Source organism: Geitlerinema sp. CS-897, assembly GCF_028368005.1.
GTDB lineage: Bacteria > Cyanobacteriota > Cyanobacteriia > Cyanobacteriales > Geitlerinemataceae > Baaleninema > Baaleninema simplex.
The window spans coordinates 1-49,614 of sequence record NZ_JAQNCQ010000089.1 but is presented as its reverse complement, the minus strand read 5'-3'; the positions used below and the strand labels follow the sequence as shown (position 1 = coordinate 49,614).

The 49,614-nt window shown below is 52.5% G+C and carries 37 protein-coding genes, 1 tRNA gene and 1 riboswitch; of the genes, 14 read left to right on the top strand and 24 right to left on the bottom strand.

Going from position 1 to position 49,614, the window contains the following annotated elements; all coding sequences use genetic code 11:
- Nucleotides 1–444: 444 nt before the first annotated feature.
- From POG22_RS04945 to POG22_RS04900, 10 genes are all read right to left on the bottom strand, one after another.
- Nucleotides 445–651: a hypothetical protein gene (locus POG22_RS04945; protein ID WP_017660305.1), complete on the bottom strand. Its 207-nt coding sequence runs from the start codon at nucleotides 649–651 to the stop codon at nucleotides 445–447.
- Between the two features lie 392 nt (nucleotides 652–1,043).
- A complete protein-coding gene (locus POG22_RS04940) occupies nucleotides 1,044–2,705 on the bottom strand; it encodes a calcium-binding protein (protein WP_498903945.1) in 1,662 nt (553 codons plus the stop codon).
- Nucleotides 2,706–2,834: 129 nt separating this feature from the next.
- Nucleotides 2,835–3,077, bottom strand: coding sequence for a hypothetical protein (locus POG22_RS04935; RefSeq protein ID WP_498903943.1), 243 nt, complete (start codon nucleotides 3,075–3,077; stop codon nucleotides 2,835–2,837).
- Nucleotides 3,078–3,454: 377 nt separating this feature from the next.
- A complete protein-coding gene (locus POG22_RS04930) occupies nucleotides 3,455–3,982 on the bottom strand; it encodes a phosphoribosyltransferase (RefSeq protein ID WP_498903942.1) in 528 nt (175 codons plus the stop codon).
- A gap of 166 nt (nucleotides 3,983–4,148) precedes the next feature.
- Nucleotides 4,149–6,062, bottom strand: a complete 1,914-nt coding sequence (gene dnaK, locus POG22_RS04925) for an Hsp70 family protein (RefSeq protein ID WP_498903941.1) — start codon at nucleotides 6,060–6,062, stop codon at nucleotides 4,149–4,151.
- 293 nt (nucleotides 6,063–6,355) lie between these two features.
- Complete coding sequence (locus POG22_RS04920) at nucleotides 6,356–6,856, bottom strand: Hsp20/alpha crystallin family protein (protein WP_498903939.1); 501 nt, start codon at nucleotides 6,854–6,856, stop codon at nucleotides 6,356–6,358.
- A 168-nt stretch (nucleotides 6,857–7,024) separates the two neighbouring features.
- Nucleotides 7,025–7,450, bottom strand: coding sequence for a hypothetical protein (locus POG22_RS04915; RefSeq protein ID WP_498903938.1), 426 nt, complete (start codon nucleotides 7,448–7,450; stop codon nucleotides 7,025–7,027).
- Between the two features lie 131 nt (nucleotides 7,451–7,581).
- Nucleotides 7,582–9,840 carry a 5-methyltetrahydropteroyltriglutamate--homocysteine S-methyltransferase gene (gene metE / locus POG22_RS04910; protein WP_498903936.1) on the bottom strand — a complete coding sequence of 753 codons (2,259 nt, stop codon included), beginning with the start codon at nucleotides 9,838–9,840 and terminating at the stop codon, nucleotides 7,582–7,584.
- A 115-nt stretch (nucleotides 9,841–9,955) separates the two neighbouring features.
- Nucleotides 9,956–10,654 carry a hypothetical protein gene (locus POG22_RS04905; RefSeq protein WP_498903934.1) on the bottom strand — a complete coding sequence of 233 codons (699 nt, stop codon included), beginning with the start codon at nucleotides 10,652–10,654 and terminating at the stop codon, nucleotides 9,956–9,958.
- A gap of 433 nt (nucleotides 10,655–11,087) precedes the next feature.
- Nucleotides 11,088–11,219 carry a hypothetical protein gene (locus POG22_RS04900; RefSeq protein ID WP_281166982.1) on the bottom strand — a complete coding sequence of 44 codons (132 nt, stop codon included), beginning with the start codon at nucleotides 11,217–11,219 and terminating at the stop codon, nucleotides 11,088–11,090.
- Nucleotides 11,194–11,338, bottom strand: a riboswitch (cobalamin riboswitch). It overlaps the preceding gene by 26 nt.
- Nucleotides 11,339–11,414: 76 nt before the next feature.
- Between POG22_RS04900 and POG22_RS04895 the strand changes: the two genes are divergently transcribed.
- Both POG22_RS04895 and POG22_RS04890 read left to right on the top strand, forming a co-directional pair.
- Nucleotides 11,415–12,095: a 4'-phosphopantetheinyl transferase family protein gene (locus tag POG22_RS04895; protein WP_498903933.1), complete on the top strand. Its 681-nt coding sequence runs from the start codon at nucleotides 11,415–11,417 to the stop codon at nucleotides 12,093–12,095.
- A gap of 164 nt (nucleotides 12,096–12,259) precedes the next feature.
- Nucleotides 12,260–13,963 (top strand): ABC-ATPase domain-containing protein, encoded by a 1,704-nt coding sequence (locus POG22_RS04890; protein ID WP_498903932.1) that lies wholly within the window; start codon nucleotides 12,260–12,262, stop codon nucleotides 13,961–13,963.
- A gap of 164 nt (nucleotides 13,964–14,127) precedes the next feature.
- Here the strand turns inward: POG22_RS04890 and hrcA are convergent, their stop codons facing one another.
- From hrcA to POG22_RS04850, 8 genes are all read right to left on the bottom strand, one after another.
- A complete protein-coding gene (gene hrcA, locus POG22_RS04885) occupies nucleotides 14,128–15,213 on the bottom strand; it encodes a heat-inducible transcriptional repressor HrcA (protein WP_498903931.1) in 1,086 nt (361 codons plus the stop codon).
- Between the two features lie 369 nt (nucleotides 15,214–15,582).
- Nucleotides 15,583–17,031: a cryptochrome/deoxyribodipyrimidine photo-lyase family protein gene (locus POG22_RS04880; protein WP_498903930.1), complete on the bottom strand. Its 1,449-nt coding sequence runs from the start codon at nucleotides 17,029–17,031 to the stop codon at nucleotides 15,583–15,585.
- A gap of 301 nt (nucleotides 17,032–17,332) precedes the next feature.
- A complete protein-coding gene (locus POG22_RS04875) occupies nucleotides 17,333–17,896 on the bottom strand; it encodes an NUDIX hydrolase (protein ID WP_017660323.1) in 564 nt (187 codons plus the stop codon).
- A 33-nt stretch (nucleotides 17,897–17,929) separates the two neighbouring features.
- Nucleotides 17,930–18,409, bottom strand: coding sequence for a 2-amino-4-hydroxy-6-hydroxymethyldihydropteridine diphosphokinase (folK, locus tag POG22_RS04870; RefSeq protein WP_498903929.1), 480 nt, complete (start codon nucleotides 18,407–18,409; stop codon nucleotides 17,930–17,932).
- 23 nt (nucleotides 18,410–18,432) lie between these two features.
- Nucleotides 18,433–19,302, bottom strand: a complete 870-nt coding sequence (locus tag POG22_RS04865; RefSeq protein WP_017660325.1) for a carbohydrate ABC transporter permease — start codon at nucleotides 19,300–19,302, stop codon at nucleotides 18,433–18,435.
- A 46-nt stretch (nucleotides 19,303–19,348) separates the two neighbouring features.
- The gene (locus tag POG22_RS04860) at nucleotides 19,349–20,257 is read right to left on the bottom strand and encodes a carbohydrate ABC transporter permease (protein ID WP_017660326.1); all 909 of its coding nucleotides are present in this window, start codon (nucleotides 20,255–20,257) and stop codon (nucleotides 19,349–19,351) included.
- Between the two features lie 56 nt (nucleotides 20,258–20,313).
- Nucleotides 20,314–21,615 (bottom strand): ABC transporter substrate-binding protein, encoded by a 1,302-nt coding sequence (locus POG22_RS04855; protein ID WP_498903927.1) that lies wholly within the window; start codon nucleotides 21,613–21,615, stop codon nucleotides 20,314–20,316.
- The gene (locus POG22_RS04850) at nucleotides 21,612–21,845 is read right to left on the bottom strand and encodes a hypothetical protein (protein ID WP_150128734.1); all 234 of its coding nucleotides are present in this window, start codon (nucleotides 21,843–21,845) and stop codon (nucleotides 21,612–21,614) included. The genes POG22_RS04855 and POG22_RS04850 overlap by 4 nt, the downstream gene beginning before the upstream one ends.
- A 166-nt stretch (nucleotides 21,846–22,011) precedes the next feature.
- Here POG22_RS04850 and POG22_RS04845 point away from each other — a divergent pair, with 166 nt between their 5' ends.
- On the top strand, nucleotides 22,012–25,644 hold the full coding sequence (locus POG22_RS04845; protein ID WP_498903926.1) for a HEAT repeat domain-containing protein: 3,633 nt from the start codon (nucleotides 22,012–22,014) through the stop codon (nucleotides 25,642–25,644).
- A gap of 117 nt (nucleotides 25,645–25,761) precedes the next feature.
- Here POG22_RS04845 and POG22_RS04840 read toward each other — a convergent pair whose 3' ends face one another.
- The 3 genes from POG22_RS04840 to POG22_RS04830 form a co-directional block, all read right to left on the bottom strand.
- On the bottom strand, nucleotides 25,762–26,403 hold the full coding sequence (locus POG22_RS04840) for a Uma2 family endonuclease (RefSeq protein WP_498903925.1): 642 nt from the start codon (nucleotides 26,401–26,403) through the stop codon (nucleotides 25,762–25,764).
- Nucleotides 26,404–26,479: 76 nt separating this feature from the next.
- A complete protein-coding gene (locus POG22_RS04835; RefSeq protein WP_498903923.1) occupies nucleotides 26,480–26,899 on the bottom strand; it encodes a hypothetical protein in 420 nt (139 codons plus the stop codon).
- Between the two features lie 29 nt (nucleotides 26,900–26,928).
- Nucleotides 26,929–27,861, bottom strand: coding sequence for a caspase family protein (locus POG22_RS04830; protein WP_498903922.1), 933 nt, complete (start codon nucleotides 27,859–27,861; stop codon nucleotides 26,929–26,931).
- Nucleotides 27,862–28,240: 379 nt separating this feature from the next.
- Here POG22_RS04830 and POG22_RS04825 point away from each other — a divergent pair, with 379 nt between their 5' ends.
- From POG22_RS04825 to POG22_RS04815, 3 genes are all read left to right on the top strand, one after another.
- Entirely contained in the window at nucleotides 28,241–30,052 is a 1,812-nt protein-coding gene (locus POG22_RS04825; RefSeq protein ID WP_498903920.1) for an efflux RND transporter periplasmic adaptor subunit, read from the top strand.
- 87 nt (nucleotides 30,053–30,139) lie between these two features.
- Complete coding sequence (locus tag POG22_RS04820) at nucleotides 30,140–30,610, top strand: FixH family protein (protein ID WP_498903918.1); 471 nt, start codon at nucleotides 30,140–30,142, stop codon at nucleotides 30,608–30,610.
- A 197-nt stretch (nucleotides 30,611–30,807) separates the two neighbouring features.
- Nucleotides 30,808–34,029 (top strand): efflux RND transporter permease subunit, encoded by a 3,222-nt coding sequence (locus tag POG22_RS04815; protein WP_498903917.1) that lies wholly within the window; start codon nucleotides 30,808–30,810, stop codon nucleotides 34,027–34,029.
- Between the two features lie 128 nt (nucleotides 34,030–34,157).
- Here the strand turns inward: POG22_RS04815 and POG22_RS04810 are convergent, their stop codons facing one another.
- The gene (locus POG22_RS04810; protein WP_498903916.1) at nucleotides 34,158–37,820 is read right to left on the bottom strand and encodes a hydantoinase B/oxoprolinase family protein; all 3,663 of its coding nucleotides are present in this window, start codon (nucleotides 37,818–37,820) and stop codon (nucleotides 34,158–34,160) included.
- Nucleotides 37,821–38,057: 237 nt separating this feature from the next.
- Here POG22_RS04810 and POG22_RS04805 point away from each other — a divergent pair, with 237 nt between their 5' ends.
- From POG22_RS04805 to POG22_RS04785, 5 genes are all read left to right on the top strand, one after another.
- Entirely contained in the window at nucleotides 38,058–39,245 is a 1,188-nt protein-coding gene (locus POG22_RS04805) for a filamentous hemagglutinin N-terminal domain-containing protein (protein ID WP_498903915.1), read from the top strand.
- 138 nt (nucleotides 39,246–39,383) lie between these two features.
- Nucleotides 39,384–39,599: a hypothetical protein gene (locus POG22_RS04800; protein ID WP_026097622.1), complete on the top strand. Its 216-nt coding sequence runs from the start codon at nucleotides 39,384–39,386 to the stop codon at nucleotides 39,597–39,599.
- 210 nt (nucleotides 39,600–39,809) lie between these two features.
- Nucleotides 39,810–40,994 (top strand): alanine racemase, encoded by a 1,185-nt coding sequence (gene alr / locus POG22_RS04795; protein WP_017660814.1) that lies wholly within the window; start codon nucleotides 39,810–39,812, stop codon nucleotides 40,992–40,994.
- Between the two features lie 221 nt (nucleotides 40,995–41,215).
- Nucleotides 41,216–42,772, top strand: coding sequence for a carboxypeptidase M32 (locus POG22_RS04790; protein ID WP_063715450.1), 1,557 nt, complete (start codon nucleotides 41,216–41,218; stop codon nucleotides 42,770–42,772).
- Between the two features lie 240 nt (nucleotides 42,773–43,012).
- Nucleotides 43,013–43,086: transfer RNA gene (locus POG22_RS04785), tRNA-Arg, on the top strand.
- 43 nt (nucleotides 43,087–43,129) lie between these two features.
- On the opposite strand, the gene POG22_RS04780 is transcribed toward POG22_RS04785, so the two are convergent.
- Entirely contained in the window at nucleotides 43,130–44,026 is an 897-nt protein-coding gene (locus tag POG22_RS04780; protein ID WP_498903914.1) for an ABC transporter ATP-binding protein, read from the bottom strand.
- Between the two features lie 236 nt (nucleotides 44,027–44,262).
- Between POG22_RS04780 and POG22_RS04775 the strand changes: the two genes are divergently transcribed.
- On the top strand, nucleotides 44,263–44,970 hold the full coding sequence (locus POG22_RS04775; RefSeq protein WP_074170799.1) for a PHP domain-containing protein: 708 nt from the start codon (nucleotides 44,263–44,265) through the stop codon (nucleotides 44,968–44,970).
- Between the two features lie 169 nt (nucleotides 44,971–45,139).
- On the opposite strand, the gene POG22_RS04770 is transcribed toward POG22_RS04775, so the two are convergent.
- The gene (locus POG22_RS04770) at nucleotides 45,140–45,832 is read right to left on the bottom strand and encodes a response regulator transcription factor (RefSeq protein WP_063715445.1); all 693 of its coding nucleotides are present in this window, start codon (nucleotides 45,830–45,832) and stop codon (nucleotides 45,140–45,142) included.
- A 275-nt stretch (nucleotides 45,833–46,107) separates the two neighbouring features.
- Here POG22_RS04770 and eno point away from each other — a divergent pair, with 275 nt between their 5' ends.
- Together eno and POG22_RS04760 are read left to right on the top strand one after the other, a co-directional pair.
- The gene (eno, locus tag POG22_RS04765) at nucleotides 46,108–47,409 is read left to right on the top strand and encodes a phosphopyruvate hydratase (protein WP_498903912.1); all 1,302 of its coding nucleotides are present in this window, start codon (nucleotides 46,108–46,110) and stop codon (nucleotides 47,407–47,409) included.
- Nucleotides 47,410–47,984: 575 nt separating this feature from the next.
- Nucleotides 47,985–49,436, top strand: coding sequence for a cyclic nucleotide-binding domain-containing protein (locus POG22_RS04760; protein ID WP_498903910.1), 1,452 nt, complete (start codon nucleotides 47,985–47,987; stop codon nucleotides 49,434–49,436).
- Nucleotides 49,437–49,614: the final 178 nt, after the last annotated feature.

Genomic DNA, 49,614 nt, shown 5'->3' with positions numbered 1-49,614 from the left:
TTTTTCAGTAGATTATCAGGTACGGTAGGGCATACCGAAACCTCCTCTGTAATGGGGAAAACGTCTGGGGAGATAAACCCCTCTGGTACTTATTGGCAACAATGGGTAGTAAGGGTTGTCGCCGAACCAGAAATCTAGAACTGTGAGGTCTGGAGAATCCCCACGCCTTCAGGCTGGGGAGTATGTCAAGCACGCGATCCCGACGGAAACTGGTTTGAATATCTGTACGAACCGGCGTAAAACGGCTGTACGTTGAAAAAATAAGCTTTTCTCGACTGCAATCTGGCTGTTGCGTAGAACCCCAGCGTCTTAGAGATGCCGGGGTTCTAATTCCTGTTTGCAAATGTTGTCGAGCGTCGCCCGAGTGAGAAACATTGACAGATTGACGATTTTGTGTTATGGACAAATGTGAGATGCACCCTTATGCGAGTATTCGAGAGTTTGCTAATCGACAACTCGCAAAACACCGCGTTTGAGTTCTTCAAAAACGTGGTTGATGAGATTTTGTTCTTCGAGTGTCAGGCTAGATTTAGATAGCAAACTCGCCATAAACACCTGTTGGTCAGCCCGAGTAATCCGATGTGACTCGAAGATCCGATCGGCGATTTCGCGAACCGTTCGATCGCAGGTTTGTGCTTGAACGTAAGACATAGTCGGTAGCCACCCCAAATTGACTACTTTTGGTATCGACTTTATCTTATCGGATTTTTTTAAACGTGCGTGCGATCGCCAGCTAAAGCGACTGCGATCGTCTTCACAAAAAAATGCGATCGCGATCGCAAGTCTCCCCAAAGGCTCTTCGTCTCTGGCTTTCAGAAAGTCGCAAAACGAATTGCGCGATTTTTTGCAACCGTAAAAACACGCATTTTAAAATAAAAACAACAGACCAATTGTCCGTATCTTGCGATATGTTTTTCATTAAAAATACGGAATTCCGAGTACCTTTTCCTCAAACAAAGCCCCCTTCAATAGAGAAGGAGGCTCGATCGCAAGCTGGAGAACAAAGATAGAACCGTCAATCCAGAGATCGTTTCAGAAGGCGTTTACACGAAAATACTGCCAGACGCCTCAGCAATCTCGAACGGCGTCACCCCTTGCACCACGCCGACGTACTGACCGCTGGCAATAACTTTCAACGCGGTCGATGCCGTGGCCGCTCCCGCATCGATCGCAACATCGACCGCCTCGAGAGCGATATCGGCAAAGCCGACGCCGTCCAACTGGATTTTGTCCGCTTCTGCCACGCTGAAATCGGTAATCACGTCCGCTTCAGCAGCCGTCGCCGTTGCCGTACTGTTGGTCAGAATAAAGGTATCGGAGTTCGTACCGCCGGTGAGGAAATCGCGACCGAGATCTCCCGATAGGGTATCTTGTCCAGCACCGCCGATGAGTACGTCGTCGTCCGCGCCACCGTTGAGCAGGTCGTTCCCGTCTCCCCCGTTGACGATATCGTTTCCTCGGTTGCCGTTGAGGATGTCGTCACCGGCTTCACCGTTGAGTTCGTCTGCATCCGCACCACCGACCGCCACATCATCGCCATCACCCATATTAAAGGTGTCGTTCCCTTGGTTTCCAACGATCGGAACGTCGTTGGCTGCCGTTCCGGTAAACGTATCGTTCCCACCAAAAGCCACCACCCAACGGGCGTTGTTGAAGTCCGTCGAACCGTCGGGGAGAATTGCGGGAGTGAGATCGGTGAAAATCGGCGGCGTTCCCAAGTTGGGCGGAGCGTTCAAGTCGATGGTGTCGTCACCGACTGACAGTCCGATCAGGTCGAATTGGTTCGTCGGAGCCGTCGGATCGGGGTTTTGGGCGCTGCCTTGTTCGCCCATGTTATAGCTGGCGTATTCTGCCGTATTCGATGCCGTCGGGGGCAGCGGAGCCGGTTGTGTCGGCGTATTGATTTGAGCCAAACCCGCCCCTTGAGACGGGCTGAGTTCGGCCGCTTTAACTCCCGTCGGTGCGGTAAGAACGAGGGTGTAGTTGCGGGTATCCTGTTCTCCGAGGGGCGTATTGCTAAAGACCCGTACGCGATATTCTGTGTTCGCCGCCAACGCTTCGGTGGCACTGACACCAACCCCCGCGACGTCATCGGTAATGACACCGTTCGTCATGTCGATGATTTGCAAGCGGGGGGTGAAACCGGAACCCGACGAGACCTGTGCGGTGAGCGTTTCGCCCGCCAAGGTCGTGGCAACGCGATACTCGTCAGCGAGGGAGTAGTTCGTCGGCGAAGGCAAGGCGAGAAAGTCTCCATCGGTCAGTTGACCGTTGAGAGACAGAGTATTTCCCGACTGAGGTGCGCCGGTGATGGAGTTGGTTAAAGACGAGAGGGTGACGTTCCCGGCATCGACTAAGGCTTGTATTTTGTAATCGATGGGAAAGACGGGAGCGGCTTCGTTCGTCGTGAGGATGACGCGATATTCCGTTTGACCCGGAATTAATGCAGTCGTCGACGTGGCCGGATTGCCTTCGTTAAAGCTTCCTGCCAGTTCCGTTCCGTCTTCGGGGTTGGCGGCCACGAGTGCCACGTCCGTTGCGCCAGTTGGCGTGAAGGTCAGCGTTAAGTTTGCGGTGGGTTGGTCGACCGTGAGTAAGTATTCGTCAAAGCGCGTGACGGCGTTGTTCGTCGTCCCGATATCGCCCGACATGAAAATCAGATCGTTGGCGTTGAGTTGACCGGATAGGGTTGTGTTATTAGCCATGTTTACAAAGTTCCTAAAATCGAAAAAAGGAAAGGCTGCTATTGAAATAGACGATCGCGCGAGAAATTAGTTCCAAAACTCGCGATCGAGACGGTTTTGGGTCGCTCGAAATCGAGATGTATTCGATCTTCATCTCGTTCGGTCTATCCTCGGGAAAGTTTTTTGCAATCGGGTCGGTGAGGTCGCGCTAAAGCCTTCGGACGGATGTGTTTGCGATCGCACTGCCTGAATGTGGTTCTCGAGGCGTTGTTGCGGCAGTCGGACGCGATCGCGCTGCGGTTCGAGGTGGGGAGTCGCCCGACCGTTCGCGAGATTGCCATTGGGTTCGCTGCGATCGCTTGCCCTCAACTCGATACGTTTATATCGATACAAGACACAGCTTTTAAACAGTTAAGATCGTCTGCCTTTGCGAGTTCATCTGTCTCGGCGCGATCGATTTTCGAGCGTTTGCTCGAAATACATCCGATCTGTATCGATTGGCATCTGTTTCTCGATAAAAAACGATAAAAAAATACTTTTTGATTTCAATAAATACAAATATATTTTATGAATTTATTAAATTTATTTAAAATTTTTAAATTTTGTTATATCGATATTTTTTAGTATCAAAAAATACAAAAAATCACTAATAAATATTTTTTACATTTCAAAAAAATGCCGATCCCAAAACCTGTTTACAACAAACGATCGCAGCATTTTATATTATCTCGCCTTTTAAAAAATCAAATAGCGAGTCGAGCCATTGTCTCTTATCTTTCCGTGCGATCGCCTCGATTTCGCACCGCGAGAGACGCCGGACTGAGCTGTTCGTACTGCTCGAACGGTTGATGAATCCAAGGATTATCTCGAAGGTATTCGACGTAATAATCCGGTGCGATGTTTCCACAAGCTTTGTACCACAACACCGCCGTTCGCATCTCTTCGATCTCGTCGCCATAGCGATCGCGCAACCACGCCAACACCGCTTTCAACGATTCCCCCGAATCCACCAAATCGTCTACCACTAAAACACGCCGTCCGAGAGGAGTCGAACTCATCGTCAAATGAGGGGCGATCGAAACCCGACCGCGTTCTCGTCCGTCCGCACCGCCGTAAGACGACGTAGCCAGAATCGCCAACGGACAGTCGAACAGGCGTGAGAGGATATCGCCGACGCGCAAGCCACCCCGCGCCACACAAAGGATGCGATCGAATCTCCAACCGGATTCGTACAGGTTTACCGCCAAACGTTCGACGAGCTGGTGGTATTCCGCCCAAGACACGAAAAGATCCGACATAGCTCCTTGCTTAGAAACAGATTTTTTACAAACCGATAGTACGAACTGCCGATTCTCTCAGCGGGATGTCAACCTAGCTTAGCATCGTCGTTTGTCGTCGAAAAACGAAGAAACCGGGCTTCTTCAAGAAACCCGGTTTCCATTAAATCGAAGCGGTCAAACCCACCTATTTGGTTTCAGAGAACTCCGCATCGATGACATCGTCGCCGCCGTCATCGGAGGAGGAGTCCGAAGGCGCTTCATCGCCGGGGGCTGCACCCGCCGCAGCACCGTCACCACCAGCTTGCTGGTACAGGTTGGTGCTGACCGCGTACAGGGCTTGTTGCAGCTCTTCGGTCTTCGCTTTCATCGCCTCGTCGTCGTCTTGGCTGACGGCTTCCTTGAGTTCCTTAATCAAACCTTCGATTTTGGACTTATCGTCGGCCGGAACTTTGTCGCCAAGTTCGTTGATTTGCTTCTCAGCTTGATACGCCAGCGTATCGGCTTGGTTTTTCAACTCGATGCGTTCGCGGCGTTTCTGGTCTTCTTCCGCGTTGGCTTCGGCGTCTTTCACCATGCGATCGACTTCCGTATCGGAGAGAGTCGAAGCACCCGTGATGCTGATAGACTGCTCTTTACCCGATCCTTTGTCCTTCGCGGTAACGTTCAAGATACCGTTGGCGTCGATATCGAAGGTAACTTCGATTTGAGGGACGCCACGAGGCGCGGGAGGAATTCCGTCGAGGCGGAACGTTCCGAGGCTCTTGTTGTCCGAGGCCATTTCCCGTTCCCCTTGCAGGACGTGGATTTCCACATTGGTTTGACCGTCCACCGCCGTCGAGAAGGTTTCCGATTTCTTCGTGGGAATCGTGGTGTTGCGGGGAATCAGTTTGGTCATCACGCCGCCGAGGGTTTCGACCCCCAGAGACAGCGGCGTCACGTCCAGCAGCAGAATGTCTTTGACTTCTCCGGCGAGGACGCCACCTTGAATCGCCGCACCCACTGCAACCACTTCGTCAGGGTTGACGCTTTGGTTGGGTTCCTTACCCAGAACGTCCGTGACGAGTTTTTGGACGGCGGGAATCCGAGTCGAACCCCCAACCAAGACCACTTCGTCGATGCTCTCTTTGCTGAGTTTTGCGTCTTTGAGGGCGTTTTCGACCGGGATGCGACAGCGATCGATCAAGTTGGCGCAGATTTCCTCGAACTTGGCCCGCGTCAGCGTCATATCGACGTGCTTGGGTCCGTCTTGCGTCGCCGTAATAAACGGTAAGTTGATGTCGGCTTGGGTGACGCTAGAGAGTTCGATTTTGGCTTTTTCGGCCGCTTCCGTCAGACGTTGCAGAGCTTGTTTGTCTTTGCGGAGGTCGATTCCTTCAGTTTTTTGGAATTCTGCGGCGATGTAATCGACGATTTGTTTGTCGAAGTCGTCACCGCCGAGGTGAGTGTCGCCGGAGGTGGCCATCACCTCGAACACGCCGTCACCGACTTCGAGGATGGACACGTCGAAGGTTCCGCCGCCGAGGTCGAAGACGAGAATGGTTTCGTTACTCTTCTTATCGAGTCCGTAAGCCAGAGATGCGGCGGTGGGTTCGTTGATGATCCGCAGCACTTCCAGTCCGGCGATTTTTCCGGCGTCTTTCGTAGCTTGACGCTGGGAGTCGTTGAAGTAAGCCGGAACGGTAATGACGGCTTGGGTGACGGTTTCGCCGAGGTATTTGCTGGCGTCTTCGGCGAGTTTCCGCAGCACTTGCGCCGAAATTTCTTCGGGGGCGAATTGTTTCTCGGCTTGCGGACAGTCGAGTTTGACGTTCCCGTTAATGTTGAGAACTTTGTAGGTAACTTCGCTAGTTTCGTGGGTCACTTCGTCGTGACGGCGTCCGATGAACCGTTTGACCGAATAGAAGGTGTTGGTCGGGTTCATCACGGCTTGACGTTTGGCGATCTGACCGACCAGGCGATCGCCGTTTTTCGCGTAAGCTACAACGGAGGGCGTGGTTCGGAAGCCTTCTGCGTTGGCGATGACGGTGGGTTTACCCCCTTCCATCACTGCGACGCAGGAGTTGGTCGTTCCGAGGTCAATTCCAACGACTTTGGCCATGGGTGTATCCTGTGTGTCTCTACAACTTAAATAAATGGGGTGTCGAAGCTTTTCGCGAGTCGATCGCGACCGCCGATCTCATGCGATCGATTGCAAGCCCTCAGAGGCGTCAGTTTCTCGCTCGACAAGCGCCTGTGCGAGCAAACTCTCTCTAATCGCATTTCTTTACTTTTCTATACTGACGGCGGGGGCGCTTCCCTTGAAGGCGTGTTTCCCGAACCTGTGTGAGGACGGTTTGTCATAGAACCGCCTCGATCGCGGTTGAGGTGACGGCGGGTTTGGAGAGGGGTCGTTTAGCCGTCCGACCACAAATCCTGCGAAAGTTCGGCGTCCTCTGGCGTTGTTGCGGCTGGGGATGGGGTGGGGCGATCGCTCTGACTCGGACGAAGATCGGATAAACTCACCTTCACGTTTTGAGATGGCGGGACTTTGGGCAGGGTAACGCTTAAAAGCCCGTCTCGCAACGTCGCGGTGGCGCGGTGGGGAAGCACTTCGACGGGAAGGTCGATACTGCGCCTGTGCGATCGCGCGTGGAGTTCTGTGTAGACGCGATGTCCGTTCCGCAGTTCTCGACGGGGCTGTTGCAGGTTTCCGTAGGTTACGGTCGCCGAGAGGGTGACGCGGTTTTTCGTTACTTCCAGGTCGAGATCTTGCGGTTCGACGCCGGGAAGGAGCGATCGCAGTTCTAAAGTCGAGTCGGTTTCGCAAACTTCGACGGGAATCGAAACCGAAGGACGTAACGGGGATAGGCGATCGAATTGGGGTTGAGGGCGGACGAGAAGTCGAGCGTTCATCGAAAGCAAGCGGTAAAAGTTTCGCAGTTGAGGATGTTTTCGTGTCTTTCTGTCTCCTATCCTAAAAAGCCCCAACCGCGCTCGCATTGGGGCAAACCGTATCCGGGTCGGTGGTATTTTCGCGATGGCGAAAACCGAACGTCGTCGCGATTTCTTTCAAAAACGGTTTTAAGGGGATTCGGTGTCGAACTCGAATTCAGAGCGGCGATCGCGTATTTTTCGGTAACACTGAGGCGGCGTCACCGGAAGCGGTTCGAGACAAAAAAACGTCGCGCGACCTTCAGCTTGCAACAGCAACATCACGTCGGTTTCCGGGTCGTAGCGATCGACCGCTTCCAAAATCGGAACGCTGTTAAAATGATTTTGCAACAAAACGGTATCCGGTGCCGTCAACCAGGCGTTTAAAAAGGGCGCCAAACGACGCCGCGCAATAAACGACACCTCAAACGTCGCCCCCGTAGATGTGAGTTTCGGGCTGTCAGTACTGCACACCAACAGCCCCCGTCCCGAGGTTAAATACCCCAGCCAAGCGTTGTAACCGAGAACAGTTACGTTACGCTCGATAAAGGTTTGTTGCCAATTATTTGAAACCATAAAAATAGAGATGAGGAGAGAAGGGGTAGGGTGCGTGACGCGGCTGAAAAATGTCAAGTTTGACCGTCAAATGAGATTTTCCGCATCACGCACCGACTCACCATCACATCATCCGGTCATTCCTCACCCGGTCACCGCGATTTACCGTTAGAAGCCGTTTCGATGTCCCGACGCAGTTCCAACGCCGCACTAACCATATTGCGCGTAGCGGCGACGGTTTCGGGCCAACCGCGCGTTTTCAGACCGCAATCGGGATTGACCCAAATGCGATCGCTCGGTAAATGCTGACTGCACTTGCGGATGCTCTCTTTAAAAGTGTCCTCAGAGGGAACGGCGGGTGCGTGAACGTCGTAAACCCCCGGCCCCACCTGTCGGGGATAACCTGCATCTGTCAGTTGCATCAGCGTCTCGTTGTTACTGCGGCTGTCTTCAATCGAAATCACGTCGGCGTCCAAGCGATCGATCGCCTCCATAATGTCGCCGAACTCCGAATAGCACATATGCGTGTGAACCTGAGTTTCTGGCTTGGCGACGCCGACACTCAACCGGAACGCATCGACAGCCCAACTGAGATAGTCGTTCCACCGCTCTTGTTTGAGCGGTAAACCTTCCCGTAAGGCGGGTTCGTCCACTTGAACGAATTTTGCGCCAGCCGCTTCTAAATCGGCCACTTCCTCGCGAATCGCCAACGCCAGTTGAAACGCCTGTTCTTTGCGAGAAATATCGGTACGGGGGTACGACCAGTTCAACATCGTCACCGGGCCGGTTAACATTCCTTTGACCGGTTTGTCCGTGAGAGACTGCGCCACTTGAAACTCGCGGACGGTCATTGCTTGGGGGCGCAGGATGTCGCTGTAGATAATCGGCGGACGCACGTAGCGGCTTCCGTAGCTTTGTACCCAACCGTGACGGGTGAAGGCGTAGCCGTCGAGTTGTTGTCCGAAGTATTCCACCATGTCGGAACGCTCGAACTCGCCGTGAACCAAAACGTCCATTCCCATTCCGTCTTGGACGCCGATGCAGTAGGCGATGTGGAGATCGATCTGCTGTTGGTATTCTGACGGAGTCAGTTCGCCCCGTTTGTAGCGGGCCCGCAGTTTTCGCACCGCTTGGGTTTGGGGATAAGAGCCGATGGTGGTGGTGGGGAACGCCGGAAGTTTCACCTGTTGGGAAACGCGATCGCTGTAGGGTTGCGATCGCTCGAAATCTGAAACTTTCAGCGATTCGATGCGCTGTCGAACTTCGGGTTTGGCGGGATCGAACAGACGGAACGCCACCCAGTCTTTTTCAATGCGATCGAGTCGGGAGTTGAGGCTGCGATTCTCCAGGGTTTGACCGAGAACGGCCACTTCTTCGAGTTTTTGTTCGGCGAAACTCAAAACGTTTCGCAAGGGGTCGGGAAGTTGGGTTTCGCGGCGAGCATCGTAGGGAACGAATTGCAAGGACGCCGACGGTTGAACGCACAAGTTGCGGGTGACGGTTTGCAACTGGCGTAGCAAGGTGGTTGTGGCTTCGGGACGGATACGCCAGACGTTCCGAGCGTCCACCAAACCGACGCCGAGGCGTTTGTCGCTGGGGAATCCGTGGGTTTTGACCAATTCCAGGGTTCGACCTCGGGTAAAGTCCAAGGCGATCGCGGATACGGGAAGTTGCACCACCCAGGGATAGGTTTCTCCGAGGTCGTCGAAGTAGGTGACGAGGTGCAGGGGAATTCCCACTTGAGAGAGTTCGCCGTATGCGGTTTCAAAGGCGGTTTGCAACTCCGGGGCGTCGCTGAAGACTAAGGCGGGTTCGTGGAGTTGAACTTCGGCGATTTCGAGTTCGTTCAGTTGGGTCAGCAGTTGTTGGTACAGGGGGAGCAGTTGGGACAGGACACTGTCAAATTCGACCCCGTCGAGGCGACTCAGTCGTAACAGCGTCACCGGACCGAGAACGATGGGAACGGTGCGTTCTCCCAAGACGGATTTGGCGCGACGAACGGTATCGAGAAAGTCGCCAAAGTTGGCGGTTGGGGTTAAATCTGACGTGATTTCGGGGACGAGATAGTGATAGTTGGTGTCGAACCACTTCGTCATTTCTAAGGCGGCGATTTCGCCTTTTCCGCGTGCCATTGCGAAGTAGCGATCGCGTCCTTCTAGCGATCGAAATCGTTGGGGGACGAGTCCGAAACGAATCACCCAGTCGAGAACGCGATCGTACAGCGTGGCATCGCCGACGCCAATGCCTTCAATATCTGCTTCGAGCTGTGTTTTCCAAGCCCGAACTTGTAAGGTCTCGAACGTGGCGAGAAGCTCGGATTCGGATATGTTTCCTTTCCAAAAACTCTCAAGCGATTTTTTGAGTTCTCGTTTTTGTCCGATGCAGGGATAACCTAATGTTGTTGTCAGCATGATTTGCAAAGAATTGTTGATAATGGTTGACAAACTCACTTTAGAGTTTTTTTGAGATTTGAGAGAACAGGGGTGATGCAGTGCGATCGCTATGTTCTCGAGCTATCTCGAGCTTTTAAATCTGTTTCGATCGGAAGTGCGATCGCTTGTATTCAAACGATAAAGCATCTGTCGTCGATGTTAAATTGCCAACGAAGCATTTTCCAATCTCGGGCAATACAATTTCTATAAGGAGGTAGTGCAGTCCTGAAAATACGATCGCCCAAAGGATTTCTCGAACGAAAATTTCGTTGAGAACGTCGAGAGTCAGAAAATCGAGCTTCATTTCACCATTCACGAGCATCAGGAAGGCTTGAAAAAAGAGAAATCCACTGAAAAAACTCGTCCAAATACCTAAATAGCGATCGCGAATTTTACAATTTTCTGACGGAGCAATCCACAGAGAAAATCCAGCGATCGCGAGTCCGGTCAATCCCGCGACACCTCCCCAAATCCACCACTCTAGATCGATCGAACTGTGACGAACGAAAACGTCATAAAAACGATCGATCGCCCACAACCCAACGAGACTCGACACAACCGTTTTTAACGGAAGCGTTCGACTGGCGATCGCAGAAAATGCAACGATAGGAACGTGAGGCGATACGAGACAACTCAAACTCGCCACCGTAACGAGTAAACTCAGCCACCAAGAACAACAGGTTTCTCGTTGAGAACTACAGTTTTGAGAAACCGTTTTTTGAAGGGTTTTCAAAATTTCAGATTCGTAAGTTACGACGATCGGTCGATCGTCTTCTTGAGTGGGATACGTCATCGCAAAATTTTCCTCGCTTGCACGAAGGCACGAAAATGTCAAGAGCGATCTGATACGTTTAGAACAGCCAAAAACGCACGTTTGAGATCGCAACAAATACCCGAGCGTTTAAAGGTATTTGTTCTGAAAAATCTCTCGATTTAGATACCGTTCGATTTCGTAGAACGACCCCTCAGCACCTCCCTTCAGTAAGAGAAGGATGGGTGGGGTTCCGATCGCAAAAGTGAGATAAACCCCTCGATTTACCGTTAAAAAAGCATCTGAAAAGCACGATCGCTCGCAAAAAAACAGCTCGAATTTCTAACTCAAAAATTCCAGCGATCGCGAAATCGCGAACAGCACCCAACCGAAGAAAACGGCAGGCGATCGAATTGCCAAAACGACGCGAGTATTAGATCGAACTCACAAAACTCGGAACTTTTTTCAGTCGAACTCAGGACGATGCGATCGGTAGCGGATCGCCGAGATCGGGGGGACGATAGAGACGGTTTGAAAAGGCTAAAACTGCCATCATCTGTACCTCGCAGACGAACGTATTGACTTGGCGAACTTGGTCGGCGGGCATTCTGACTCAGAGATCGATCGACCCCTTCACAGCTGCGGGACAGCGTCGGATTTTCACCGAACTTTCCCCCTTGCATCTAACGGCTGATCCCCGTTAGAACCGAACGGATACATAATAGCACGTTCGATCGCTCGTGGCTTAATATAAGTTGAAATGTCATCTCGATCGCGCTGTTTTTTCTATCCTTAAAGTTCTTTGGAACTCCAAACTCTCGAACCGGATACTGTCGATCTCTGGTGTGTGGCGTTAGACGCCGAGAACTTCCCCAACGATCGCACCTGGGACATTCTGTCGGAAACAGAACGAGAACGAGCGTCTCGGTATCGTTTCGCTCGCGATCGCCGTCGGTTCGTCCTGGCTCGCAGTGCGTTACGCTGGCTTCTCGGCGACTATCTCGATATCCCCCCGCAAACCATACAGTTCGAGTACGGCGATCGGGGAAAACCCTTTTTAAACGGAACGCCGTTAGCCTTCAACGTCTCTCACTCTGAGGATTTGGCGTTAATCGCCGTCACGTGGAATCGAGCGATCGGTGTCGATCTCGAATACAAACGCCAAATTGACAGTACCGCTTTAGCCGAGCGATTTTTCAGTCCTCGAGAGGTGGCGGCGTTAAACGAAATTGCAGAACACCAACGCGACGCCGCTTTTTTCGACTACTGGACGTGCAAAGAAGCGTATCTCAAAGCCACGGGAGAAGGGTTAGCGGGGTTGAGTCGCGTGGAAGTGACTTTGACGCCTTCACCGGTGTTGTGGACTGATTCAGAACGAACGTGGACGTTGAAACCGTTGCAACTTCGCTCGGATTATGCAGCGGCGTTAGTCGTAGACGGAGAGATCGCAGAAATCCGACGGCGAGAGTGCGATCGATGGTGAACCGTTACGCGATCGCTCGCACCGCCACTTCCAAACCCCGCCACACCTTCGCGAGAACGTCGAGATCTAGAAAATCGAGATCTAGAAAATCGAGATCCAAGGATTGGGATATGTTAAGTTAACAGAGTTTGTCTGAGAATGCCGCCGCGACCCACGCAACGACAATGACTGATTCAGAAACCTTGTACGATCTGCTCCTCGACCTCGACAACCGAGGCTACAAGGCATACAAAGACATTCAAGGACAGTACGAATTTCCCAACTTCACCCTGATTATCGACTACGTTCAAGGCGATCCCTTCGCGTCGCCGAGTAAGCTGCGGGTACGCGTTCCCCAATCCGTGGCGAAATTTCCCGCCGAACTCTACAACACGCCGTCGCGACAGGTGGCGTTGCGGGACTACCTCACCCGACAGTTCGACTCGGCTTGTCACCGCGTCAGCCAACACCGAGGAACGGGGAAAAGTGGCACCATCGCCGTCTGTCGGATGGGACAGGAAGTCCTCGATCGCACCTCAGCTTATATTAACGACGACTGGCTCGAACTGCGGTTTGTCGTGGGACTTCCGGCCCGAGGACGGCGCATCCTAGGACGACAGGCGGCGTATATGCTCTGTGAAGACGTTCCCGAATCGATCGATCGCGCCTTAGTCTACGCCAATCTCGACGCGGCGGACGTTCGCCGTCACGTGGAAACTGTCGAAGATGCGGATTGGCTGCGATCGCAACTCTCCGAGAGAGATTTAGTTTCCTTCGTCGCCGACGGCGCGATCTTACCCCGTCGCAGCGGCGTCGACGATCGACCGTTGCAAAAAAACGCCGTTCCCTTCGAGTCTCCAGACTCGCTACGGGTGACGTTCGATCGACCCAACGGCGGTGAAATCTCGGGAATGGGAATTTCTAAAGGCGTCACGCTCGTCGTCGGCGGCGGCTATCACGGAAAATCGACCCTGCTGCGAGCGATCGAACTGGGAGTTTACAACCACATCCCCGACGACGGACGGGAATTTGTCGTCACCGATCCCACAGCGGTTAAAATTCGCGCCGAAGACGGTCGTTACGTGGCGGGAGTAGACATCTCGCCGTTTATTAACAATCTCCCTCAAAACCGGCCGACGACTTCGTTTTCGACGGAAAACGCCAGTGGAAGTACGTCTCAGGCGGCGAATATCGTCGAGGCGTTGGAAGTCGGCGCTAAACTGTTACTGATCGACGAAGATACCTCGGCGACGAACTTTACGATTCGCGATCGCCGAATGCAGCAGTTAATCGCTAAAGAGAAAGAACCGATTACGCCGTTTATCGATCGCGTCCGCCAACTGCTCGAAGAACGGGAGGTTTCGACAATTTTAGTGATGGGAGGAAGCGGCGATTACTTCGATGTGGCCGATACCGCGATCGCGATGACAGAATTTCTCCCCAGCGACGTGACCGAAGAAGTCCGTCAAATCGCCGCCGAATTCGCCACCGGACGCCAACCCGAAGGCGGCGAGGTGTTTGGAGAGGTGCGATCGCGCGCGATCGATCCCGACAGCATCGATCCCAGTCGTGGAAAGCGATCGGTGAAATGGCAAGTTCGCGACATCGACGAAATCGTCTTCGGAACCGAGAACATCGACCTCTCGGCGGTTCAGCAACTTGTCGATACGGGACAGTTGAGAGCGATCGCCGAAGCGATGGTGTATCTCAAACAAGAATACGCCGACGGCCGCCGAACCTTAACCGAACTCCTCGATTTAATCTTCTCCGACATCGAAAACCGAGGTTTAGAAGTCTTATCGCCGTTCCCCCAAGGCGATCTCGCCGAGTTTCGCCGCTTCGAGTTCGCCGCCGCCTTAAATCGTCTGAGAACCCTTCAGACACGGTAGCGTTTGGAGCAAGGGAGAGGGGGAGAGGGGGAGAGGGGGAGAAGGGGTGAGACAAGGAAAACCCCGTTCCCCGTTCCCCGTTCCCTGTTCCCCGTTCCCTATTCCCCGTTCCCTATTCCCCGTTCCCCGTTCCCCGTTCCCTATTCCCCTCTCCCTATCAACTATCAACCATTTCCCAATCGTTCCGAAAGGTAATTCGCGGCGGCTTCGGCCATGGAAATCGAGTCTTCGTACATCATACGAGTCGGTCCTAGCAGACTGACGCTTCCGACGGGATGGAAACCGCGACGATAGGTAGCAGACACCAGGGTACAGGTGCGAATGGGTTCGAGGGGATTTTCCGAACCGATACGGACGTTGACTCGTTTTCGGGTGGTGGTGGAGTCCGCTGGCTCGAACACGAGGGGAAATAGCTGTTCCGGTTCGTCTTCGAGGAGGTGCATCAACGGCTGAACCTGTTGCAGTTCGGCAAATTCTGGCAATCTCAAAACGTCGGCGATACCGCTGATGGCGATGGGAACCACCGTCGGGGTTTGCAGCCGCCGCACTAAATCGGAAAAGAGGGTTTTCAGGCTGTCGGCGTAGCGTTGAAATTCGCGATCGAGTTCTCCCCAATCGAGATCGGCCAGATCTGCAATCGGCCGTCCCCGTAACTGCGCGTTGAGGAAGTTCGAGAGGATTTGCAGTTCGCGATCGAGCAGTTCGGAGTCAGGATAGCTGTTGTCTTCGTCCTGTTGCAGCGTCACCAACGTCGATTGGGTTTCGTAAACGTCCGTCACCGCAATCAGCATGATCTGACCCGGATCGACTTGAATCAGTTGTAGGTGTCGCAGTTGTGCGATTTGAGATTGCGGTAACGTAATTAAGGCGATGTAACCGCTCAATTTTGAGAGAATCTGAGCTGCACCGCGCAGTAACGCTTCGAGACTCCAATTATCCCATTGCAACTGTTGTCCGAGTAATTTTTCCGTGCGTTCGGCTCGACGCTCCGACGGCTGCATCAGGCGATCGACGTACACGCGATATCCTGAATCCGATGGAACTCGTCCGGCGGAGGTGTGCGGTTGATACAACAATCCGGCTTTTTCGAGCAATCCCATCCCCGAGCGAATGGTCGCCGAACTGACGCTGAGGTTGTATTCCTCTGCCAACGCCTTCGAGCCGACGGGTTCGGCTGTGGCGACGTAGTGGCGAACGGTTGCCCAGAGAATATGCTGTTGTCGCGCGGTTAACTCCACTGGCCCAAACATCGAGGTCAAATTGTCGTTTTTCACAACGGTTGGTTAGACGGCGTGCGATCGCAGATTAGGGAAGTTCGATCGATTCGAGCTATTGACGGCATATGGTTCTTAACATGATAAACCGAGAAATTCGGCGATGGCAGTTCAGGGCGAACGATTAGCAACGACCGAATTTTAGAGACCCTTGTGGTGTCTGTCGGCAAAAATTTAATTAAATTTTTATAATCTCAATGAAGATCTGTAAAGACTCGGTGAAAACGATCGCCGACGGTGTGAGGAAAATGTAGGGTTGGCTCACCAGTCACCAGTCAACAGCGGGGAGATGGGGAGGTTTCCCATCATCCCATCATCCCATCATCCCATCATCCCATCATCCCCTTATCGACCGACGATCTCCTTTTGTTCTTTGTACAATTGCTTGAACTTACGCTGCTGAACGCTGTGGTCTACGATGGGGGCGGGATAGCCGCAGGCTTCGCGATCGAGCGGTGAAATTTTCCCCGTCACCAAATCCGCCGTATCCAGCGACGATAACTCGGGCAACCACTGACGAATATACTCCGCCTCGCGATCGTATTTTTTCGTCTGCGTGTAGGGGTTGAACACCCGCATCGGTTTCGGGTCCATCCCACTGGAGGCACTCCACTGCCAACCGCCGTTATTGGACGAGAGATCCCCGTCGATCAAATGCTGCATGAAGTACTTCTCGCCCCACCGCCAATCGATTATCAAATCTTTCGTCAGAAAACTAGCGACGATCATGCGACAGCGATTGTGCATCCAACCGGTTTCGTTGAGTTGGCGCATGGCAGCATCGACGATCGGATATCCCGTGCGTCCGTCACACCAAGCTTGAAAGCGTTCTTCGTCGTTGTCCCAAGGGAAATCTTGCCAGGGCTTGCGGTACGGCCCCTCTGCCAGTTCGGGGAAAAAGTACATGACCGTTTGATAGAACTCGCGCCATGCTAATTCTTGCTGCCAAGTCTCGACGTTGTCTCGAGCTTCGTCGCTGCGGGCTTCTTCCCAAACGGCGGCGGCGGCAGCCCAGACGCGGCGAATGCCGATCGCGCCGAATTTCAAGGCGGGACTGAGGCGGGACGTTCCGTCGGAAAAAGGATAGTCCCGTTGTTCTCCATAGTCGAGGAGGGCGCGATCGATGAAGTCTTCTAATTGTTCTAAGGCGGCGTCTTCTCCCGGTTCTAGAATTAACGGCCCGTCCCAGTGAAAGCCGAGTTCTTCGGCGGTGGGAAGGTCGATCGCCCCGAGTTTGTGCGTGAGGTGGCGTTCGTCTTCCGTCAACCCCTGCAAGTTTCGCGGCGTCTGAACGGGTTGGGGTTTCGGTTGGCGGCTCCAGTTTTTCCAGTAGGGGGTATAGACGGTGTAGGGTTTGACGACGCCCGAGGATCCGGTCAACACCTCTCCGGGTGGGTGAAGCAGTTGGTCCCAAAAGGTCGAGGCTTCGATTCCCCTGTCTTTCAAAGCTTCGGTTACGGTGCGATCGCGTTCCTTGGCGTAAGGTTCGACATCTCGGTTCCAGTAGATGGCGGTGGCATTGAGACGCTCGGCCAGTTCGGGCAAAATCTCGACTGGACGGCCACGAAACACCAGTAATTCGCTCCCAACGAGTTCGTAGGATTGTTGTAGCTCTTTCAGGCAGCCGATTAGGTAACTAACGCGAACGGAAGCGATATCGTCGCGCTCTAAAATCTCCGGATCGAGGCAAAATACTCCCACGATCTTGGCACTGCGATCGAAGGCTCGAGCTAAGCCGATATTATCCGAGATGCGTAGGTCTCGGCGATGCCAAAATAAAATCGAATCGCTCATATTAACTGAATTGAATATGTTAAAAATTTTAGACGGTATCCCTTGCAACAATCGACTTCGCACGACCGTTTAAATATTTATTGTACCATTTATCTATCGAGAAGTTATCCGTATTTTTACGCATAGACTATTGAGGGATCTACACAAGCCATCACGAAATTCGCGGCATTTTTAAATTATTTTTTCGGCTTTAGCCGTGTTTTTACGCAAAAAACTCATACAAAAACAAAGCCCCAGCAAATCTGAGGCGTTATAGCAATTTAATGGAAAAAAAACGATAACCACAGCAAAAAATGCAACCTTAAGAACCCACAGAGCGCGTCAAAAACGGTTTGGCTAAGAAAAAGCTCGAAATCGATTTTGCATCGACTGGTTCTCCTTCCAAAATCGCTTTTTCTAGTTCTTCCGGCGCCATCAAAACAACCTCTATATCTTCATCTTCATCTCGATCGGGGCACACCTCTAACTTTTCTAAGCCCAACGCTAAAAAAGCATAAATAATCTCGTCTGAATATCCCGGTGCGAGGATAAATTGACCCAACTTTTGCCAAGTTGTCGCACGATATCCCGTTTCTTCTTCAATTTCTCGTTGAATGGTCTGTTTGGGATCTTCGTTCGGTTCGACCGTTCCAGCGGGAAACTCCCAAATCCGACGGCACACGGCAAAACGGTACTGACGAACTAAGACTAACTTGCCGTCTGTCGTGACGGGAACTGCGAGCGCCCCACCGGGATGGCGAACGCATTCCCAATCTCCTTCAGCACCGTTCGGAAGGCGCAAGCGATTGACCTCGAAATTAAATTTACGGCCGGAAAAAAAGAGACGTTGTTGGAGAATTTGCGGAAGTTCTTGACCGAGAGACATGAAAACCCCATTTTTACGGTACGAATTGTCACCTTATAACAGGCGCACGTCGGAACAGTCTACCGCTTTCAGTAAATCTGTGACAGACTGACCCGATACCGGATCGAGCCAATGGGGGGCAACGTCTGCTAGAGGAACCAAGACGAACGCGCGATCGCGGAAACGGGGGTGAGGGAGTTGCAACTTCGGCGTGTCTGTCACGCGATCGCCGTAAAAAATCAAATCTAAATCCAAGGTACGCGGTCCCCAGCGTTGGCGACGAACGCGATCGAACTGCACCTCGATTTTCAACAGTACGTCGAGGAGTTCTTCAGGAGACAGCGTCACCTCGGCTACGACGCAACCGTTGAGATACTCCGGTTGAGGCGGTCCGACGGGTTTCGTTCGATACCAAGGCGATCGCACCACTTCCGCAATCTGGGAATGTCCGAACAACCGGGTTAAAGCACCCGTCAAAATCCCCAACGAATCACCTAAATTACTGCCGAGTGCGATCGCCGCTCGCTCTACCATGAACGCCTAAAAATCCTTTTGACTTATCCTTTTACTGCACCAGCAGTCAACCCTTGAACGATTTTACGCTGGAAGAACAACACTAACACCACCAACGGCACCGTTCCCAAAACTGTCGCCGCTGCGATCGTGCCGTACGGAATCTCGAAAATCGACGCTCCCCCCAATTGCGCTGCTGCCACCGGCAGCGTTTTCATCTCTTCGACGGTGATAAACGTCAGTGCGAAAATAAACTCGTTCCACGAAAAAATAAACGTCAAAATTCCCGTCGTCACTAATGCTGGCAACGTCATCGGTAAGACGATTTTTAATAACATTCCCACCGTTCCGTACCCGTCTACTTTTGCCGAATCTTCCAAATCTTTCGGAAGTTGCTGAAAGAAACTTCGCATCACGAGGATCGTCAGCGGTAAATTAATCGCCGTATACGGGACGATCAACGCCAAATAATTATTTCCCAAATTTAGAGCTTTGACCAGTTCCAGCAATCCCAAGAACAACAAAATATAGGGAAATAGCGTAACAATTAAAACTCCCGTCAAAATCAATTGACGCCCTGGAATTTTCAGCCGAGCCAAGGCATACGCTGCCGGTGCGCCGAAGCCCAAACAGAGCAACGTCGATGTAAACGCCACAAACGCGCTGTTGAAGATATAGCGTAAAAACGGCCGTCTCGCGAACAATTCAATATAGTGATTGAGGGTTAATTGGTCGAAAGACGGAAAGTAAACGTTAGGAATTGCGACGATCGCCTCGTTCGTTTTTACCGACGTTAAAAACTGCCACAAAATCGGCCCCAAACTAAACGCGACCACCAGAAAAACCGAAACTGGTAAAATCAGAACTTTCCAAGAAAAGCCGCTCGTTTTTTTAGACGATTGCGTTAAAGTCATCTCAAATCCTCTGTCTTCTCTGTGTCTGGTGTGGTGCAGAAAGTTCCTAAATATCCACCCCTGCCGACTTGCGAACCTTCTCCAACAAATAGAACGTAAACGCCACCACCGCGATCAGAATTAAAAACGTTACCACCACCAACGCCGCACCGTAGCCGAAGTCGAGATAGCGGCGCACCGTACTGTAAATATAGAGCGAGACCATTTCCGTCGCCCCGGCCGGGCCGCCCCCCGTCATCACCTGAATCAAGTCGAAGACGCCAAAGGACTGGGCGAAGCGAAACAGAGACGCGATGAGGATTTGCGGCATCAACAACGGGAGCGTAATTTGACGGAAACTCTGCCAGGGGGTCGCCCCTTCGATCGCATGGGCTTCGTAGAGATCTTGAGGGATCGACTGCAACCCCGCCAGCAGCAAGATACTGACGAACGAGGTGGTTTTCCACACGTCCGCCACAATCACCGACACCATGGCCAGGGTAGGATTTCCCAACCAATTAATCCCCGTGTCGATGAGTCCCAACCGCATCAAAATATCGTTGAGAACCCCGTATCGATCGTTAAAAATCCACGTCCACGCCAAAGCCATGATGGCCGTGGGGAGCGCCCAGGGGATAATGGCGATGGTGCGAACTGTGCCGCGACCGCGAAACGAGCGATCGAGAACCAAGGCGATCGCCATACCGAACACGAGTTCTAACACCAACGCCACGACCGTAAAAATCGTGGTGTTGACGATGCTGTTCCAAAACGCCCCGTCTCCCCAAATTCGGGCGTAGTTACTCAAACCGCTAAAGACGGCTTCGAGTTCCGTTCCCAAATTTTGCGTAAACAAACTCAGCCAAAACGCCCGTCCGATAGGATAGGCGTAGACGAGGAGGAGAATTAACAACGCTGGCGTGACGAGAACCCATCCCGTCAAACGCTGTCTGTCTCGGATGTTGCTTCCACTCATAAATAAAAACCTGTCCTCGAGTAATCGCTGGCGATCGACCTTTAGCACTTTACGGTTTAACGTCCTAACAAGCGTCGCGTTTCTTCAGCCGCTTTTCGCATCGCCTCTTCAGGACTCAGGCGATCGGTCAGTGCCGAGCTGAGGTATCGTTGCAGGATGTCCGACGCTTGGGCATATTGGGCGATGGGCGGACGCAATACCGACTTTTCCTGTACTTCTAATAGTTGGGGATAGTGAGCGTATTTAGCCACGATATCGGGATCGGTAAACAGCGATCGCCGACTCGGAACGTAGCCCGTTTCTAGAACGAACTGTTTTTGCGAAGCTCTGCTGGTGATAAACTCGATAACCCGCCAGGCTTCTTCCGGGTGTGGGGTCGTGTTGACGATGCCTAAGCCCCAGCCCCCTTGACACGCACCGCTACCGTGTCCGGCTTGATGAATCATCGGTTTAATAGCAATTTTGCCCGCAACCGGGGAATCGTCCGCGTTCGCCAGGGTCCAGACGTAGGGCCAGTTTCGCATGAAGGCCACTTTCCCGTTTTGGAAAAAGCGTCGGGCTTCCTCTTCCTGGTAGGTAGTAACGCCGGGAGGTGAAATGCCGTTTTCGAGGGTGTTCGTCAGAAAATCGACCGCTGCGATCGCCTCGGGCGCATCGAGTCCCACATCTTGAGTCTCGGGATCGATCCAAAATCCGCCAAAGCCTTCGAGGATTTCGACGAACATGGCCGACAAGCCTTCGTATTGTTTTCCCTGCCAGACATAGCCCCACTCCACTCGGTCGTTTTCCATCAAGGCTTGGGAAATGCGGTTTAAATCCTCGACCGTTTCGGGTGGCTCGAATCCTCCCGCTTCGAGGAGATCGGTGCGATAGTACAGCATTCCGGCATCGGAGCGAAAGGGAATGCGATACAGTTTGTCGTTATAGCGTCCGCCGTTAACGTCTCCGTCGAGAAATTCAGAGAGTTCTTCGTCCGAGATGCGATCGCTCAAATCCGTCAACCAACCCGCAGCGGCGAATTTCGGCGTCCAGACGATGTCCATGTAAACCAAATCGTAAGGAGAATCGCCCAGCAAAAACGAAGACGTGTAAAGATCTTCAACCAAATTGCTGGCGTTGGGGCCTTCGACAATATGTAAATCGATGTCGGGATTCTGTTCCTCGAACTCCTCCACGATCGATTGCCACTGAGCCGCTTCTAACGCCTGCATCAATATGCTAACTTTAACCGGTCGTTGGCTAAAGGCGAGATTGTGGATTCCCAGAACGAGAACCAACGCGATCGCAGCAACCGCCAGATAAAATCCACCGTTGCTTCGCAAAAAATTCCAAAATCGAGATAGCGATCGAACAGTCATTGATATCGTTTGTCGCGAACGACATTGCCCATCTCATGCTGTTGTTTTAGCAATCTTCGCAGCAATGCCTTTTGTGCTTGCTTGCCCTCTAGTGTCTCATCATCTTCCCATCTCGTCATCTGACGATGGCAGGTGAGGAGATGGATCGCGATGAAAAGTAATGCTGCTTTTGCGTTCGACCTCTTATCTTTTTGCACACCGTCATCGTTAGAATGCAGCACTACCGACAAGGGATTCGCCCTCAATTTGAGTCCTCAATGCTGACGGAGAAACGTAGCCTGAGTGCGATCGCTCTGCTCGCAAACTCCTGATTCGAGAGAATTGCCCTCGAAATGGCGGCGTAGAATGGAGTAGATACGCGATATCGCATAGCCTTGGAGACTGGAGCGGCTCCTGATGGCGGATCGTAACAAACTGCTGGCTGAACTTCAGAACTGGGTCAAAATGAGTGATGGACCGCTGGTCGTTAACTTGATCGAGCGGTATGTCAAGCAGCATGTCGAGCAGCGTGGAAAGTACAACGTCAACATCGGCGAGGGGTCTGGAGTCTCGATTGGGGATAGGCTCGATCGCCTCGACACGAGCGTGTTGGTTGAAATTCGGGAGTTGTTACGATCGCAGCTTCCCCCTCCACCTCTAGACATCAACTGGCCAGAGGTCAGTCGAACGCTGCTGGAAGAACGGTTCCAGCTCACCACGAACCTGATGACTCGAGGTGAGGATATTGCTTACCAAGTCGAGCAGGTCTATGTACCGCTGGGATTGGTGGAACGGAAGAAAGTGCCTCGCCGCAAAGAGGACGTACCTCCAGAACAGGGGTCAGAACTCTATCGAGAAGGTGGGAAAAAAGAGCGATCGCCTCGCGATCCTAAGCTAAAGCAGGAAGAGGGAAAAGAGCGATCGCCTCGCGAATCTGAGCAGGAACAGGAAGTCGAGATTACGAAACGATACGAACACGAAGAATTTCTGAAACAAGTTTTACAACAAGGACAGAGTCCCAAGAGTCAGGGGAAGCGGCTTGCGATTATTGGCGAACCGGGAGCGGGAAAGACAACTCTACTTCAGCAGATTTCCCGGTGGGTATCGACCCAATTTCCAGACTCGATCGCGATCTGGGTTTCCCTGACAGAGTTGCAAGGCGATAGGTTGGAAACCTACTTGGAAAACCGATGGCTGCAACGGGTGATTCGTGAAGCAGGCGGAGCGGGCGTTTCTCCAGCCGACAAACAACACTTTGCATCTCAGTTCAAGCGTGGACGAGTCTGGCTGCTGCTGGACGGTCTGGATGAGATGCAGGTGTCTGGCAACCCCTTAAGTGAAATTCAACGTCAAATACAAGAGGGAGGATGGTTGCAACAGGCAAAAATTCTCCTGACCTGTCGGTTGAATTTGTGGGACGGAGATCGCAATGCGTTAACTGGCTTCGATACCTATCGAACTTTGGAGTTTTCCTACCCGGAGCAGGTGGAGCAGTTCGTCGAACGATGGTTTGCGCCACGGGAGAAAGCCGATTTGGGTCGAGCGTTGTGTGCTGCACTGAAAGAACCGGGAAGGGAGCGCATTCGCGATCTGGTAAAGAATCCCTTGCGGTTGACTTTGCTGTGTTTCAGTTGGTATTTGCAGCAGGGACAGTTGCCGGAAACCCAGGCGGAGTTGTACGAACGGTTTGTGAATCGTATTTATGAATGGAAGCAGGGGCAGTTTCCGACGACACCGGAGCAACGGAAGCAATTGAATCGAGCCTTAGCAGAACTTTCTCGAGATGCGATCGATGACGTAGGAGGTCAGCAGACTCGGTTTCGACTGCGTGAGAGGTTTGTGAAACGTTATCTGGATCGATCGCTGCCAGAAGAGCGCAAAACGCTATTCGATCTGGCAATGGAAATTGGTTGGCTGAATAAAGTTGGAGTGGATGCAGACGACCCAGAGCAAGCGGTGTATGCTTTCTACCACACGACTTTTGAAGAGTATTTTGCTGCTTTAGGCATCGGTGATCGGCACTTTTTCCTAAATCATATCCCCAAAAATCCATTCAAAACAGGAGCAAGCTATCGAATTTTTGAGCCGCAGTGGAAGCAAGTTTTTTTGCTGTGGTTAGGGCGTAAAGATATAGGTAAGTTTTCAAAAGATGCGTTGATTCACGCAATGGTGACGTTTAAGGATGGGTGTAAAGGCTTTTATAGCGATCGCGCTTTTTTGTTGGCAGCAGAAGGAATTTATGAGTTCAAAGACTGTACCTATGCCGATGAAATTATCGATCGGCTAATTCAGTGGTCGTATAACATCTCTAACTGGAAAAAACAACTCTGCTATATCTTTTTATATGGTTTAGTAAGAATAAAAATTAGAGCTAACTATGCAGAAAAATTTCTAAGTCATACAGATTCTCAAAAAGTGATTGAAGTATTTATGGATTTATTAGAAGATCCAGAACAATCCAAAGAAAAATTCTATGTTCTTGTCAGTATCGAGAAAACCCTACAGCAAATTGGAATAGGTAATGAAAGATTAATTAAGAAACTGACACAAATTTTAAGCAGTCATAAAGATGAAGATACGCGCTGGAAAGCTGCTGATATCTTAATCAAAATTGATTCTCGTAACGAGACTGCAATCAGTGTCCTAGTACAACTATTAAATTCTTCTAATTATGTATTCACTCGTAGTAGGGCAGTCCATAGTTTAGTCAATCTGGAATCCGGAAACGCAATTGCTATTAAAGCACTGTCACAACTACTAGATATGTCAGAAGATGAAGATACTTGCTGGAGAGCTGCCAAAATTTTAGGAAAAATCGATCCTGGCAACGAAAAAGCAATCCAGTCGTTCGTGAATTTATTAGGAATGGATCGAGATTTATGGAACTTCCTAATGATAGCTGAGAGTTTAATTGATGTGAATCCTAATAACCAGACAGCAATTCGATTACTGATATCTTTGTTGGATTCTTGCCAAGATCGAGAGATCTGCTTGAGGGCAATTGAAATCTTGGGGAAAATTGAACCTGGCAATGAAGAAGCAATCGCTCAACTAGTTCGGCTGTTAGACTCTCCCCAAAAAAACTTTCTCTTTCCTTATGAAAGATTCTTGTATGAAAACTTTTTTCATAAGACAGTAACCAAAAATCTTATAAAAATTGGAGCAAACAGTCAAACAGCCATTCGGCTACTAACAAACTTGCTAGAATCATCAACAGATGAATTGACTTACTTGAGAGTGGCTGAAACTCTAATTAAAATCGATCCAGAGAACGATATAGTAATCAAAATTTTAGCGCACAAAATATGGGATTATCAAAAAATACTCGATCGACTAGAAATAATAACCAAGCCATGGAAACAATTGAGCTTCAAAGATTTTAGGACAAGCGATCCGCAAAGCGAGTTTGTTGAAAAATCGTATTTACAGCAGCAAATAAATATCGATATATATTTAAATAATGCAGTTGAAACTTTAGGAAAAATCGGAGCAAATAATGAGAAAGCAATCCAAGTATTGGTGAATTTTTTAGACATTCACCAGAATGATTTTATGCGAATTAAGATTGCTAAAAGCTTGGTAAACATTGCCCCTAACAACGAAAAGGCTATTGAGGCGTTGGTAGAGTTATTAGACTCGTCCCAGAGTCAATCTGACCGTAGAAGTGCGGCTAAGAGTTTAGGGAAAATTGGAGTCAGAAACCAAACGGTAATTGGCTCACTGACAACTTTTTTAGACTCTTCTCGCGATGAATATACTCGTCAAATTGCGGCTGAGAGCTTGTCTAAAATCGATCCTGGCAATGAGAAAGCGATTGAGGCACTGGTAAAATTGTTAGATTCTTCTCAAAGTGGACTTACCTGTAGGAGTCTAGCTAAGAATTTGGAGCAAATTGGAACTAGCAACGAATCAGCAACTCGGACGTTGGTACGATCGCTCCACCACCACTTACGAACGGAAGAAGCCTACGAACTCATGATGAAATGTGCCGAAACTCTGCCTTACCCAGATTTTTTCCAAGCATTTCATTCATCCCGACGGCCGTTCTAGATTCCCGCTCTCAGGAATGACTGGCGTTTCCGATCGGGTGCATCTCAAAAATGTAAATTCATCGAATTGGGCGCACTCAATTTCCAGATCCCCGGCATCTCCAAGATGCCGGGGATCTTATACCGGAAGTGCTAATCGGGAATTTTGCCACCCCAAACTGATGTTTTTGCACTCATTGAGATGCACCCTTTCCGATCGCTCCAACACCACATCTTCGTAAATCGCATCGATCGCAACGGTCAACCCCACGCTTGCGAGTTCGATCTCGTCACCTTCACTGTAGGGTACAAACGTCCAAACTCCCTGACGATCGCGCCGAAAAACATCCACGGTTTTGCTGTCCGACCCGATTAAAACGTACTCTTGCAAGCTTTCCAGACGGCGATAAAGCGCAAACTTACCACCTCGGTCGTAGGCTTCCGTACTCGGAGAAACCACTTCCACGATCGAGCAGGGATAGCGGGAAAACTGCCGAGCCGTTCGATCGCGATCGTCGCAGGTCACGCTGACATCGGGATAGACGAAGGGGCCGTTTTCAGTAATCCCAACCCTCGCATCCGAGTTTCTCACTTTGCAGCGTCCTCGCAGGTGCGTTCGCAGGAGAGTGGCAACGTTCAGGGCAATATCTGCGTGGGCGAGGGAACCCCCCGTCATCGCAAACACTTCGCCATCGAAATATTCGTGGCGTAATTCTTGCTGCTCTTCCCAGTCAAAATATTCTTGGGGAGTCAAGCGGGAAAGTCCGGGGGTAGCGACCACGATCGCAATGCCTCCTCAGAATTCGATACCTTTATTTTATACAGTCCGGCTTTGGGAGCAGTTTTCAATTTCCCGTTTACTCCCACGATCTCGTCAACGGCTCCACTGGCAAATCGGCATCGATCTCGATTATCGAGATTTTGGCATTCTCCACGACCGTATTCCCCAGAATCGTATTGTGCATTGCTTCAAACTTCGACGTATCCTCCGCAATGCGTTCGTAGTGCAGAACGACATGATAACGCTGGGCGATCGCTTCCCCAGCAGGCGATCGCTCGACTGCATCCCAATCCAGGTTTTGCTGCTCCTCGGCAATGCGGCGATAGTCGTCGGCGAGGGTTTCCAGGGCAATGGCGATCGCGTGTTCCTTCGTTTGACCGTAGCACTGGATGTCTTCTCGGGGAGCGTCGCTCAGAGAAGGGGACAACTGGCAAACATACTGTCCGTTGTCCTGACGCTGCACGGTAATAGAAAGGGTTACTTGGGAGTCTGTCATACCACCTCTAACACTCGCTTCATCTCAGCTTATGGCTTCGTATCGTCCCCAATCCGAAATCTGCTGGTGTTGCCGACATTAAGGTTGTACTTCCCACGCTGGTTGACGTTTTGATTAATCTGAGTCTGGGGGCGATCGCGATCGGCCGACTCCATCTCAATTTCGGGTTCTCCCTCATAGGGCAAGCCTTTCGGCTCGGGTTCTCCTCCAGCGTAGTAGGCTAGATGAAAATTATCCGCGCCTTCAAAGTTCAAGATAGGATGTTGTCTGTTCCTCGTGCGACGAGGGACGACCTCACGCGCATACATCGCCACATCTGCAACTCGCACGTAACCGTCCTTGACCGATGCCCCCTGTCCCGCCAAGGCTTCGACGAGTGCTAGGGTGAACGCACTGTAAGGTTTTCCTGCCCAAGATTTTTCATCGGCTTTGGACGAGGCGATAACAATTCGCCCTTTGCCTTTTTCAAATAAGGCCCGAGCTTCTGGTGGTAAAGGAGCTTTTTCCGCAGCCAAGCCGACCTCGGAGAGATCGCCTAACCCACCCGCATGGCAACAATCCAACAGTAGCAAGAATTTTTTTGCAGGAATCGATCGCAGTTTAGCAACGAACTCATCGCCTGAGATCGTCGTGTTTGCGAGTTTGTTTAGATCGTAGCCGTAGGGGATCAAAACATAGCGATCGCCCATCATCGGATGGCTGAGTTTATAGCCATGTCCGGAAAAATACACGATGACCGTTGAAGTGGCTGTCGTTGTCGCAGCCAACTTATCCAACGCATCGAGTACGTTGGTTTTAGCTGCCTGTTCCTCGGTCAGTAACTGCACTTGCTCCGGTGGATAGGCGCACCGTTCCGGGTTTTTGAGAAGATCGGCCAGACCCACCGCATCGTTGACGGTGTTGGGCAAATCCGCTCCGACTCCGACGATACAAGCGTGACCGTCTGTAAACAACTGGCTCATCCGCAAAAACTCATCCACTACTATCGGAAGGAAACGCTGTTAGGGACTCCGGCTCGTCCTACACAACCAATACGGAAAATCCCTGGGATGGCCTCGTGGTCAGCCCAGACCCCCCGACCTTTCTGACCGGTGGCGAAGAAACGTTACCGGCACTACAAAAAAACGCTCGTTAAAACGGCTAAAACCGCCCAACCAATTTTTCTGGCTTTCCCGTTTCCTCTGTAGGAATCAGGACTCTTTTGCGTAGTCAACACTCCAGGTCATCTCATCATCCGGTTATCCCCCCTGCTCTCCCTATCATCGCTCGAGGAATTTCATTCCAGTTTCACAATTGCCCGATATCTTAGCAGGCACAGCAACTCTTCACGGCGGATGTCCCATGTCTGTGCCACCTCCCTCACCCCACGAAGACCCCAACGGCTCTCAGGCAGAGGCTCCAGACAGTTTGCTCGCCAATCTAGAGCCGTCTCAACACCCGATACCCGATTCGACCTCACCTCAATTGGACGCTCCACTCTCGAACTCTCACGCTCCCGAATCGAAATCTTCGCCGTCGCGATGGAGACAGTATGGCAAAGTCTTACTCGGTTTAGGGATTTTTGCAGCTCTCAGCGGCGGTATCCTGTCGATCGCCCAACAGTTCGAGCCGTCCGGTTCGATGGAGGACATGGACGGCCACGATATGTCGGGAATGTCTCACGACGACATGATGCAGGTCAACGGGGCGTTTAATCCAGTTCCCGTGACCGTCGAGGAGGTACAGCCGGGCGAATTTGAAGCGGGTGTTTCCTATACCGGATCGATCGCCCCGTACCAAGAAGCCGTTGTCTATCCCCGAGTGGCCGGACAGTTGACCGACTATTCCGTCTACGTCGGCGATCGCGTCGCCGCCGGTCAAGTCCTCGCACGACTGGCAGCCGAGGAGCGATCGTCGGAACTGGCCGAAGCCGCCGCCGAAGCCGAAACGATGAGCCTCGATTTAGCCGTCAGCCAAGTCGAGATTGACGAACAAGTCCAAGAAATCGCGCGACTCCAAGCCGAACTGAATTATCTCAAACTTCAAAAAGACCGTTTTGCCATGCTGACCGAAGCCGGGGCCACCTCCCAAAACGAGTACGATGTCGTTGCCAGCGAAGTCGCTGCTAAAGAAGCCGCGATCGCAGGCGCCAGAGCCAAACTGGAACGGTTGCGGATGCAAGTCGAACGCGAACGCGCCCGAGTCCGCCAAGCTCGGGCCAGAGTCAACACGGCTTCGGTTATGGAAGGATACACCACCCTACAAGCCCCCATCAGCGGCATCGTCCAAACTCGTATGGTCGATCCCGGCGTCGTCGTCCAACCGGGTATGGGGGTTTTGAAAATTGGCGACTATTCCCGAGTGCGCCTGCAAGCCAACGTCGCCCAGAAAGACGCCGGATACATCCGCATCGGGACGCCCGTACGCGCCCGAGTCCCTGGAGCGACGCAAGTTCCCCTCGAGGGGCAAGTCACCAGTATTTTTCCCCAAACCAACAACGAGACGCGCACGGTTACAGTCGAAGCCCTAGTGGAGAATCCTCAAGGCCGCCTGTTATCGGGACAGTTTTTAGAAATGACCCTGCTGACCGAACAGAAGAACAACACCCTGTCCGTCCCTCAAACTGCCGTCGTCGAGTTCGATGGCGAGACTTCTGTGTGGGTGATGGAGGGAACGACCGCCCGACGTCACACCGTCGAAACGGGGATGGTAAACGGCGATCGCATTGAAATTACCAGCGGTTTGCATCCGGGCGATCGCGCGATTACCTCCGGTCACAGCCGTCTCGTTCCCGGCGTCCGGGTGGCAGTGGTCGATGAGGACGGAAACCCCGTTCCCATGCTGGGAGACAGCAGCCAGGGCAACGTTAACGTGGCGATCGTCGATCGCGATGCGAACCAAAGTTTCGCTAAGGGAAGCGCAGAATTCGTCTTAGAAGTGCGCGACCCCGAAACGCAAGATCCCCTCGCCGTCGAGGAGGTGACGGTCGATATCACCATGCCCATGCCGAATATGGCACCGATGACCACCCTAGTCGATGTCGAACCCACCGGCCGACCCGGACAGTTTCGAGTCGAAACCCATTTCGGTATGGCGGGGGAATGGCACATCGCCGTCGAAGTCAACGAGGGCGATCGCACCGGTCAAACGTTAACGATCGTGTCGGTGGAATAAGGTTTCGAGTTTCTCGGGGCATTTTCCACTCTCACACTTCGTTCGTTCCTCAATCCCCTTCGCAATTAACTACAGTTGAGATATTCGATGAAAAAATTCTTCTTTCTCTGGATTGCCGTTGCCGTCTTAACCGCAGCTTGCAGCAACAACGCACCGACCGACAGCGATACGGCTGCCGATACCGCCGCCACGACGACCGATACCGCAGCAAATACCGACGCTTCGACCGCAGAAGACGGAGTGGCGATCGCCCTGGTTTCCCCCGAGGACGGTTCGGTGCCGATGGGCGATGCGGAATTCGTCGTGGAGGCGATCGATCCTGCCACCAACGAACCCGTTCCCGTCGAAGACTTACAAGTCGAATTTTGGATGGAAATGGAGGGAACCGAACCCATGACCGCCATGTCCAAAGTCGAACCGGGCGATCGGCCCGGACAGTATAAAGTCCGAACCAACCTCGGCATGGTGGGCGCGTGGGTGATGGAAGTCGAATCCGCCGATCCCGCCCTATCGGGAGAAAAAGCTTTCGATATCACCGTGGTCGAAAGCGGAAATTGATGATGTGTCGGTGCGTTTCCCGGTAAGACAACATTAATCGGATTTCCGCCCGATTTTCCGACTGCGAGATGCACCCTTGTATGTGGGCGGTGTTGGGCGGTGCGTGACGATTTATGGGTCTCAAGCGTTCCACCCTATTTTTCAAGTCACGCACCCTACCGCTCTCCTCTTTTGCCTCTTGCCTTTTGCCTTCTCCCATGAAAAGCGCCCTAACCCGCTGGTCGATCGCCAATCCGGTCGTAGTGGCCGCACTGTACGTTGCAGTGGTCGTGCTGTCAGTCCTGACGCTGATTCTGCTTCCCGTGCGGATGATGCCTTACGTCGAAAGTCCCTTGGTTTCCATCGTCACGATGGCACCGGGGTCGTCGCCGCAGGAAGTCGAAACCTATATTAGCAAGCCCATCGAGCAACGCATGACGGTACTCGACGGCGTGCGCTTCGTGCGCTCTAGCTCCCAGCAAGATATGTCTCTGGTGACGATTCAGTTCGCCTGGGGAGACGACATCGATAAAGCGGTGCAGTCCGTACAAAGCCTGATGACGGCGACCGAGGGAGATATTCGACTCGATGGGTTTAATTCCCGGTCTTACTGGGTTTTGCCCATCGACCCCTTGAACCGTCCGGTATTGACCTTGGCACTGCGAGGAGAAGGGTGGGATCCAGTACAACTGCGGGAGTTTGCGGACAATCACTTGGTCGATCGCCTGACTCAAGTTCCAAAAGTCCAAGCCGTATCGATTTTTGGGGGTTATCAGCGACAATTGCAAGTCGAGATCGATCGCCAGAAACTGGCCGCCTACGGGCTGTCGATTTTGCAAGTGCGAGACGCCATCGATGCGAACAACGTCAGTCAGGGGGCTGGGGTTCTCACTCAAGGCGATTCGGAGATTCTGGTACGAGCAGATAAGCGGGCGCTGAGTGCGTCAGACGTGGCTGGCTACCCGGTGTTAGAGCAGAACGGGCAAGTGGTCTACGTGCGCGACGTGGCGACCGTCAAAGATACTTTTGAAGAGCGGCGCAGCGGCTATCGCTACAACGGTCGGGCGGCGTTGGCGGTCAACGTGATTCAAAAGCCAGACTCGAGTTCTCCCGATGTCATCGAGCGGGTTCGGGCAGAATTAGACAAGATTCAGGCGGAAAATCCCGGTCTGAGCTTTGAAGCGGCTTACGATAACTCGTATCTGGTCGATATTATTCTCGATAGCACCTTTCAGGAGTTGCTGATTAGCGTCTTGCTGGCGGGAATTGTCATCGCCGTATTTCTCGAAGATTTCCGCGCCACGGCGATTATTACGATCTCGATTCCCATGACGCTGGCACTTTCGATGCTACCGTTCGCTCCCATCGGAATGTCCCTTAACTCTTCGACGCTGATCGGCATGATGATGGCGATCGGAAAGTTAGTCGACGACTCGATTATCGTCATCGATTCGATCGATCGTAAGCTTCAAGAGGGACTGACCCCTATACGGGCAGCGGTTCGCGGCACGGAAGAGGTGTTTCTCGCCAGTGCGGCCGCCAGTTGCGTGATGATTGCGGCCTTGCTTCCCACCATTTTGGCGGGGGGGCTGACGGGGCTGATGTTTGTCGGTCTGGTTTGGCCGATGGTCTTTGCTTTTGTCGCCTCTCTGCTGGTGTCGATTACGCTGATTCCGCTAATTGCGGCGTTTGTTTTGAAACCGCCTCAAGCCAGATCGCGAAAAACCTGGCTTCAGTGGTTGACAACTCCCGTTCGCGTCGGATTTCGTCAATTGGAACGGGGTTACGGATGGCTGCTCGATCGCTGTTTGAACTATCGAGAAATTACTTTGGCGATCGCGGGCGCGTCCTTCGTCCTGGCAGCCGTTCTCTATCCCTTCGTTCCCCAGGAAATGATGCCGCTGGGAGATTCAGGTCAGTTTATGGCATCTCTGGAAATGGAACCGGGAACCTCGTTTGCCAAAACCGACGAAAGTACCTATCGCTTCGAGCAGATTTTACTGGCACAGCCCGACATTGCCAAAGTCTCGTCTCAAACGGGTTTCGAGTTGACGCGCAACAGTACGTACTTTAGCGGGTACAGCATGGGAAACGTCAATTCAGCGTCTCTTATCGTGACGTTGAAAGACGATCGCGATCGCGAAATTTGGGAAATTATGGATAGCGTCGAGGCCGAAGCTCGCCGCACCCTCCCCGGTTTGCGTCGAATTGCTCTCAAAGAGATGGGGGTTGACGTGATGGCGACCTCGGCTGCACCGATTCAGCTAGCGGTGTACGGCGACGATTTGGAGGTATTGCATCGTCTGGCGAACGACGTACTGGATATTGCGAAGGATACCCCCGGTTTGGTCATGCCTCAAACGAGTTCGGCGTTGACCCAGCCGGAATATCAGCTCGAAGTAGACCGTCGCCGCGCCGAGGAACTCGGACTCAGCGTACGGGCGATCGCCGAACAAGCTCGCTACGCCTTGAACGGCGGTTATACCCGGCGATCGTACAATCTTCCCAACCTGCGGCAAAACTCGATTTTGGTGCGTTACGAGCAAGAAGACCGAGGCACGTTAGACAATCTCGCCGGAACCTACATGACGACGCCGATGGGTCGACAGGTTCCGCTCAATACCGTGGCGAGTTTGGAACGGCGAAACGGCCCGACTCTCATCGAACATCTCAACGGTAAGCGGGTGGTGTACGTCAACGGCTACTATCGCAAGGGCGGCCCCGCATCGATGGATTTGTCGATGGCGATCGCCATGCGAGCGGGTCGGGAACTCACGTTTCCCCCCGGTTACGGCATCGATTCAATGGGCGATATGACGGACATGATGTTGGAGTTCGATCGCTTGTTGAAGGGTCTGCTCGTCTCGTTGGTGCTGATTTATTTGATTTTGGTGATTCAGTTCGGTTCCTTCGTTCAGCCGCTGGTGATGATGTTATCGGTTCCCTTGCAGTTGGTGGGGGTGTTCGGTGGGTTGATTTTGGCCCGACAAACCCTGTCTACTGTGTCGATTTTGGGCATCGTGATTCTGTCGGGGTTATCCCTGTCAGCGGCGATTCTGCTGCTCGAGTTAATTCTCGCGAAACGAGAGGAAGGGGTTCCCCGAGATGAAGCGATTCGCATGGCGGGGCCGACCCGCTTGAAAGCCATTACGATGACGACCCTTACCACTGTTATCGTCGTGGTGCGCTTGGCGTTTTTCCCCGAAATCGGCATCGACGCCTATTCTCCGATCGCCACGGTGATTCTGGGGGGATTGCTGTTCTCGACGCTCCTGACTCTCGTTGTAGTACCGGTCGTTTACTCTGTTATCGACGATGTGACGCAATGGCTGAAACCACGGGGACGAAAACGGCAGATCTCGAGAGATCCTCGTTGGGTGGAAAGTCACCCGGCGTTCGATCGACAGGACACCCATGTTTGGGGTAGTAATGAGGAGTAATGCTGCTTCGGTTTTTGAATCCTTGCCACGACAGGATTGTGACTGACCAGCAGATGGGCGCGATGCGTGGCGCGGGAAGACCATTATTGGGGTTTCAGCCACATTTTTCTCGCCCGCGTCACGGCACCCTACGGGCTGTCTTCACTCTTCCCTGAATATCCGCCGCCGCCGGGGGTTTCGATGATGAACGTGTCGCCGGGATTCATTTCGACGATCGCCGTTCCGCCGAATTCCTCGATCGCTCCGTCGCGACGCCGCACCCAATTTCGCCCGGTGGCACCGTTTTCACCGCCGCACAACCCCGCAGGAGGCACGATGCGATGACTCGAGAGGATGGCTGCGGTCATAGGTTCTAAAAAGCGAATTTGACGCACGACGCCGTTACCGCCTCGAAATTGACCGTTGCCGCCACTTCCTTCGCGAATGGCAAATTTATCTAAAAGTACCGGAAAGCGCCATTCTAGAACCTCTGGATCGGTCAGATGTGAATTTGTCATGTGGGTATGCACCCCATCTGTGCCGTGGAAGCCGTTTCCAGCACCGGAACCGCCGCAAATGGTTTCGTAATACTGATAGGTCGTGCTACCAAAGGTGAAGTTGTTCATGGTGCCTTGAGAACCGGCTAATATGCCTAACGCACCGTACAGAGCATCGGTAATGAGTTGGGAGGTTTCGACGTTTCCCGCTACCACGGCCGCTGGAGGTTTGGGATCGAGCAAACAGCCTTCGGGAACGATAATCTCGAGAGGTTTCAAACATCCTGCATTGAGGGGAATGTCATCGTCAACTAGGGTGCGGAAGACGTAGAGAACGGCTGCTTTGCAGACGGCACGCGGGGCGTTAAAGTTACTGTCGACCTGCGGCGAAGTCCCTGTAAAATCGATTTTTGCGGCTTTCTCTTCAGAGTCGATCGTGATTTCGACATAAATTTTCTCGCCGGTATCGAGAGACATTTCAAAGCGACCGTCTTTTAACACTGAAATGGCACGACGTACGGAGGCTTCTGCGTTATCTTGTACGTATTGCATATAGGATTTTACAGTTTTTAAGCCGTAAGTTTTGATGGTTTTTAATAGTTCTCGAACGCCTTTTTCGTTTGCTGCAATTTGGGCTTGCAAGTCGGCGATATTTTGTGTGGAATTGCGAACGGGATAGTTTCCTGAATTGAGAATTTCGAGTAATTTTTTTTCGCGAAATACACCGTTTTCAACGAGAAGAAAATTATCGATCAGAATGCCTTCTTCATCTACAAGGTGACTGTTTGGGGGCATGGAACCCGGTGTCTTGCCGCCAATGTCGGCATGGTGTCCCCGAGAGGCGACGTAAAATAGAGGAGAATTTGAGTTAGATGAATCCTCGGGAAAGACTGGGGTAACGACAGTGATGTCGGGGAGGTGAGTTCCACCGTTGTAGGGGTTGTTGAGAACGTAGACATCGCCCCGTTTGAGGTGGTTTCCCCTCTCGGAAATTAACGCCCGAACGCTTTCACTCATAGAACCCAAGTGAACTGGGATGTGGGGGGCGTTGGCGACGAGTTCGCCGTCACTGTCGAAAATCGCACAGGAGAAGTCGAGGCGTTCTTTAATGTTGACGGAGGTACTGGTGTTTTGTAGCGTTACCCCCATCTGTTCGGCGATCGAGCGAAATAGATTGTTGAAAATCTCCAACATCACGGGATCGGCTTTTGACCGGTCGATGTCGGGGGTGTCCGTCTCGGAGGCGGCGACGCGACGGGTGAGAACGAGATGGTTTTGAGGGGTGAGTTCGGCTTCCCAGGCGAGTTCGATGACGTTGGTTCCCGTATGTTCGACGACGATCGCCGGACCGACGACGCGATCGCCCGGTTGTAAATCTTCCCGTCGGTAAACGGGAGTGTCTCGCCACGCATCCGATAAATACGTCGAGACGGTGGCGATGGGTTGGGGTCGGCGGTCGTCTCGCCGCGTTATCTGGGGTTCGTCGGGGGTGTCGCTGGGGCGAACCACTTCTACCGAAACCGAATCGATAACGAGGGGTTTGTCCGCCATGAGAAAGCCGTAACGCTGGCGGTGAACGCGATCGAACTCCGCTTTCATGGCGTCGATATCCCCGAAATCGACGATGAGGGTGGAATCGGTTCCTTGGTATTTCAGATGGACTTTGTGGAGGGTTTCGGTGGGAGGGGGAAAGTCAACATCGAACAGTTCGTCTCTCGCCGCCTGTTCCAACTCTTCTAACGTGGAGGTTAACAACCCTATCGCCTCGTCGGTCAGTTGGACTTCGAGGGATTTTTCCTTTAAATTGCGAACGTCGGCCAGTCCCATTCCATAAGCTGAGAGAACCCCGGCGTAAGGATGGATGAAGATGCGATCGATCCCCAAGGATTCCGCGATCGCGCAGGCGTGTTGTCCCCCCGCCCCGCCGAAACAGCAAAGGGTATAGTGAGAGACATCGTACCCCCGTTGCAGCGAAATCTTTTTAATGGCGTTGGCCATTTTCTCCACCGCGATGGCGAGAAATCCCGACGCTACCTGTTCCGGGGTTCGCGTGTCTCCCGTCGCCTCGTAAATCTCCCGAGACAGGCGATCGAACTTTTCGCGAACGATATCCTTATCCAGCGGTAAATTTCCCTCCAGTCCGAATACCGCCGGGAAAAACTGCGGCTGAATTTTCCCCAATAACACGTTGCAATCCGTCACCGCCAAGGGGCCGCCTCGTCGGTAACAGGCCGGCCCCGGATTCGCCCCAGCCGAGTCGGGGCCGACGCGATAGCGGGAACCGTCGAAGTTGAGGACGCTTCCACCCCCAGCGGCGACGGTGTGAATCGACATCATCGGCGTTCGCAACCGCACCCCCGCCACTTCCGTCTCGAAAGTGCGTTCGTATTCCACCGTTTGACCCGGTTCTCCGGCGTAGTGGGCGACATCGGTGGAGGTTCCCCCCATATCGAAGGTGACGATTTTGTGGAATCCCGCCCGGATGCTGGTTTGCACGGCTCCGACGATTCCCCCCGCCGGACCCGAGAGGATGCTATCTTTCCCTTGGAATTGCGAGGCTGGGGACAGTCCGCCATTCGACTGCATGAATTCTAGGCGTTCGTCCGACGGAGAGGAAAACAGCGAGCGACTCACGCGATCGACGTAGCGGCGTAAAATCGGCGAGAGATAGGCATCGACAACGGTGGTGTCGCCGCGACTGACGAGTTTCATCAGCGGACTGACGGCGTGGGAGGTACTGATTTGCGTAAAGCCAATGTCGGCGGCGATTTCGGCGATGCGGCGTTCGTGGCGAGGGTAGCGGTAGCCGTGCATCAGGGCGATCGCGCAACTGCGAATTCCGTCATCGTAAGCCTGTTGCAGTTGCGAGATTAAGTCGGTTTCGTTGAGAGGTGTCAGCACCGTTCCGTCGGCGGCGTGGCGTTCTTCGACTTCGATCGCCCGTTCGTAGAGCATCTGCGGTAAGACGATTTCGCGGGCGAAGATATCGGGACGGTTTTGATAGCCGATGCGGAGGGCGTCTCGGAAGCCTTGGGTGATGACGAGAACCGTTCGATCGCCTTTGTGTTCGAGGAGGGCGTTGGTGGCGACGGTGGTTCCCATGCGAACGTCTGAAATGTCGCCTTCGGGAATCGCTTCCTCGGGTTGAAGCTGCAAGAGGTCGCGAATGCCCTGCACGGCGGCGTCGGCATAGCGATCGGGGTTTTCGGAGAGTAACTTATGGGTGACGATCGATCCGTCGGGACTTTTGGCGACGACATCCGTAAAGGTTCCGCCGCGATCGATCCAAAATTGCCAGCCGTTGCGATTTGTCATCTCTTTTGCTCCCACTCTTTATCGCTTGCGTGACAAAATGGCACTTTTCAAACCTGTTGCTCAATATGCTGTAAAAGTAGCGTTCCCGTCAAGTATTTTCGAGTAATTCAAATGCGACGTCTGAGGGTCGTAACGATCGCTTGTCATTGAGCGATCGCGAAGCTTTACCTACACGAGCGAGATCGCGATCGTCGAATAAGCTGGTAGTACTCCTGTTGTCTTTGTTAAAACGATCGTATGCTCGAAAGTGCCGCGCGTCGCTCCCGAGATCGCGCTCCTCAAACTGCGTTTGATGCCTGGCTGTTGGTTGCGATCGGGGGGCTAGTACTGTTTCCTAGCACTGTTCTGGCTCAAATCGTTCCTGACGCTACACTCCCCAATCCGTCGCAGGTGTCGGTTGAAGGCGTCAGAACCACGATCGACGGCGGCACGATTTCGGGAACGCACCTCTTTCACAGCTTTGAGGCGTTTTCTATTCCTACCAATACTGAAGCTGTATTTAACACGACTGTGGCGATCGAAAATATCGTGACTCGCGTAACGGGAGGCGAAATTTCTTACATCGACGGTTTGCTTGAAATCCAGGGAACCGCGAATTTTTACATTCTCAATCCTAACGGTATCGTCTTTGGTGAAAACGCTCGTTTAGACTTCGATGGGGCGTTTTTCGCCAGTACCGCCGACCGTCTCGTTTTCGATAACGGTGTCGAGTTTCGTGCCGATAATTCTGCTTCGGCATCGCTACTTACGGTCAACGTTCCTCTGGGGGTACAAATGGGTGAAACTCCCGATAACGTGCGTGTTGAAGGTCGCGATCGCGATCTCGTTTTCGACAGGAACAGGTTCCAGTTTCTGCGCGACGGTCGCCCCTCGAAATTGCAGGTGTCGGCGGGTGAAACCCTATCGTCAATCGGGGGCAACGTCCGTATCGACGCGAATATTACGGACACGGATCGTTTGGCAACCTCCCGGGATCTGACCGCTATCCTCGATCTCGGGATTTCCTCGAACGACATCGTTGTCCTGCAACAACTCGAAGTCGAAACGACGAATCAGTTTCTACGCTTTCCCGAGGACCCTCTCGACGTATCGGGACTAATTTTCAATCCCTGTTCGGCGTTCGAGGCCGGAAGTTCCTTTGTCGTTAGCGGACGCGGCGGACTCCCAGCAGATCCTCTCGAATTCGTGATACCGGTGTCTCTGTGGCGAGATCTGCGAGCGATCGCCGAATCTGAAGCATTTGACAGCGAATGGGTTGAAGAGGACAGGTCGCGCGAGGTGGGGTCGGACGTTTCCCCGATGGAGGAATTGTCTTGGGTCGAAGCTGATGGCTGGCAGAGGGGAGAAACTGGCGAGATCGAGCTGGTCAGCCAATACGACACGGGGGCGATCGCGCCTCCTTTAAGCTGCACCCAAATCCCATAACGCGATCGATATCACGACCTCGACGGGTTCGCGATCGCGAGAAACGCTCCGAAACATCACGCTGTCAAAGCGAAGCGAGTCACCGCGAACCGGCAGAAATCCAGCGATACTAAAAGCATCGAGTTCAGAGGCAGCACAATGTTCCCCCAACTTCAACTTCTCCCCGGCGCAATTTCCGATATCCTCGCTTCCGTCACCGAAACGGGGTTCCTAACAGTCAGCGATCGCTACGGTTTAATGGCAGCCGTTCTCGACGACAGCCTCGACGAAACCGATCGCCGCTCGGCGAACCGCCTCTTGCGAGCGGTGTTGCGCGGACGGGTGCAGATTGAAGACGAACTTTGTGTGGCTTAAGCCCTACCTCTGAACTCGACAATTTTCCTCTATACCTCTGATGCAATAGTTCCTCTGACCCTCCCGAGTGATGCCGGGAGGCTTTTTTTTAGGGGAGAGGGGAGAGTGAAGAGGGGAGAGTGGGAACAGTCGATCGTTTCACCTCATCTCAAACGTCCCGTATCTTACACTAGGCTCTGTTGGAGTGTTGGACTGTGAGGAGGAACGGATATGCTCAGTTGGGAGCGTATTTGCAAAATTACGGACGAGCCGAATCTCGAGGAGAGGATTCGCGATCGCGCTTGGGTAGAAATCGATTTGTCTGCCCTCGATCGCAACGTTCGCAACTTGCGCCGCTTGTTATCTCCCCAAACGGCGTTTATGGCCGTCGTGAAAGCCGACGCTTACGGACACGGGGCGATTCCCGTAGCGCAAACGGTTCTCGAGGCCGGGGCCGATTGGTTGGGCGTCGCGACGGTTTCTGAAGGCATCGAACTGCGTCAGGCGGGGATTTCTGCACCGATTTTGGTGTTGGGGGCGACGACGACCGCCGAACAATTACGCGCTCTGGTTCGTTGGCAGTTACAGCCGACGCTCTGTAGCCCGAAACAGGCATTGGTGTTTTCAGAACACCTGTCTGGCGAGGAGACACCGCTCTCGGTTCACCTGAAACTCGATACGGGAATGTCTCGATTGGGGGTCTCTTGGGACGAGGCGATCGCTTTCGTGCAGTTGGTGCGCCGTCTGCCCAATCTTCAGATCGCCAGTGTCTATTCTCACCTGGCCGCGGCCGACGATCGCGATCCGACGGTCACGAACCGACAGCACCAACGTTTCGAGACGGCGATCGCGCGTTTGAAAGCGGCGAAGGTTCCTTTACCCTGTCTGCATCTGAGCAATTCTGCGGCCACCTTGTCCTCTCCCACCTTTCATTACGATCTCGTGCGGCTGGGTTTGGCACTGTACGGACTCTATCCCGCCCCTCATTTTAAATCCACGGTCGAGCTGTCTCCCGTGATGCAGGTTAAGGCGCGGGTTACGCAGGTGAAAACGGTTCCGCCGGGAACGGGGGTCAGTTACGGCCATCAGTTCGTCACTCAACGGACGACGCGCTTGGCTGTTGTCGGCATCGGTTACGCCGATGGCGTTCCCCGCAATCTTTCCAACCGCATGGAGGTGTTGCTGTCGCGTCGGGGACGCGTTTGGCGGATTCCCCAAGTCGGAGCGATTACGATGGACCAACTCATGCTCGATGTCACTGACGTTCCCGAGGTACGCGTCGGCGATGTGGTGACGGTGTTAGGTCGTGTTGGCAGCGATCGCATTTCTGCTGAAGACTGGGCGATCGCCCTGGATACAATTTCCTGGGAAATTCTGTGTGGGTTCAAACATCGATTACCTCGCATCAAAGTTTAGGATGGCGACAGGCCGTCTTTTGAAAAAAGTTTGGCCGGTTCCCCGATTTGCGGCCGCGCGATCGATAGAAGAAATGGTGTCGATCGCGATCGCGCGGTTCGACCGAATAGTATTTCGTTCTCCCCCGGCAGACACTTAAGATTGAATAAGAGCGATCGCATTCGATCGTTTGCAGCAAACTGCTTTACTCAACTTTGGCATCTGCCCTCACACCACCCATCATGCAGATTCAAAAGAATTCCGATCCGCTAACGGGAACGCACGACGACGCCCAATATCGAGAACTTCGATCTCGCTTGCAAGAAATTCGCGATCTTCAAGCCGCCGCTTCGGTTTTGAAATGGGATCGCGCGACGTATATGCCGGCCGGGGGGGCGGTGGCACGAGGGCAGCAAATGGCGACGTTGAGAAAACTCGCTCACGACAAGCTCACCGATCCGGCGTTGGGAGAACTCCTCGAAAACCTTCGAGACTTCGAGCGCAGTTGGCCTTACGAGTCCGACGAGGCCAGTATCGTTCGCTTAGCCCGTCGCGATTTCGATCGCGCCAGTCGGATTCCGTCGTCTTTTATCGCTACCCTCGCCAGCCATCAGACTGAGACTTACATGGCTTGGTCTCGGGCTAAACCCGAGGGAAATTTCGAGGCGGTGCGGCCGTTTCTTGAAAAAACGCTGGAGTTAAGCCGACAGTGGGCGAGTTTTTTTCCTGAGAGCGATCGCGTGGCCGATCCGCTGATTGCGGAGGAGGACGAGGGTATGACGACGCAAACGATTCAGGGACTGTTCGAGACGCTGCGATCGCAGTTGGTTCCCCTCGTCGATGCGATCGCCGAACGACCGCCACTCGACGATCGTATTCTCTCTCAAGATTTCGACGAGACGACGCAGCTTAATTTCTGTTATAAGGTCATCGATCGCGTGGGCTACGATTTCGATCGCGGTCGGCTCGATCGCACCCTCCACCCGTTCGCCACTCGCTTGTCTCACGGCGACGTTCGCATTGCTACCCGCGTTCGTCCGAACCAACTGACTGAAAGTCTCTTCAGCAGTCTTCACGAAATGGGACACGCGCTGTACGAGCAGGGCATCGATCCTGTGTTGGACGGAACGCCTTTGGCTCGGGGAACCTCGGCCGGAATGCACGAAGGTCAAGCTCGGTTGTGGGAAAATTTTATCGGACGCTCTCGGGCGTTTTGGGAATGTTTCTATCCTTGGCTGCAAGGGATGTTTTTACGCCAGTTGGGCCAAGTTCCCGTCAACGACTTCTATCGGGCGATCAATAAAGTCGAACGGACTCCGATTCGTACTGCCGCCGACGAGGTGACTTACAATTTACACGCGATCGTTCGCTTCGATTTGGAAGTGGCGATGTTGGAAGGACATTTAGCGGTTAAAGATCTCCCCGAGGCTTGGAACGAACGCTATCGCCAAGATTTGGGCATCGTTCCTCAAAATCACACTGAAGGCGTTTTACAAGACGTGCATTGGTTCGTCGAAACGATCGGCGGACAGTTCCAGGGCTATACGCTGGGAAACCTTATTGCCGCGCAGTTGTACGAGTCGGCTTTGAAAATTCACCCGGAAATTCCCGTCGATATCGAACGGGGTAATTTCGAGACGCTTCATGGTTGGTTGCGACGCAATATTTACCGCCACGGCCGTAAGTTCACGGCGAACGAGTCGATCTTGCGCGTGACCGGCAAGCCACTTCACGTCGATCCGTTTATTCGTTACCTTCGTCGAAAGTATGGGGATTTATATGAGATCGCTTGGGATTGAAGGGGCGATCGTGAGTTGACTAATAAATCAAGTGTATAGTCAGGATGAACCATTAAGCTATACCTTGATTGTCGCGCTCTCCCAGAGATTTGTCAACCCTCGGGTGCGATCGCGAATTTATCAATAAAATTGAATTTTTAGTCAAAAAACGAACGTTACAGGTCGCGATGCGTGAGGCGAGCGATCGAACATCGACGACTGCCAGCGGGCAAAACAGGCTGCTATCATATCCAATAATGTGGGACTGTGGCTCAGAAGGATAGAGCAAGCGCCTCCTAAGCGCTAGGTCGCGGGTTCGAATCCCGCCAGTCCCGCTTTTACAGCGAGCAGCGAGCAGTGAGGACTGTTGACAGTTTCTCATCCCCAGGCGAAGTTGCTGCTAAGGTTGCGGGTGGGAGCGAGAAGGCGATCGGGGCGATCGATTTCGACGATCGCGCCATTGTCGATGAGGATAGAGCGATCGGCCAGTTCTAAGGCTTCTCCTCGGGAGTGGGTGACCAGGAGTAGGGGGATATTTAACTGGCGTTGCAGGCGTTTGAGGGTTTGTTGTAACTCGGTTCGCAGTTCGCCGTCGAGGGCGCTAAAGGGTTCGTCGAGCAGGAGAATTTGGGGATCGCAGGCCAGGGCGCGAGCGATGGCGACTCGTTGGGCTTGTCCCCCGGAAATGTGGGTGACGGCGCGATCGAGTAACGGTTCGAGATGCAGCCACGCAGCGAGTTCTCGGACTCGCTGCTGTCGTTGGCGTTTTTTTAGCCGTTCGAGGGGGAATCCGATATTTTGGGCGACGTTGAGATGGGGAAACAGAGCGTAACTTTGGAAAACGTATCCGATGGGACGACGGTGAGGGGGAAGCGCGATCGCTCGCCGACTGTCGAACAGGGGAAGTCCATCGAGGACAATGCGTCCGCAATCGGGGGTCAGGAGTCCGGCGATCGCATTGAGGAGGGAACTTTTTCCGCATCCAGAGGGGCCGAACAACACCACCAGTTCGCGATCGACTCGAAAGGACACGTCGAGCTGAAACGGGAGAACGTCAGTGTTGGAGCGATCGAAAGTCTTCGTCAGAGAAACGTCGAGCATGAACTCAGTATCGATCGGGGCGATCGGGTTGTACCACGGGAGATCGCTCCAAAACTGTCCTTGACGAACGGTTGGGGATTTTTGGGATCGGAGACAGACGAGGCGATCGCTCTGTTTTTGGGTAAGTAAAAATACTGATTTCTCGAAGAGAAATTGTGATATCGGGAGCAGCAAGTTATGTTTTCACAATTTTTGCGTCCAAACTGGATGCGATCGCGTGGTGTAGCCAGCAATCTAACCCGATCTCGGACTAGCGCTTGAAGCGTTAGACTCGCAATGTTTCGCGAAAATACAAAATTAGAAATCCTGAAGCTTCACTTTCAATTTTTGAATCACGAAACTTTCAAATAAGACTGCCACTTTTTCCCACAATTGTTACAATAAGTTAACTTCTATCCCAAACCTTGCTTATGCTTGTCTATCTGCCAGAGGCTGCAACGTCTGACAGACCGGCCGCGCAGAACACGCGAGCGCTGAAAACTGTATTCCGGAACCTGACCGAAGACAGTTGCCCGAAACACTACAACTTCCACATGCATACCGTATGTTCTGACGGCCGCCTGCGTCCCGAAGCCGTCATGGAACAAGCTGTCACCATCGGACTCAAAGGCTTAGCGATTACCGACCACCACAGCGCCGACGGGTATCACCGCGCCCAAGATTGGCTCGATCGATGGCAGCGATCGGTTCCGGAGGCTCACGCACCGCATCTATGGACGGGTGTAGAAATCAACGCCGATCTCCTCGGAGCAGAAGTTCACATTCTCGGGTACGGTTACAATCCCAGTCGCCGAGAAATCCGCCCCTACCTGCAAGGAAAAAAAGTCAGCGGAAAAGCTTTCAAAGCCGAGCGTGTCATCGACTCCATTCATGCAGCCGGAGGCTTAGCCGTCTTAGCGCACCCCGGTCGCTATCGCCGCCCTGCATCGAAGTTAATTCCAGCGGCGGCAAAACTGGGAATCGACGGAGCAGAAGCGTACTACGCTTACAACAACCCCGATCCCTGGCGTCCGAGCCGTCAAACCACCGCCCAAGTCAAGCAACTCAACGCCCAACACGGACTGTTCGACACCTGTGGCACCGATACCCACGGCTTGAGTCTGCTGCGTCGAATGTAGTTTCAGTCACCCGTGGCAGTGGTAGGGTGCTGTGACGCGGCTAGGAAAGGCGGCCGAAGTCCGAAACATTTGATGTTACCGCGTCACGCACCTTTTACAGTGAGCTCCCCCTCTCCCTGTCTTCACTCTTCACTCTTCCCTCTTCCCTGAAAAAGCTCCCCTGCTCGAATTACTCCGTCAGCCCGTGTTCGAGGGCGTAACGCACGAGTTCCGTGCGGCTGTTGGTTCCGGTTTTGCTAAAAAGGCGGCTGACATATTTCTCGACGTTGCGAACGCTGGTATCGAGACGACTGGCGATTTCTTTGTTCATCAACCCTTGCGCCACCAATTGCAACACGCTTTCTTCTCGGGGCGTAAAATCGATGTCGAGGGGGGCGCTTTTTTGGGGAATGGCGTTTTTGTGGGTTAGTAACTCTTTGATTTCCTGAATTTGTCGCGCGAGAGTTGCCAAATCTGGGGGTTCGCCTTCTTCGGTGCTTTCAGTGGCCGCCGCGCGGCGTTCGAGGAGGTTTTCAACCACCGCCACCAGTTCGTCGGGATCGAAGGGTTTGGAAATATAAGCGTCACAACGGGCTTGATATCCTTGGATGCGATCGGAAGTCATCCCCCGCGCCGTGAGAAACACCACTGGAAGCGCTCGGAATCGGGGATCTTCCCGCATCTGTTTGAGAAGCTGATAGCCGTCGATTTCCGGCATCATAATGTCGGTGATGACTAAATCGGGATCTTCTTGCTGGAGTTTTTCCCACCCCTCTTGACCGTTCGTCGCCACGACCACGGTAAAGCCGCTATCGGCGAGATAGGCTTGGACGGCTTCTCGAAGTCCCGGTTCGTCATCGACTAATAACAATTTCGCTGACATTGGCGAATCCTTAAGTTGCGAATCCTCTTAGATCTAGAATACCGCTCGTTTTAAGGGCCGGAGATCCCAAAATCAAAGTTATCAGCTTCGACGGGCGATCGATCGCCTCGAGACGAGTCGGGCGTCCACGTGATTGCTAAAAATCTCCCAAAGCCTGACGCCTCGAACGCCCGAGGCGTCTTATGATGTTTGGGGTGCGTGCTACGGAGGCAATGTTGAGCCGTCCCGTAGCGATAGTGTCGCTCTGCGTAATGTGGCTACAGGAGAACTGAGAGATGTCTAGATCTGACACGACGATCGCTGCGATCGACGCCTGGGAAATTCTCGATTCCCGAGGACGACCCACGGTAGAAGCAGAAGTCCGCCTCGCCAACGGCGCTGTCGGCGTCGCCAAGGTTCCCAGTGGAGCCTCTACAGGAACGTTTGAAGCGCACGAACTGCGTGATGGGGACTCCCACCGCTACGGTGGAAAAGGCGTTCTCAAGGCAGTGGCAAACGTCAAAGATAAAATTGCCCCCGAACTCGTCGGTAAAGTCGACGCGCTCGAACAAATGAAAATCGATGCGGTCATGTTGCATCGCGACGGTTCGGCGAACAAAGCCAACCTCGGGGCTAACGCCATCCTCGCGGTGTCGCTGGCTAACGCTCGCGCCTGCGCCAGTGCGCTGGATATCCCGCTTTACCGGTATTTGGGCGGTCCTTTGGCGAACCTGCTCCCGGTTCCGATGATGAACGTGATCAACGGGGGCGAACACGCCGCGAACAACATCGACTTTCAGGAATACATGATCGTTCCCGTCGGGGCAGAGTCGTTTAAGGAAGCGCTGCGCTGGGGATCGGAGGTGTTCTCGTCTTTGAGTAAAGTCTTGGACGATAAAGGTTTGCTGACGGGGGTTGGCGATGAGGGAGGATTCGCCCCGAACCTCGGCTCGAATAAGGAAGCGGCGGAATTGCTGATTCAGGCGATCGAACGGGCGGGATACAAACCGGGGGAACAGGTGGCGTTAGCGCTCGACGTAGCCGCCAGTGAGTTTTACAGCGACGGTCAGTATACGTATGACGGCGCGACTCGCTCTCCCGGCGACCTCATCGACTATTTAACGGAGTTGGTCGATAAGTATCCCATCGTGTCCATTGAAGACGGGTTACACGAGGAAGATTGGGACAACTGGGCGAGTTTGACCGATCGCTTGGGTAAACGCTGTCAGCTCGTCGGTGACGATTTGTTTGTGACGAACGCAACCCGCTTGCAGAAAGGTATCGACACCAAAGCCGGTAATGCGATTTTGATTAAGGTCAACCAAATCGGCTCGCTGACGGAAACCCTCGAAACCATCGATTTGGCGACGCGTCATAGTTTCCGGTCGGTCATCAGCCACCGTTCTGGGGAAACGGAGGATACGACGATCGCCGATCTGGCCGTGGCGACGCGAGCCGGACAAATTAAGACGGGATCGCTGTGTCGTAGCGAGCGGATTGCCAAGTACAACCGTCTGCTCCGCATTGAAAGCGAATTGGGCGATCGCGCGGTGTACGCGGGTACGCTCGGCTTAGGTCCGGGCGCAACGGCGTCGTAACCGTACATCTGTTTGGCGCGATCGCGCGGTCTCAAACCTTTGTCAATGGATGATTCGAGAGAGGTGCTGCTACAGTGCCTCTCTTTTTGTGTGTTTCGGGGTGTCGGGGCGATTCGATCGCAATTTTGCGAGGTTTGGTGCCGAGCGATGGGGAACGGATCGCAGGTGACAACAGGAGTGATACTCCATTTTTTTTCCGATAAGCTGGGTTTCAAAAAGTCTGGGTCTTCGGAGTTTGTGACTATAAATGTATGATTTAATACAAAAAATCGAGAATCCGAGAGCCAAAACCTTTGAAGTCTCGTGTAGTCAGTTTTTCTGTCACCCTAAACTCAGAAGAGCCAAATAACTCGCAGTGTATGAAAGAATGGTTCGCTTTGTATTTCACCGGCGATCGATGGCGACGATTAACGTTATTGGTCTGTTTATTCGAACTTATTGTTGAGTTCGACTTAAAGATTTGACCGATCGATTGAAGTAAGCGATCGGTTTTGAACGTCGTCGTCGAGAAATTTAAGGGCTTCTAGGCTTACTCCAAATGACCTTTTAACTTCAAGTAAATATAGGATTCGAGCGTGTGGAATTCAGCCAACTGGCTCAGTCAAGTGACACGGATTTTCACCCAAGAACTTTTTGAGATTGGGAATACATCTGTGTCGATCGTATCGATCGCTTATCTCGTCGTATCTTTGACGATCGCATTATTGCTAACGCGGGGATTGCGGAATTTTTTAAAGTATCGCTTACTCGTTAAATTCGGTATCGACGAGGGAAATCGAGCCGCGATCGCCACCATTTTTAGTTATGGTCTAGGAATCCTGAGTGTCATTGCGGTTTTGCAAATTTTGGGGTTCGACCTATCCTCTCTAGCAGTTGTTGCAGGCGGTTTAGGCGTCGGGATCGGCTTCGGTTTGCAAAATATGGCAAACAACTTCATTAGTGGCGTCACTATTCTAATCGAACGGAAATTAAAAGTCGGAGATTTCATCGAGTTCGATGGTTTGTCTGGCTACATCAAAGAAGTATTTTTGCAATCGACCGTCATTCGCACGCGAGAAGGTGCAGATGTTGTCGTTCCCAACAGTCAGTTAATTTCAAATCGCGTTGTGAATTGGAGTTACGACAACTGTTACGTGGCGAGAGTTCATATTCCAGTTGGTGTCGCTTACGGTAGCGATCCAGTTCAAGTGACAGAAACGCTATTAGTTTGTGCGTATATGGAGCCTTCTGTCGTGTCCGATCCACCGCCCAAAGTGATGTTAAAGGGATTTGGAGATTCCGCGTTACTGTTTGAGTTGTGGGTGTGGGTCGATCGCATCGATCGAGAGCCGTTTATTGTCAGTTCGCTAAATTTTTTCATCGAGTACTACTTACGCCAACAAGGAATTAAAATCCCCTTTCCACAAACAGAAGTTTGGTTTAATTCTCCACAAGCGGCGATCGATTGGAATTCTCCTCCGTTCGGTTCGGTTCGCCTTCATTCTTCACCTCACCACAATACAACAGATTCTATCGGTGTCTCGCTCAGTCATACGCTGCGACAGATTTCCTATTTTGAAAATTTGAACGAGTTACAGTTACGTCAATTAATCGAGCAGGGATGTCGAAAAACTCTATCACCTGGAGATATTTTATTTCAGGAAGGCGAACCGGGTGATGCATTTTATATTGTCATTTTTGGCAAGGTTGAAGTCTATGTCGAACGGCTCGATCGACAGTTAAAACTATTAGATGCAGGTAGCTTTTTCGGCGAACTAGCTTTGATGTTGGGCGTTCCTCGAACAGCATCGGTGCGCGCGTTAGAGCCAACCATTTTATTTAAACTCGATCGCTTTCAGTTCGAGCGGTTGTTGCACCAGCATCCCGAGCTTTACGATGCGATCGTTGCGGGGTTAGAACGACACAAATCCGAACTATCTCGACGCCAACAGGAGTTGCGATCGCTCGGATTAGTCGATGTGGATGAAGACGATAAAAATCCGATCGATTGGGTGAAAAAGCGATTCAAAAATTTATTCAATTTGTAGGCTAAATTAGCATTCTTGAAAAGGTATAGGCTAGACGCGATCGGGTGCATCTCACTTTCGTAAAAACACAAAAATCATGGTAAAATAATATGAGTAGATATATCTAAAAAATTTCAAAATGAACTTAAACTCCGAAGAACGAGAAAAGCTACAAGAACATCTCAAAGCGGTGGCTGAC

Bases quoted from the DNA above. Each gene is read 5' to 3' on its own strand.
- POG22_RS04825 (WP_498903920.1), top strand. From the start codon at position 28,241: ATGTCTGTGCCACCTCCCTCACCCCACGAAGACCCCAACGGCTCTCAG.
- POG22_RS04915 (WP_498903938.1), bottom strand. From the start codon at position 7,450: ATGGTTTCAAATAATTGGCAACAAACCTTTATCGAGCGTAACGTAACT.
- POG22_RS04945 (WP_017660305.1), bottom strand. From the start codon at position 651: ATGTCTTACGTTCAAGCACAAACCTGCGATCGAACGGTTCGCGAAATC.
- folK (WP_498903929.1), bottom strand. From the start codon at position 18,409: ATGGTAGAGCGAGCGGCGATCGCACTCGGCAGTAATTTAGGTGATTCG.
- POG22_RS04815 (WP_498903917.1), top strand. From the start codon at position 30,808: ATGAAAAGCGCCCTAACCCGCTGGTCGATCGCCAATCCGGTCGTAGTG.
- alr (WP_017660814.1), top strand. From the start codon at position 39,810: ATGCTCAGTTGGGAGCGTATTTGCAAAATTACGGACGAGCCGAATCTC.
- POG22_RS04810 (WP_498903916.1), bottom strand. From the start codon at position 37,820: ATGACAAATCGCAACGGCTGGCAATTTTGGATCGATCGCGGCGGAACC.
- POG22_RS04830 (WP_498903922.1), bottom strand. From the start codon at position 27,861: ATGAGCCAGTTGTTTACAGACGGTCACGCTTGTATCGTCGGAGTCGGA.
- POG22_RS04820 (WP_498903918.1), top strand. From the start codon at position 30,140: ATGAAAAAATTCTTCTTTCTCTGGATTGCCGTTGCCGTCTTAACCGCA.
- hrcA (WP_498903931.1), bottom strand. From the start codon at position 15,213: ATGTTTGGGCCAGTGGAGTTAACCGCGCGACAACAGCATATTCTCTGG.
- metE (WP_498903936.1), bottom strand. From the start codon at position 9,840: ATGCTGACAACAACATTAGGTTATCCCTGCATCGGACAAAAACGAGAA.
- POG22_RS04790 (WP_063715450.1), top strand. From the start codon at position 41,216: ATGCAGATTCAAAAGAATTCCGATCCGCTAACGGGAACGCACGACGAC.
- POG22_RS04860 (WP_017660326.1), bottom strand. From the start codon at position 20,257: ATGAGTGGAAGCAACATCCGAGACAGACAGCGTTTGACGGGATGGGTT.
- dnaK (WP_498903941.1), bottom strand. From the start codon at position 6,062: ATGGCCAAAGTCGTTGGAATTGACCTCGGAACGACCAACTCCTGCGTC.
- POG22_RS04805 (WP_498903915.1), top strand. From the start codon at position 38,058: ATGCTCGAAAGTGCCGCGCGTCGCTCCCGAGATCGCGCTCCTCAAACT.
- POG22_RS04800 (WP_026097622.1), top strand. From the start codon at position 39,384: ATGTTCCCCCAACTTCAACTTCTCCCCGGCGCAATTTCCGATATCCTC.
- eno (WP_498903912.1), top strand. From the start codon at position 46,108: ATGTCTAGATCTGACACGACGATCGCTGCGATCGACGCCTGGGAAATT.
- POG22_RS04890 (WP_498903932.1), top strand. From the start codon at position 12,260: ATGACTGATTCAGAAACCTTGTACGATCTGCTCCTCGACCTCGACAAC.
- POG22_RS04875 (WP_017660323.1), bottom strand. From the start codon at position 17,896: ATGTCTCTCGGTCAAGAACTTCCGCAAATTCTCCAACAACGTCTCTTT.
- POG22_RS04900 (WP_281166982.1), bottom strand. From the start codon at position 11,219: ATGCCCGCCGACCAAGTTCGCCAAGTCAATACGTTCGTCTGCGAGGTA.
- POG22_RS04930 (WP_498903942.1), bottom strand. From the start codon at position 3,982: ATGTCGGATCTTTTCGTGTCTTGGGCGGAATACCACCAGCTCGTCGAA.
- POG22_RS04920 (WP_498903939.1), bottom strand. From the start codon at position 6,856: ATGAACGCTCGACTTCTCGTCCGCCCTCAACCCCAATTCGATCGCCTA.
- POG22_RS04770 (WP_063715445.1), bottom strand. From the start codon at position 45,832: ATGTCAGCGAAATTGTTATTAGTCGATGACGAACCGGGACTTCGAGAA.
- POG22_RS04855 (WP_498903927.1), bottom strand. From the start codon at position 21,615: ATGACTGTTCGATCGCTATCTCGATTTTGGAATTTTTTGCGAAGCAAC.
- POG22_RS04905 (WP_498903934.1), bottom strand. From the start codon at position 10,654: ATGACGTATCCCACTCAAGAAGACGATCGACCGATCGTCGTAACTTAC.
- POG22_RS04880 (WP_498903930.1), bottom strand. From the start codon at position 17,031: ATGAGCGATTCGATTTTATTTTGGCATCGCCGAGACCTACGCATCTCG.
- POG22_RS04845 (WP_498903926.1), top strand. From the start codon at position 22,012: ATGGCGGATCGTAACAAACTGCTGGCTGAACTTCAGAACTGGGTCAAA.
- POG22_RS04940 (WP_498903945.1), bottom strand. From the start codon at position 2,705: ATGGCTAATAACACAACCCTATCCGGTCAACTCAACGCCAACGATCTG.
- POG22_RS04775 (WP_074170799.1), top strand. From the start codon at position 44,263: ATGCTTGTCTATCTGCCAGAGGCTGCAACGTCTGACAGACCGGCCGCG.
- POG22_RS04865 (WP_017660325.1), bottom strand. From the start codon at position 19,302: ATGACTTTAACGCAATCGTCTAAAAAAACGAGCGGCTTTTCTTGGAAA.
- POG22_RS04835 (WP_498903923.1), bottom strand. From the start codon at position 26,899: ATGACAGACTCCCAAGTAACCCTTTCTATTACCGTGCAGCGTCAGGAC.